The 55,541-nt window shown below is 72.7% G+C and carries 51 protein-coding genes and 1 pseudogene (1 of these 52 only partly in view); 24 read left to right on the top strand and 28 right to left on the bottom strand.

What is annotated here, in order from left to right:
- Positions 1–35: 35 nt before the first annotated feature.
- A complete protein-coding gene (locus AC07AW_RS13105; RefSeq protein WP_478815527.1) occupies positions 36–893 on the top strand; it encodes a YncE family protein in 858 nt (285 codons plus the stop codon).
- A gap of 45 nt (positions 894–938) precedes the next feature.
- Here AC07AW_RS13105 and AC07AW_RS13100 read toward each other — a convergent pair whose 3' ends face one another.
- A complete protein-coding gene (locus tag AC07AW_RS13100; protein ID WP_478815526.1) occupies positions 939–2,204 on the bottom strand; it encodes a serine hydrolase domain-containing protein in 1,266 nt (421 codons plus the stop codon).
- A gap of 222 nt (positions 2,205–2,426) precedes the next feature.
- Positions 2,427–3,863 (bottom strand): MFS transporter, encoded by a 1,437-nt coding sequence (locus AC07AW_RS13095; RefSeq protein ID WP_478815525.1) that lies wholly within the window; start codon positions 3,861–3,863, stop codon positions 2,427–2,429.
- A 92-nt stretch (positions 3,864–3,955) separates the two neighbouring features.
- Here AC07AW_RS13095 and AC07AW_RS13090 point away from each other — a divergent pair, with 92 nt between their 5' ends.
- Positions 3,956–4,882: a LysR family transcriptional regulator gene (locus tag AC07AW_RS13090; protein WP_478815524.1), complete on the top strand. Its 927-nt coding sequence runs from the start codon at positions 3,956–3,958 to the stop codon at positions 4,880–4,882.
- Positions 4,883–4,906: 24 nt separating this feature from the next.
- Here AC07AW_RS13090 and AC07AW_RS13085 read toward each other — a convergent pair whose 3' ends face one another.
- On the bottom strand, positions 4,907–5,800 hold the full coding sequence (locus AC07AW_RS13085; protein ID WP_478815523.1) for a formylglycine-generating enzyme family protein: 894 nt from the start codon (positions 5,798–5,800) through the stop codon (positions 4,907–4,909).
- Between the two features lie 83 nt (positions 5,801–5,883).
- On the bottom strand, positions 5,884–7,287 hold the full coding sequence (locus AC07AW_RS13080; protein ID WP_478815522.1) for a sulfatase family protein: 1,404 nt from the start codon (positions 7,285–7,287) through the stop codon (positions 5,884–5,886).
- Between the two features lie 371 nt (positions 7,288–7,658).
- Here AC07AW_RS13080 and AC07AW_RS13075 point away from each other — a divergent pair, with 371 nt between their 5' ends.
- Both AC07AW_RS13075 and AC07AW_RS13070 read left to right on the top strand, forming a co-directional pair.
- On the top strand, positions 7,659–8,456 hold the full coding sequence (locus AC07AW_RS13075) for a VOC family protein (RefSeq protein ID WP_478815521.1): 798 nt from the start codon (positions 7,659–7,661) through the stop codon (positions 8,454–8,456).
- 111 nt (positions 8,457–8,567) lie between these two features.
- On the top strand, positions 8,568–9,368 hold the full coding sequence (locus AC07AW_RS13070) for a crotonase/enoyl-CoA hydratase family protein (protein ID WP_478815520.1): 801 nt from the start codon (positions 8,568–8,570) through the stop codon (positions 9,366–9,368).
- An 18-nt stretch (positions 9,369–9,386) separates the two neighbouring features.
- Here the strand turns inward: AC07AW_RS13070 and AC07AW_RS13065 are convergent, their stop codons facing one another.
- On the bottom strand, positions 9,387–9,611 hold the full coding sequence (locus AC07AW_RS13065; RefSeq protein ID WP_478815519.1) for a hypothetical protein: 225 nt from the start codon (positions 9,609–9,611) through the stop codon (positions 9,387–9,389).
- A 327-nt stretch (positions 9,612–9,938) separates the two neighbouring features.
- On the opposite strand from AC07AW_RS13065, the gene AC07AW_RS13060 reads away from it, so the two are divergent.
- Both AC07AW_RS13060 and AC07AW_RS13055 read left to right on the top strand, forming a co-directional pair.
- Positions 9,939–11,000 (top strand): PucR family transcriptional regulator, encoded by a 1,062-nt coding sequence (locus AC07AW_RS13060; RefSeq protein ID WP_478815518.1) that lies wholly within the window; start codon positions 9,939–9,941, stop codon positions 10,998–11,000.
- Positions 11,001–11,196: 196 nt separating this feature from the next.
- Entirely contained in the window at positions 11,197–12,228 is a 1,032-nt protein-coding gene (locus tag AC07AW_RS13055; RefSeq protein ID WP_478815517.1) for a terpene synthase family protein, read from the top strand.
- A 37-nt stretch (positions 12,229–12,265) separates the two neighbouring features.
- Here AC07AW_RS13055 and AC07AW_RS13050 read toward each other — a convergent pair whose 3' ends face one another.
- From AC07AW_RS13050 to AC07AW_RS13025, 6 genes are all read right to left on the bottom strand, one after another.
- Positions 12,266–13,711, bottom strand: coding sequence for a cytochrome P450 (locus tag AC07AW_RS13050; protein WP_478815516.1), 1,446 nt, complete (start codon positions 13,709–13,711; stop codon positions 12,266–12,268).
- Positions 13,708–14,331, bottom strand: coding sequence for a GTP-binding protein (locus tag AC07AW_RS13045; RefSeq protein WP_478815515.1), 624 nt, complete (start codon positions 14,329–14,331; stop codon positions 13,708–13,710). Before AC07AW_RS13045 ends, AC07AW_RS13050 begins: the two co-directional genes overlap by 4 nt.
- On the bottom strand, positions 14,312–14,668 hold the full coding sequence (locus tag AC07AW_RS13040) for a DUF742 domain-containing protein (RefSeq protein WP_392152135.1): 357 nt from the start codon (positions 14,666–14,668) through the stop codon (positions 14,312–14,314). Before AC07AW_RS13040 ends, AC07AW_RS13045 begins: the two co-directional genes overlap by 20 nt.
- On the bottom strand, positions 14,665–15,072 hold the full coding sequence (locus AC07AW_RS13035; RefSeq protein ID WP_392152137.1) for a roadblock/LC7 domain-containing protein: 408 nt from the start codon (positions 15,070–15,072) through the stop codon (positions 14,665–14,667). The genes AC07AW_RS13040 and AC07AW_RS13035 overlap by 4 nt, the downstream gene beginning before the upstream one ends.
- A gap of 1 nt (position 15,073) precedes the next feature.
- Entirely contained in the window at positions 15,074–16,510 is a 1,437-nt protein-coding gene (locus tag AC07AW_RS13030; RefSeq protein WP_478815514.1) for an ATP-binding protein, read from the bottom strand.
- Positions 16,511–16,907: 397 nt separating this feature from the next.
- The gene (locus AC07AW_RS13025) at positions 16,908–17,483 is read right to left on the bottom strand and encodes a sortase (protein ID WP_478815513.1); all 576 of its coding nucleotides are present in this window, start codon (positions 17,481–17,483) and stop codon (positions 16,908–16,910) included.
- 322 nt (positions 17,484–17,805) lie between these two features.
- On the opposite strand from AC07AW_RS13025, the gene AC07AW_RS13020 reads away from it, so the two are divergent.
- Complete coding sequence (locus tag AC07AW_RS13020) at positions 17,806–18,870, top strand: right-handed parallel beta-helix repeat-containing protein (protein WP_478815512.1); 1,065 nt, start codon at positions 17,806–17,808, stop codon at positions 18,868–18,870.
- A 57-nt stretch (positions 18,871–18,927) separates the two neighbouring features.
- Positions 18,928–19,956, top strand: coding sequence for a methyltransferase (locus AC07AW_RS13015; RefSeq protein ID WP_478815511.1), 1,029 nt, complete (start codon positions 18,928–18,930; stop codon positions 19,954–19,956).
- 83 nt (positions 19,957–20,039) lie between these two features.
- Here the strand turns inward: AC07AW_RS13015 and AC07AW_RS13010 are convergent, their stop codons facing one another.
- The 7 genes from AC07AW_RS13010 to AC07AW_RS12980 form a co-directional block, all read right to left on the bottom strand.
- The gene (locus tag AC07AW_RS13010) at positions 20,040–20,372 is read right to left on the bottom strand and encodes a TcmI family type II polyketide cyclase (RefSeq protein WP_369148263.1); all 333 of its coding nucleotides are present in this window, start codon (positions 20,370–20,372) and stop codon (positions 20,040–20,042) included.
- A 24-nt stretch (positions 20,373–20,396) separates the two neighbouring features.
- Complete coding sequence (locus tag AC07AW_RS13005) at positions 20,397–20,876, bottom strand: SRPBCC family protein (protein WP_478815510.1); 480 nt, start codon at positions 20,874–20,876, stop codon at positions 20,397–20,399.
- Position 20,877: 1 nt separating this feature from the next.
- Complete coding sequence (locus AC07AW_RS13000) at positions 20,878–21,135, bottom strand: acyl carrier protein (protein WP_478815509.1); 258 nt, start codon at positions 21,133–21,135, stop codon at positions 20,878–20,880.
- Positions 21,136–21,161: 26 nt separating this feature from the next.
- Entirely contained in the window at positions 21,162–22,412 is a 1,251-nt protein-coding gene (locus AC07AW_RS12995; protein WP_478815508.1) for a ketosynthase chain-length factor, read from the bottom strand.
- Complete coding sequence (locus AC07AW_RS12990) at positions 22,409–23,677, bottom strand: beta-ketoacyl-[acyl-carrier-protein] synthase family protein (protein WP_478815507.1); 1,269 nt, start codon at positions 23,675–23,677, stop codon at positions 22,409–22,411. Before AC07AW_RS12990 ends, AC07AW_RS12995 begins: the two co-directional genes overlap by 4 nt.
- Positions 23,674–24,078 (bottom strand): cupin domain-containing protein, encoded by a 405-nt coding sequence (locus AC07AW_RS12985; RefSeq protein WP_478815506.1) that lies wholly within the window; start codon positions 24,076–24,078, stop codon positions 23,674–23,676. The genes AC07AW_RS12990 and AC07AW_RS12985 overlap by 4 nt, the downstream gene beginning before the upstream one ends.
- A 111-nt stretch (positions 24,079–24,189) precedes the next feature.
- Positions 24,190–25,308, bottom strand: coding sequence for a SchA/CurD-like domain-containing protein (locus AC07AW_RS12980; protein WP_478815505.1), 1,119 nt, complete (start codon positions 25,306–25,308; stop codon positions 24,190–24,192).
- Between the two features lie 232 nt (positions 25,309–25,540).
- Here AC07AW_RS12980 and AC07AW_RS12975 point away from each other — a divergent pair, with 232 nt between their 5' ends.
- The gene (locus AC07AW_RS12975) at positions 25,541–27,208 is read left to right on the top strand and encodes an FAD-dependent oxidoreductase (RefSeq protein WP_478815504.1); all 1,668 of its coding nucleotides are present in this window, start codon (positions 25,541–25,543) and stop codon (positions 27,206–27,208) included.
- Positions 27,209–27,300: 92 nt separating this feature from the next.
- On the top strand, positions 27,301–27,999 hold the full coding sequence (locus AC07AW_RS12970; protein ID WP_478815503.1) for an adenosylcobinamide amidohydrolase: 699 nt from the start codon (positions 27,301–27,303) through the stop codon (positions 27,997–27,999).
- A gap of 12 nt (positions 28,000–28,011) precedes the next feature.
- Here AC07AW_RS12970 and AC07AW_RS12965 read toward each other — a convergent pair whose 3' ends face one another.
- Entirely contained in the window at positions 28,012–28,659 is a 648-nt protein-coding gene (locus tag AC07AW_RS12965) for a dienelactone hydrolase family protein (RefSeq protein ID WP_478815502.1), read from the bottom strand.
- Between the two features lie 366 nt (positions 28,660–29,025).
- Here AC07AW_RS12965 and AC07AW_RS12960 point away from each other — a divergent pair, with 366 nt between their 5' ends.
- The gene (locus AC07AW_RS12960; RefSeq protein WP_478815501.1) at positions 29,026–31,263 is read left to right on the top strand and encodes an alpha-N-acetylglucosaminidase; all 2,238 of its coding nucleotides are present in this window, start codon (positions 29,026–29,028) and stop codon (positions 31,261–31,263) included.
- A 13-nt stretch (positions 31,264–31,276) separates the two neighbouring features.
- Here AC07AW_RS12960 and AC07AW_RS12955 read toward each other — a convergent pair whose 3' ends face one another.
- The gene (locus AC07AW_RS12955) at positions 31,277–32,656 is read right to left on the bottom strand and encodes a TerD family protein (protein WP_478816225.1); all 1,380 of its coding nucleotides are present in this window, start codon (positions 32,654–32,656) and stop codon (positions 31,277–31,279) included.
- A gap of 186 nt (positions 32,657–32,842) precedes the next feature.
- Here AC07AW_RS12955 and AC07AW_RS12950 point away from each other — a divergent pair, with 186 nt between their 5' ends.
- The 4 genes from AC07AW_RS12950 (at position 32,843) to AC07AW_RS12935 (ending at position 38,478) form a co-directional block, all read left to right on the top strand.
- Entirely contained in the window at positions 32,843–34,924 is a 2,082-nt protein-coding gene (locus tag AC07AW_RS12950; protein WP_478815500.1) for a DUF4139 domain-containing protein, read from the top strand.
- Between the two features lie 8 nt (positions 34,925–34,932).
- Entirely contained in the window at positions 34,933–36,495 is a 1,563-nt protein-coding gene (locus AC07AW_RS12945) for a mucoidy inhibitor MuiA family protein (protein WP_478815499.1), read from the top strand.
- A gap of 4 nt (positions 36,496–36,499) precedes the next feature.
- On the top strand, positions 36,500–37,159 hold the full coding sequence (locus AC07AW_RS12940; protein WP_478815498.1) for a hypothetical protein: 660 nt from the start codon (positions 36,500–36,502) through the stop codon (positions 37,157–37,159).
- A gap of 308 nt (positions 37,160–37,467) precedes the next feature.
- The gene (locus AC07AW_RS12935; protein WP_478815497.1) at positions 37,468–38,478 is read left to right on the top strand and encodes a nitric oxide synthase oxygenase; all 1,011 of its coding nucleotides are present in this window, start codon (positions 37,468–37,470) and stop codon (positions 38,476–38,478) included.
- 13 nt (positions 38,479–38,491) lie between these two features.
- Here AC07AW_RS12935 and AC07AW_RS12930 read toward each other — a convergent pair whose 3' ends face one another.
- Positions 38,492–39,070 (bottom strand): helix-turn-helix domain-containing protein, encoded by a 579-nt coding sequence (locus AC07AW_RS12930; RefSeq protein WP_478815496.1) that lies wholly within the window; start codon positions 39,068–39,070, stop codon positions 38,492–38,494.
- A 109-nt stretch (positions 39,071–39,179) separates the two neighbouring features.
- Between AC07AW_RS12930 and AC07AW_RS12925 the strand changes: the two are divergent.
- A pseudogene (locus AC07AW_RS12925) lies at positions 39,180–39,607 on the top strand (EamA family transporter); the annotation flags it as partial.
- Positions 39,608–39,831: 224 nt separating this feature from the next.
- Here the strand turns inward: AC07AW_RS12925 and AC07AW_RS12920 are convergent.
- From AC07AW_RS12920 to AC07AW_RS12905, 4 genes are all read right to left on the bottom strand, one after another.
- On the bottom strand, positions 39,832–40,179 hold the full coding sequence (locus AC07AW_RS12920; RefSeq protein WP_478815495.1) for a DUF190 domain-containing protein: 348 nt from the start codon (positions 40,177–40,179) through the stop codon (positions 39,832–39,834).
- Positions 40,180–40,323: 144 nt separating this feature from the next.
- Entirely contained in the window at positions 40,324–40,449 is a 126-nt protein-coding gene (locus tag AC07AW_RS12915; protein WP_255325155.1) for a hypothetical protein, read from the bottom strand.
- A 67-nt stretch (positions 40,450–40,516) separates the two neighbouring features.
- Entirely contained in the window at positions 40,517–43,330 is a 2,814-nt protein-coding gene (gene lanL / locus AC07AW_RS12910; RefSeq protein ID WP_478815494.1) for a class IV lanthionine synthetase LanL, read from the bottom strand.
- 2 nt (positions 43,331–43,332) lie between these two features.
- Entirely contained in the window at positions 43,333–43,491 is a 159-nt protein-coding gene (locus AC07AW_RS12905; protein WP_478815493.1) for a hypothetical protein, read from the bottom strand.
- A gap of 228 nt (positions 43,492–43,719) precedes the next feature.
- Between AC07AW_RS12905 and AC07AW_RS12900 the strand changes: the two genes are divergently transcribed.
- A complete protein-coding gene (locus tag AC07AW_RS12900) occupies positions 43,720–44,754 on the top strand; it encodes a hypothetical protein (RefSeq protein WP_478815492.1) in 1,035 nt (344 codons plus the stop codon).
- Between the two features lie 45 nt (positions 44,755–44,799).
- A complete protein-coding gene (locus AC07AW_RS12895; RefSeq protein ID WP_478815491.1) occupies positions 44,800–46,695 on the top strand; it encodes a serine/threonine-protein kinase in 1,896 nt (631 codons plus the stop codon).
- A gap of 80 nt (positions 46,696–46,775) precedes the next feature.
- On the opposite strand, the gene AC07AW_RS12890 is transcribed toward AC07AW_RS12895, so the two are convergent.
- A complete protein-coding gene (locus AC07AW_RS12890; RefSeq protein ID WP_478815490.1) occupies positions 46,776–47,513 on the bottom strand; it encodes a dienelactone hydrolase family protein in 738 nt (245 codons plus the stop codon).
- Between the two features lie 372 nt (positions 47,514–47,885).
- Here AC07AW_RS12890 and trpS point away from each other — a divergent pair, with 372 nt between their 5' ends.
- Positions 47,886–48,974, top strand: a complete 1,089-nt coding sequence (gene trpS / locus AC07AW_RS12885) for a tryptophan--tRNA ligase (RefSeq protein WP_478815489.1) — start codon at positions 47,886–47,888, stop codon at positions 48,972–48,974.
- Between the two features lie 35 nt (positions 48,975–49,009).
- Positions 49,010–49,447 carry an Lrp/AsnC family transcriptional regulator gene (locus tag AC07AW_RS12880; RefSeq protein ID WP_478816224.1) on the top strand — a complete coding sequence of 146 codons (438 nt, stop codon included), beginning with the start codon at positions 49,010–49,012 and terminating at the stop codon, positions 49,445–49,447.
- Between the two features lie 17 nt (positions 49,448–49,464).
- Here the strand turns inward: AC07AW_RS12880 and AC07AW_RS12875 are convergent, their stop codons facing one another.
- Positions 49,465–49,917, bottom strand: coding sequence for an SRPBCC family protein (locus tag AC07AW_RS12875; protein ID WP_478815488.1), 453 nt, complete (start codon positions 49,915–49,917; stop codon positions 49,465–49,467).
- A 246-nt stretch (positions 49,918–50,163) separates the two neighbouring features.
- On the opposite strand from AC07AW_RS12875, the gene AC07AW_RS12870 reads away from it, so the two are divergent.
- The 4 genes from AC07AW_RS12870 (at position 50,164) to AC07AW_RS12855 (ending at position 53,948) form a co-directional block, all read left to right on the top strand.
- Complete coding sequence (locus AC07AW_RS12870; protein WP_478815487.1) at positions 50,164–51,252, top strand: substrate-binding domain-containing protein; 1,089 nt, start codon at positions 50,164–50,166, stop codon at positions 51,250–51,252.
- 108 nt (positions 51,253–51,360) lie between these two features.
- On the top strand, positions 51,361–52,140 hold the full coding sequence (locus AC07AW_RS12865; RefSeq protein WP_478815486.1) for an ATP-binding cassette domain-containing protein: 780 nt from the start codon (positions 51,361–51,363) through the stop codon (positions 52,138–52,140).
- The gene (locus AC07AW_RS12860; protein WP_478815485.1) at positions 52,137–53,414 is read left to right on the top strand and encodes a sugar ABC transporter permease; all 1,278 of its coding nucleotides are present in this window, start codon (positions 52,137–52,139) and stop codon (positions 53,412–53,414) included. Before AC07AW_RS12865 ends, AC07AW_RS12860 begins: the two co-directional genes overlap by 4 nt.
- A 27-nt stretch (positions 53,415–53,441) precedes the next feature.
- On the top strand, positions 53,442–53,948 hold the full coding sequence (locus tag AC07AW_RS12855) for a DUF6328 family protein (RefSeq protein ID WP_478815484.1): 507 nt from the start codon (positions 53,442–53,444) through the stop codon (positions 53,946–53,948).
- A 5-nt stretch (positions 53,949–53,953) separates the two neighbouring features.
- Here AC07AW_RS12855 and AC07AW_RS12850 read toward each other — a convergent pair whose 3' ends face one another.
- On the bottom strand, positions 53,954–55,541 hold the 3' portion of the coding sequence (locus AC07AW_RS12850) for a BCCT family transporter (RefSeq protein WP_478815483.1). 11 nt of this gene lie beyond the right edge of the window; only the last 1,588 of its 1,599 coding nucleotides appear in the window; the start codon falls outside the window, past its right edge; its stop codon occupies positions 53,954–53,956.

Genomic DNA, 55,541 nt, shown 5'->3' with positions numbered 1-55,541 from the left:
CCATCACCCCCGTCACCACGCACAGGGAGGCCCCTATGGCTACCTCAAGCTACGTTGACGCGCCACTGGAAGAGCTGTTCGCGCGGGCGCGCGAACAAGGGCTGAAGGTCGACTGGGAGCCCACGGCGATGCCAGACACGCCCGCTTCCGACGCCCAACGGATTCCGACCGGCAAGCGCCCTCACAGCGTGGCGGTGAGCCCCGACGGCACACGCCTGTACACGACCAGCTTCGAGTCCGGCACCGTCTCGGTGATCGACGTGGAAAGCACGGCCATCGTGGACACGATCGACGCGATCGACGCGCCCTACGGGGTGGCGGCCAATCCCGACGGGCACACGCTGCACGTGGCCAGCCCCGGTTTCCAGACGCTCGTGCACATCGATCTCGACACCGGCTTCCCCACCCAGAGCGGCTTCGGCCGCGCCCCCTACGGTGTGGCGGTGAGTCCCGATGGAGTCCGCGTCTACCTGACGCTGGCGAAGGAGAACTCCGTGCTGGTCACGGACCACTTCGCCATGCAGAAGTTCACCGAGATCCACGACATCGGCTTCCCCACCGGCGTGGCGGTGACTCCGGACGAGAGCCTCCTCTACGCGACCAACTACTTCGGGGCCAAGGTGTCCGTGGTCGACATCGCCCAGAAGACGGTGACCGCCACGATCCCGGTCGGCTCCCGCCCGTACGGAGCCGCGCTGAGCCCCTCCGGGGACTACCTCTACCTGGCGCACTTCGGAACCAAGTCGGTCTCGGTGATTGACACCGGCAACCACACGGTGACCGATACGTTCCCGGTCACCTACGACCCGCGCGGGATAGCGGTGAACCACGACGGCACGCGCCTCTACGTGACCGACTTCTTCGCGGACTCCTTGACAGTGATCGAGCTGTAGGACCCAGGTTGCTCCCGATGTCGGCCTGACAGGTGACGACAGATCCTAGGGGTGGGACGCCCAGGCTCCCGGGCCCCGGTCGTGCAGCAGGGCGCAGACGAACTGTTCCTCGGTCGCGCGCAGTCGGGTCAGCAGAGCCGGGTCGGACGTGACCTGGCTGGTGACGGAGACCGTCACCGTGCGTCGGCCGTCTCGCGTCGCCGCGGCGAACTGTGTGTAGCCGGGGGTGTTGCCGGTGTGGCCGAGGACCGTGCCGCAGCGCGTCGTGTAGCGGAAGAGTCCCAGGCCGGCCGCGTTGGTGCCGGGGCCGGCCGGTTCGGAGGAGCCGCCGGGGAGGAAGTCCTGCTGGGCTCGGCGGGTGGTGGGGGTGAGCAGCTCCGGTCCGGCGTAGCCGCCGATGAACCCGCTGAGGTCGGCGGGCGTGGAGACGATGCCGCCGGACGCCCAGGCGCCGGAGGCGCTGAGCGCCTCGCTCACGTCCTCGGGCGGCTCGCCGGGGGCGGTGAAGTAGCCGTGCAGGAAGGGGCGGGGAAGCCGGTAGTCCTGGGGGAGGCTGGTCGCCGTCAGGTCGAGCGGGCGGTACACCAGGTGCTTCAGGAGCGACTCGTACGGGCGGCCGGTGGCCTGTTCGGCCATCAGGGCGACGGCGATGTTGTCCGAGTTGGAGTAGGCGTAGCGGCTGCCGGGCGGGAAGAGGAGCCGCTGGTCGGCCACGAAGTCGAGGAGGCGGCGGGAGTCGAAGTGGTGGCGGGGGTCGGCGCGGACGATGTCCTGGAAGGCCCGGCTCCTGCTGAAGTCCGGCAGTCCGCTGGTGTGCTGGAGCAGCTGGCGCAGGGTCACCGCGTGCCAGTCGGCGGGCAGGTGGGGCAGGCGGCGGCCGATGGTGTCGTCCAGGTCCAGGGCGCGCCGGTCCACGAGGCTCAGCGCGACGGCGCCGCTGAAGGCCTTGGCCACGCTGGCGATGCGCATGTGGTCGTCGGGCCGGGGCGGGCGCCCCGTGCCCACCTCGGCCGTGCCGGCCCGGTAGACCTGCCGTACGCCGTCCCGGGTCAGGACCGCGATCGCGCCGGGCGGGCCGCCCGGCGCCGCCACCAGGTCGGCGAGGGCCTTGTGCAGTGCCGGGTCTCCGTGACCGGCGTCGTGCGGGGCGGCCCTGACCGGCGCCGTCGTGGCGCCGCTCAGGACGGCGGCGGCCACGACCGCCCCGGCGGCCGCGGTACGGAATCGGCGCCTCGGGCGGGGTCGGGTGCGGCCACGGGCGGAGCTCGTGGAGTTCCGCCCGGCGTACGCGGCGGGGACACGTCGGGGCATGCGCTACCTCCTCGGTTGCGGGACCGGGAGCGGCGCACGGTGCTCGCGGGCGCGGATCCGGCCGGACGACCGGCGCTGCGGGCCCTCGCCGGTCGGCCACCGGGCCGTCCTGTCCCAGGATCCGGCCACCCTCTCGCGGTACGGGCTCCGCCGCGCGCCGTCTGCGCCATCCGGCCCACCCACGCGCGCGCGTGGGGGCGGGGAGTTCCCGGGCGGCCTCCCTCAGCGGGTGGAAGCCGTCTCCCCGGACCCGGTCCGGTAGCCGAGGGTCACCAGGACCGTGGCCACCAGGACGACCGCGCCCACCGTGCGCAGCGCCGGGCTCATCGCGTCGGCGAAGGACCCCGCACGGGCGTCGGCCTCGTGGACGGCGAGTACCGTGCCGGTGACGGCCACGCCGAGGGCGGCGCCCATCTCCCGGGCCGAGGTGCCGAGGCCGGAACCGAGACCCGCCTGGTGCGCGGGGAGGGCGGAGACGACGCCGACGGTCAGGGCGGGCATGCACAGGCCGGTTCCCGCCGAGATGACGAGGAGCCAGCAGGCGTACAGCGCGTACGGCGTGGCCGCGCCGGCGGTGGAGGCCCCCAGGAGTCCGGCGCCGATCAGGGACAGCCCGGTGGCGATGGCGGGGCGCGGTCCCGAGGCGGCCTGCCAGCGGGTCGCGACCTTGGGGAAGAGGGCCATGCCGATCGTCAGCGGGACGATGGCGAGCCCGGTGACGGCGGGGCCGTACCCCTTGACGTACTGGAGGTACTGCGAGTTGGCGTAGAAGAGCGAGAAGAGGCCGAAGAAGCCGGTGGCCGTGCCCAGGACGGCGGCGCGCAGGTGCCGGGAGCGGAAGACACGCGGGTCGAACAGGGCCGCCTGCGAGCGGAGCGCGTACCGGGTGAACAGGCCGGCCAGTGCCGCGCCCACGGCGAAGAAGGCGAGGATGCGGGGTGAGGTCCAGCCGTACGTCGGGCCTTCGATGATGCCCGCGAGGAGGGCGACCAGGGCGGCGACGAGCAGCAGGGTGCCGCGGGGGTCGGGACGCCCGTGCGGGGAGCGCTCGGTGCGCGGCACGGCGAACGCGACGGTCAGGGCGAGCAGCGCGGCCAGCGGGACCATCACCCAGAACAGGGCGCGCCAGGTGAGGAACTGGCCGGCCGCTCCCCCGCCGACGTTGCCCGCGAGGCCGCCCAGGCCGACAGCGAGGGTCCAGGAGGCGAGGGCCCGCGCCCGGTGTTCCGGTCCGGCGAGCTGTACGAGGATCGACATGGTCGCGGGCATGATGCAGGCGGCCCCGGCGCCGGACACCCCGCGTCCGGCGATCAGGAGCGCGGGCGACGCGGCCAGGGCGCTGAGCGTGGCGCCTGCGGCGAACAGCGCGAGACCGGAGAGCAGCACGCCCTTGCGGCCGCGGCGGTCGCCGAGTGCTCCGGCGGGGATGAGCAGTCCGGCGAAGACGATGACGTACGCGTCCACCGTCCACAGCAGTTCCGTGGAGGACGGATGCAGGGAGGAGGCGGCGAGTTGGGGGATGAGGAGGTTGATGGCCGCGACCATGCTCTGGGCGACGAGGACGCAGGCGCACAGTGCGAGCACGGTCGAGCGCTTGAGCGGGCCCGGCACGGTGTCGGCCGGTGTGGCGGGAGGCGGCGAGAGGGCAGGCGAGGACATGGCTCCTCCGGGGAGCGTCGTGGTGAGGGGGTGTGCGCCCACCGTAGGCTCGGCCCGTGGATTACTTCCAGTGCATCTTTCGCAAGGGATGAGTGCGCATGACGCAATCGGCCGACCCGACCGGTCTCGACCTCAATCTTCTCGTCGCCCTCGACGTCCTTCTCGAGGAACAGAGCGTGCGGGGAGCGGCCCGGCGGCTGCATCTCTCCGAGCCCGCCACCAGCCGCACCCTGGGCCGGATCCGCAAGGCGCTCGGCGATCCGATCCTGGTGCGCGCCGGGCGCGCCATGGTGCCGACGCCGTACGCCCTGTCCGTGCGGGCGGAGGTCGGCGCGGTCGTGGAGCGGGCCCGGGCGCTGTTCGCGGCCTCGGGCCCCACCGATCTCCGTACCGTGGCACGCACGTTCACGGTGCTCGGCCAGGACTCCCATCCCGCGCTGCTCGGCCCCGCCCTGCTCGCGCGCGCCGGGCGTGAGGCCCCGCAGGTGCGGCTGCGGTTCCTGAACGAGAGCCACATCGACGCGCCGATGCTGCGGGAGGGCGTCGCCGACCTGGAGATCGGTGTCATCGACACCGTGCATCCCGAGGTGCACACCGAGCACGTCCTGGACGACCGCATGCTCGCGGTGGTCCGGGCGGGGCATCCACTCCTCCAAGGGCGCCTGACACGGCGGAGGTTCGCGGCGGACGCGGACCATCTGGTCGTCTCGCGCCGGGGACGGCTGCACGGTCCGATCGACACGGCCCTGGCCGAGCACGGGCTGCGGCGGCGGGTGGTCGCGAGCGTCGGCACGTACCCGGCGTCGCTGTTCGTCCTCCGCGACACCGACCTCGTCGGCCTGATCAGCGCCCGGAGCCGCTCCTTGGCCGAGCCCCTGGGGCTGGTCACCTTCGAGATCCCCCTCGACCTGCCGCCCCTGCCGGTCGGTCTCGCCTGGCATCCGCGCCACGACGCCGACCCGGCGCACGCCTGGCTGCGCGGATGTGTGCGGGACCTGCTGCTCGGCTGTTCCGGCTGAGCGGGGCGCCTGTCCGCGGGGGCGCTAGTCGGGATCGGCGGCCACCCGGAAGCCGATGTTGCCGGTCGAGCTGTCGGGGGTGTTGGAGCTGCGGGCCGCCACCCGGTACCGGTTGCAGTAGGAGTCGTGGCACAGGTAGGAGCCGCCGCGCATCGCCCGCGCCTCCTCGCCGGGGGCGAACCCGTCCGCGCACCACTCCCAGACGTTGCCGACCGTGTTGTAGAGGCCGAAGCCGTTGGGGCGGAAGGACTTCACGGGGACCGTGCCCGCGTGCCCGCCGGCCGCGGGAAGGTTCGGGAAGTCGCCCTGCCAGATGTTGCACAGGGGCCGGCCGTCGGACGTGAGCTCGTCGCCCCACGGGTAGCGGCGCTGCTCCAGGCCGCCGCGTGCCGCGTACTCCCACTCGGCCTCAGTGGGCAGCCGGGTGCCCGACCAGGCGCAGTAGGCCTGGGCATCGTGCCAGGAGACGTGCACGACGGGGTGGTTCTGCCGGTCGGTGACGTGGGAGCCGGGGCCCTCGGGGTGGCGCCACGAGGCGCCTTCCACCGTTCGCCACCACGGGACGCCCGGCACGGGCGGGGACACGGCTGCCACCCCCTCCCCCAGGAAGGCCCCGAAGGTGAAGGAGAAGCCGAAGCGCTCGGCTTCGGTGAGGTGTCCCGTGGCTTTGACGAAGGTGGCGAACTGGGCGTTCGTCACCGTCGTGGCCGCGATACGGAAGGGCTCCACGGCCGCCTCGCGGACCGGGCCCTCGGCGTCGGCGGGGAAGCCCTCCGGATCGTCGGTGCCCATGAGGAAGCGCCCTCCGGGCAGGCTGAGCAGCTGCCGGGCCGCCCGGGAGGAGCGGACCGGAGGCCGGGGCGGGGCCAGGGTCATGACGGAGGGATGGGCGTGACCTGGGGTGCAGCATTCGGGCATGACGACTCCCGTGGAATCGGAAGGGGGGACGGCCGACCCCGTGCGTCGTGGCAGGGGGCCGGCCGGCGGTGCTGTGTCGCGGGTCAGGCCACGCGGTCGGCGGCGAGCTGCGACGCGAGGGCGGGAATGCCCAGAGCCTGCTCCTGGGCCGGTGTGGCCTGGTAGAGCTTGTTGGTCAGCTGGTACGGGTCGTTCACCAGGTCGTAGTACTCACGGAAGGTCACCTGGCCGGTGCCGGACACCGTGCCGTTCACGTCGGTCGTCAGGTCGTAGTACTCCGTGTACTGCTTGTCCTTGGCGACGTACGAGGACCAGGTGGGTGCGCCACCGGTACCGGTGCCCTGCTTCCACCACTCCACCAGGAGGTGGTCGCGGCTGTATCCGGTGAGCAGGGACCGGCCGTCCTGTGCGGCGCCCGGGGTGATGCCGGCCGCGTCGAGGATGGTCGGTGCGATGTCGATGTTGGCGACGATGCGGTTGTCCTGGGTTCCCGCGCCGAGCCCGCCGGCCGGCCAGGAGAGGTAGAACGGCACCTCGTGCGCGGGGCGGTAGGGCACCGACTTGGCGGTCCAGCCGTGGTCCCCCCAGCTGAAGCCGTTGTCGCCGATGTAGATGACGAGGGTGTTGTCCAGCTGCCCCAGGGCCTGGAGCTTGTCCTTGAACGCCTGTACGGCGTCGTCGACGGAGAGCAGGGTGCGCAGCTGCTCGGCACGGATGGTCTGGCCGTCGGCGAGGGTGCCGGTGGCGTTCTTGATGTACGCCGGCTTGTCGCTGCGGTCGTTCTCGGGGACCGAGGGGCGGCCGTTCCAGTCGGGCACGGGGGTGCCGGCGTACTTCGCCTCGGGGGTGCGGGGCCCGTGGGAGGCGTAAGGGGTGACGTAGGCGAACCAGGGCCGGGTGTCGGTGGCGGCCTTGTCGAGGAAGTTCAGGGTGCGGTTCTTGACGATGGTCGTGGTGTAGCCGTTGATCGTCTGGACGGTGCCGTTGACGTTCCACTGGGCGTCGACGTACCCGGGCTGCAGGAGGGCGAACTCCTCGAAGTGCGGCGGGTTGTCCGCCAGGGTCCAGGAGTTGAGGTACTTGCCGAACAGGCCGGTGCGGTAGCCCGCCTGCTTGAGGTACTTCTGCACGGTGGTGCTCTGGTCGAGCGCGTACGAGGCCTTGTTGTTGCGCACGCCGTGGTTGTGGGCGTGATTGCCGGAGAACACGCTGGAGCGGGAGGGCGCGCACAGCGGGGTGGTGACGTGGCCGTTGGTGAACTTCACGCCCTGGTCGGCGAGCCATGCGACGGTCTTGGGCAGGGCCCATTCGGTGTGCTTGGGCTGGTCGTCGGTGACGATCAGCAGGATGTTCGGCCGGCCCGCGGCAGCGGCGGGGGCTGCGCCGGCGACCTGTCCGAGTGCGGGTACGGCGGTCGCGGCCGCGACGGCGGCGGCGCCGCCGAGAAAGCCTCGTCGGCTCACCTGCGGGCGTCGGTTCTCGCTCATGATGTCCATTCCTCTGGAGTGCGGCTGCACAAGGGGACACAGCGGCCGGACGCACGGGGAGACGTGCCGTCGGGCCGCGGTGGAAAGGGGAAGAGACGGGAGTCAGGCGGGGGCGCCAGGTGGGGATCCCGTGGGGGGGAAGGGGCGCGTTCAGCGCGCCGGGCCGACGGTACACAGGGCGCTCGCCACGTGCCCCTGGTCGACGTGGCGGCGCGCAGTGAGGGTTCCTGCTGCCATGGCCACGACAATAGGCGGAGCGGATCCGCGGTTCCATGTACGGCGGATGAAATGGCGAGCGGCGGCGCCCCGAAGGGCGGGAGGCGGTGTCCGGTGCCAGGGTGGGCGTACTGGATCCGCGAAAGGGAATCACCATGCTCACCACTGCCTTCGTGCCCGGCTCCCCCTGCTGGCTCGACCTCGGGGCCCCCGACGTGCCGGCCGCGGCGGCCTTCTACCGCGCCGTGCTCGGCTGGGAGTACGAGCCCATGGGCGAGGGGCAGGACGCCGAAGGCGGGATGTTCCGGTCGGACGGCAAGGTCGTCGCCGGGCTCGGCAGGCTGACCGAGCCGGGCGCGCGCTCGGCCTGGATGATCTACTACTCCGTCGCCGACGCGGACGCGACGACCCGGGCGGTGGAGAACGCGGGCGGCACGGTCCGGGTGGCGCCGAAGAGCTTCGGCGAGCAGGGCCGGATGGCTCAGTACAGCGACCCGCTCGGGGGACAGTTCGCCGTCTGGCAGCCGGGCGACATCAAGGGCGCGGAGCTGGTGGACGAGCCGGTCTCGCTGAGCTGGACCGAGCTGTACACGAGCGACGCGGCGGCCGCGAAGGAGTTCTACGGCGCCGTGCTCGGCTGGTGGTACGACGACATGGAGCTGCCCGGCGACGCGGGGACGTACAGCCTCATCACCCCCGCCGGGCTTCCCGCGGAGCGCATGCACGGCGGACTCATGCAGGTGTCCGAGGCGGACCTCTCCCTCGCGAACGGACGGCCGTACTGGCACCCCGTCTTCGCCGTCGCCGACTGCGACGCCACGGTCGCCGAGGTCGGCGCGAACGGCGGCAGCATCCAGATGGGACCGATGGACATGGAAGGCGTCGGGCGGCTCGCCGTCTGCCTCGACCCGTCGAACGCCGACTTCGTGGTCCTCACTCCGCCCGCCGGCTGAGCCCCGCCCGTCGGCTGGTCCCCGCCCGCGGGCCGAGCTCCCGGCGGAGGGCGGCCGGTGGTGCGCCCTCCGGTCTGGTCGCCGGACCGGATGCCACGTGAGAATGCCCCCATGACCGATGCAGCAGCGACACCGGCGGAGCGGGACAGCGTCCGCGTCGAGCGCGAAGGGCCCGTGACCACGGTGATCCTGTCGCGGCCCGCCGCCCGCAACGCCGTGGACGGCCCGACGGCCGGGCAACTGGCCGACGCCTTCCGCGCGTTCGAGGCCGACGAGGAGGCCGCGGTCGCGGTGCTCTGGGGCGAGGGCGGCACGTTCTGCGCGGGCGCCGACCTCAAGGCCGTCGGCACCGAGCGCGGGAACCGGGTGGCGCCCGACGGCGACGGACCGATGGGGCCGACCCGGCTGCGCCTCACCAAGCCCGTCATCGCGGCCGTCAGCGGCCATGCCGTGGCCGGTGGCCTCGAACTGGCTCTCTGGTGCGACCTGCGCGTGGTCGAGGAGGACGCGGTCCTCGGGGTGTTCTGCCGCCGGTGGGGCGTGCCCCTGATCGACGGCGGCACGGTCCGGCTGCCGCGGCTGATCGGCGAGAGCCGTGCCATGGACCTGATCCTCACGGGCCGTCCGGTGCCCGCCGCCGAGGCGTACGAGATCGGGCTCGCCAACCGCCTCGTGCCGAAGGGCCGGGCCCGGGCCGCGGCGGAGGAACTCGCCCGGGAGATCGCCGGGTTCCCGCAGCTGTGCCTGCGCCACGACCGCTTGTCCGTCCGGGAACAGCACGGCCTTCCCGAGCCGGAGGCCCTGGCGGCCGAACTGCGGCACGGCATGGTGCCCCTGTCGGCCGGCGAGACCCTCTCGGGCGCCGCGCGCTTCGCGGCCGGGGCGGGGCGGCACGGTTCGTTCACCGCCTGAACCCGCGCGGGGGCGGACTCACTCCCGTATCCGGTAGAGCTTGATGTCCCGGTTGACGAACAGGTGGACGTAGCCGCACGCCCAGCAGATCAGGCCGGTCGCCGACTCGTTCGCCCAGGCCATGTTGAAGAACTCCATGCCCGTGCTGTTCAGCTTCACCTCCCGCTCGCGGAACGTGTCGTTGTCGCACACCTGGCAGCGGATCGGCTTCTCGCCGATCGCCGCGTGCACCGGCCTGGCCACGCTGTCGCTCGCTCTCTCCGCCAGTTCCGGCGGTGCTCGGCTACGGGCGGCGCGCTTCGGTCGCCCCGTTCTGGTCGATTCCGGCCCCCGTACCGGCCCGCTGCTTGTACCGTGGGGACCAAGGGTCCGGTGCCGCCGACTCCCCCGTTTGGCGGCGCCGGACCCCCTGTGATCCTGAGGCTTGATCACCCGCTGCGCACTGCCGTCTTCCGGCAGTGTTCGCCCCCTTCCCGATGCCGGTTCCTCCCTCTGCCCACAGGCGTGTCACTCTTGATCGCCGCGCGTCAGGAACACGTCAGGGACGCGTCGGGGAACGGGGGAGGAAACGTGTCGGAGAGAGAGCCCGTCGAGGAGTACCTGGAGGGGTACGCCGAGATCCTGGCGGGCGTGTGCGCGACCCGCCGCAGGCTCACCCGGGAGGAGCGCGACGCCCTGGGCTCGCTCGGGGAGCGGGCCGCGGAGGCAGGGATCGGACTGCGCGCCCTCGTCCGGGCCCATCTGTGCGCCGCCGAGCGGGTGCGCCCCGGCCTGGCGCAGTCCGCAGCCGACCACCTGCTGAGCGCCGTCGAACAGGCCGTGGACGCCTTCGCCGAGGGGCACGAACGGGCCCAGCACCTGGCGATACGTCAGGAGGAGGCGGCACGGCGGGAGTTCATCGACGACCTATTGAACGGCAGGAGCGATCTCGGCCGGCTGGCCGAACGGGCCGAACGCTTCGGGCTCCTCCTGTCCCCCGCCCACAGCGTCGCCGTCGCCCAGGGCCCGGAGCCGTACAGCGACGGATACGCGGTCACCCGCACCGTCGAATCCTCGCTCGTCGCCCGCTTCGGCAACCGCCGGATCCTGCTCACCACCAAGGACGGGCGGCTGATCTGCGTCGCGCCCGCCGACGAGCCCGAGGTGCTCACCCACTTCGCCAAGCAGGCGTACGCGGCGACCGGCGGCGGCCAGGTCGCCATCGGCCGCCCCCACCCGGGCGCCGGCGGTGTCGTCCACTCCTACGAGGAGGCCCTCAACGCCCTCTCCCTCGCGGCCCGCATGAACCTGAGCGACCCGGTCCTGCACGCCGCCGACCTCCTCGTCTACCCGGTCCTCACCCGCGACCGGCAGGCCATGGCCGACCTCGTCCGCACCGTGCTCGGCCCGCTCCGACAGGCCCGCGGCGGTGCGAAGCCCCTCCTGGACACGCTCACGGCGTACTTCGACAGCGGCTGCGTCACCGCCCAGGCGGCCCGCACCCTCAGCCTCAGCGTGCGGGCCATGACCTACCGCCTCGACCGCATCCACCGCCTCACCGGCGCGGACCCCGGCGATCCCGTGCAGCGCTACGCCCTCCAGACGGCCGTCATCGGCGCCCGTCTCCTGGACTGGCCCGACCAGCCGCTGTAGCGCGCCGCCCCCCGCCTCGGAAGGATCGTTTCTTTCCACGAGCTGATCCCGAGCTGATCCCGAACTGATCGCCCGCTGTGGACAGTTGTCGGTTTCCAGTCGTCCGTGGCGGGCAGGTTTGGAGAGCCGCAGGGCGGGCAGCGTCCGGCCTCGCGGCGCACCGGTGCGGGTCGAGGACAGAAGGAGGTCGGTCCCCATGACAGTGCGTGCCGTCGAAGTGCCCCTGCTGTGGATGCCCCACACGCTGCGGGTGAATCCGCATCTGCCGGCCCTGCACAAGGAGAACGAGTCCTGGGCGCGCGCCATGGGGATGCTGGACGGCTACCCGGGACCGTCGGCCCGCCCCCCGATCTGGAGCCGGGCCAAGTTCCACGCGATGACCGTCGACCAGCTGACGGCCTGGACCCTCCCCGACGCCTCGCTCTCCGACCTCCGGCTCAACCACCGCTTCAACATCTGGGCCCTGGCCTGGGACGACTACTTCGCGTCCGCCTTCAAGCAGACCGGCGACCTCGCCGGAGCCCGGGCCTTCACCACCCGGCTGCACGCCTTCCTGCGGCCCGAGCGCGGGGCCAGGCTGCCCGAGCCGACGAACGCCGTCGAGCGGGGAATAGCGGATCTGCAGCAGCACCTCTTCCCGCCGAGACTGGCGCACTGGCGCACGGAGTTCAACCGGGCTCTGGCGCGGTACATCGACGCGGGAGTCGAGGAACTGGCCAACAGCCGCAGCGGCCGCATTCCCCACCTGATCGATTACGCCCCGTTCCGGCGGGAGAGCTTCGCCGCCTATACCGCCCCCTATTCAGTGGAATTGGCCACCGGCGCGCGAATACCCGAACAGATACGGCACACGCGGACCGTCCGTGCCCTGCTCGACGCCTTCATGGATTTCATGGGGCTGGCGAACGACATCGCGTCCTACGAAAGGGAAGTGCACGAGGAGAACGATGTCAACAATCTGGTTCTGGTCGTCGGAACCTCCCTGGGCATCACCCTGCGCGCCGCCGTACCCGCCGCACTCCATCTGGTCAACGCCCGGCTGCGGGAGTTCGAGCACCTGAGACAGAGCGAACTCCCGCTGCTCGTACGCCGGTCCGGCCTCGACCGCGACGAGCGGGCCGAGCTGGAGCGCTGGCTCCGGGGAGCCTGCGGATTCCTCTCCGGCCTCCACGCCTGGTACACCGGAGCACCCCGCTACGCCTCCGGGGACGTCGCGTTCCCGGAGTGAGGGCAGCGGGGCCGCCCCGGCGCACGCCTCCTTCCCGCTACTTTCCGCGCAGGAATCGCAGGACGCGCCTCAGCCACGAGGCCCGGGGCTCGGGCCTCCCCGCCGCCCCCGGGTCGGTCACCCGCCGCGGGGGCGCCGCGGGCCTCCCGTCGCTCTGGGCCGGCGGGGCCGGGAGCGGGGCCGGGACGTCGTCGGCCTGGGGCGGGCGCGGGGCGAAGGTCACGGGCAGGGCCGTGAGGTGCCGGGCCCAGGTGGAGGAACGCCAGCTGAGGTCCTCCTCGGGGATGGCCAGGGCGATGTCGGGGAGCCGGGTGAGCAGGATGTCGATGCCCGCGTCGGCGATGATGCGGCCGATGTCCTGGCCGGGGCATTCGTGCGTACCGGCGCTGAAGGACAGGTGCGCGCGGTTGTGGTGCACGGGGGTGTCGGCGTCCGGCCGGATCGCCTGGTCGACATTGCCCGCGGCCAGACCGAGCAGGAGCATGTCCCCCGCCTTGATCTGCTGCCCCCCGAGGGTGGTGTCCCCGTTGGCCCAGCGGCCGGGGCACACCATGAGCGGCGGCTCGTCCCAGAGGACCTGCTCCACCGCCTCCGGCAGGGTCATCTGACCGCCCGCGAGCGAGCCGCGGAACCGGGGGTCGGTGACGACCATGCGCATGACGTTGGACATGAGGTTGGCGGTCGTCTCGTAGCCGGCGAGCAGGATCAGCCGCAGGTGGTGCTGGACCTCCTCGTCGCTCAGCCCCGCCGGGTGGGCCATCAGCGCGGAGGCGATGTCGTGGCCCGGGTGGGCGCGCTTCTCGACGACGAGCCGTTCGAGGCACTCGAGCACGTAGGCGTTGCTGGCGAGCGAGGTCTCGGTCGCCTTGAAGAGGTCACGGGCCGCGCGCACGAGCTCGGGGGCCGACTCGTCCGACATCCCGAGGAGATGGCTGAGGGTGAGCATGGGCAGGTGCTCGGTGAACCGCTCCACCAGTTCCGCTTCGCCGCTCTCGCAGAACGTGTCGATGAGCTGGTGGGCGAAGCGGGTGATGAGGCGGCGGACGCCCCGGTGGTCGAACTGGCTGAGGCCGGCCGTGACCGCGCCGCGCAGCCGCTGGTGCTCCTCGCCGTCCGCGCAGACGCAGTCGGGGCGCCAGCCGATCATCGGGACGAGCGGGGAGGTCTCGGGGTCGATCTCCCCGCTCCGCCAGCCGTGCCAGACGCGGGGGTCGCGGGAGAACTGGGTCGGGCGGCTGGCCACGTCCCGGTTCTCCAGGTACCCGAGGACGAGCCAGGCGCGGACGTCGCCGTCGAGCAGGACGGGCGCCACCGGGCCGTGGGCGGCGCGCAGCGCCTCGTACAGACCCATCGGGTCCGTCGCGGCGGCGGGGCCGTAGAGCCGGGTGGCCCCGCCGGGGCCGTCGCCGATGTGGGCCGGGCAGCCCGGGGGCGGGACGGCGCCGGGCTGGGCGGTGGCGTGTTCGGTGGGTGGGACGGTCATGCGGTCTCCTGGGCGGCGGCAAGGGTGCGCAGGTAGCCCATCAGTGCGAGCAGGGTGTCGCGGCAGGACGCCCGGTCCCGTGCGTCACAGGTGACGATGGGCACGGATTCGCTGAGGGCCAGAGCGGTGCGCAGATCTGTCAGGGGGTACTGCGGGGCCTCCGGGAAGGCGTTGACGGCCACGACGAACGGGACGCGGCGGTCTTCGAGCCGGGTGATGACCTCGAAGGAGACCTCGATCCTGCGGGTGTCGACGAGGACGACGGCGCCGAGCGCGCCTTCGAAGATGCCGTTCCAGAGGAACCAGAAGCGCTCCTGTCCGGGCGTGCCGAACAGATAGAGGATCAGCTCCTGATTGATGCTGATCCGGCCGAAGTCCAGCGCGACGGTGGTGGTCTTCTTGCCTTTGGCGCCGGGGTTGTCGTCGATGCCGACGCCCGCCTGCGTCATGGTCTCCTCGGTGGTCAGGGGTGGGATCTCGCTCACCGACCCGACCATGGTCGTCTTGCCGACGCCGAAGCCGCCGACGACCACGACCTTGACTCCTCTGGCACCGTGCGGCAGCGGCAGGGCGGTGTCGCGCCGGCCGGCCTCGAGTACGTCAGAGTTTGCGTAGTCCATGGATCACCGCCTCCAGTAGGCCGCGTTCGGGATAGGCCGCCACGGGTACGGGCGCGATGGCCTCGACCCGCTCCTCCTCGACGAGTTGGGCGAGCAGCACGGTGACGACGCTGAAGGGAAGGCTGAGGTACGCGGAGACCTCGGCCACCGAGAGCGGGTACGTGCACAGGGTGAGGATGGCCGATTGCTCGGGCTGCATGGCGGGGTCGGGCTCGGACCTCGTCGCGATGAGGGTGACCAGGTTGAAGTTCCCGGCCGCGAGGTCCGAGCCTCCGGTAACGACATAGAGCGGAACGGGTGTGCCTTCACGCCAGGGGCCCTGGTTCTCCGATGTCACATCGCCTGCCCGACGTCCTCACGGGGCGGGCTGGTCATGTGCTGGCCGATGCGGATCACCAGCGTGCGCATGCGGTTGCCCAGGAGTCCGGCGTCCACCTCGGGGTCGGCGAGGACCGCGAGGTAGGCCCCGGGGCCGGCCGCCATCAGGGAGAAGTAGCCGCCGTCGGCCTCGATCCCGACCATGTGCGTCGATCCGTCCCCCTGCGGGAACATCTGCGCGATGGCCCGCGCCAGGCTCTGGATGCCGGAGCAGGCGGCGGCGATCGCGTCGGCGGTGTCGGGGGCCGTGTTCGCCTGCCCGATGCACAGGCCGTCCGACGACAGGACGACCACGTGTCGCACATACGGGACGCTGCTCACCAGGTCCGTGAGCATCCAGTCCATGTTCGGCAGTGGCTGCATGTTACTCGTCCTCATCTGACGGCTCGCTGGGGGAAGGGGAAGGGTCGGCGACCGCTCTGTCGTCGTCGCTCTTGGTGCCGTTGAACGCCTCCCACATCAGTCCCGGCTGGCGGGAGGTGGCCGGGGAGGCCGCCGGATCGGCGGGCGCGGGCCCCGTCTGGAGGATCGGCGTCGGCACCGGCGACTCGCGTCGTCGCTGCGGGAGCACGGGCGAGGGGGACTCCCGTCGTCGTTGCGGAAGTCCGTTGGCGGTCTTCCTGACCTCGACGGAGTCCGTGCCGGCGTCGGGCGCCGGGGTGGGCCGGGGCAGGAGGGGGCCGCCCGCACGGCGCTTCCGGAGGATCTCCGGGGTCAGCAGGGAGCCCTGGGGCACGGTGGTGATCAGACGGCCGGGGACGAGCACCACGGCCCGTACGCCTCCGTAGGCGGAGGTGCGCAGGTCGACCTGGCAGCCGTGCTCGCGGGCCAGCCGGCTGACGACCGGGAGGCCGATCTGCGTGAGCTCGCCCAGGCCCGACAGGTTGATGCCGGTCTGCGACTGGGCCATGACGCGTTCGACGCGCTGCCTGACCTCTTCGGTGAGGCCGACCCCGCGGTCCTCGATCTCGATCGCGATGCCGGAGGGGACCTCGCTCGCGGTCACCTCGACCGGGGTGTGCGGCGGCGAGAACGTCGTGGCGTTGTCGAGGAGTTCGGCGAGGAGGTGCATCAGCGGCTCGGCGCCGGGGCCGGTCACCGCGACCTCGGCCACCGACTGCAGCTTCACCCGGGGGTAGTCCACGATGCGGGACATGGCCCCGCGCAGGATGTCGTAGAGGGGGATCGCCTTGGACCACTGGCGCCCGGGCCGGGCGTCGCCGAGGACCGCGATGCTGGCCGCGAGGCGGCCGATCAGGGCGTTGCGGTGGTCGACGTTCTGCAGCCCGCGGGAGACCACGAGGTCGTTGCCGTGCAGGATCTGCATGGCGTGGAGGTCCTTGGTGAGCTGGTGCACGATCGCCTGGACCCGGCGCGCGACCGCCACGAGGGCACGCTGGGAGGCGTCGCGGGTGTGCTCCTCGGCCTCCACGGCCTCCAGGGAGGTCCGCAGGGCCGCCCTGAGCGCCTCGGTGTAGTCCGGGTCGAGGTGCTTCCCGAAGGCGACGGCGTTGATGACCTCCGAGGAGGGGGTGCCCTTCTGGAGCCGGGCGACGGCTGCGGGGAGGAGTTCCTCGGCGAGCCAGAGGACGGTGGCGCGCTGGTCTTTCAGGCGTCCGAGGAGCGCGGCCTCGCGCTGGGCGTGCTGCTCCGCCGCCTCGACCCTCGCCCGGGTGTGCCGGTCGGCTTCCGCCGCGCGTGTTCGGCGCGCGGCGATGGCCGAGGTGGCGACCGTCAGGAGGACCGCGGCAAGTCCGCACCAGGCGACCGGTGTCCGTATCTGCGCGGGAGTGACGAGCAACGCTATGACGGAGGCTACGGCCAGAACTCCGGGCGGGAGGAGCCATACCCGGGCGACCGAGGCCGGCCGGGATCTGGGAATTGAACCTGCACGAACCATCAGGGGGTCCCTAAACCGTCTGAAATGAACGGACTGAGGTGATGCATTGCGCGGCGGTGACTCGCTGTGAGCACGGCGCAACACATCGGGGAGCATAGTCAGTTCGGGTTCGCCATGTGACCTTGCTGGAAGGACAGCCTCCAGCGGTCAATCCCCGTCTATAAAACGACCATTCGCCGAACGAAAATGCGCGGGACCGATCACGTTCTGGCGTCTGTACCTATGAATCCGCCCTCGATCCCCGTCACAGGCGAGCGACGAGGATCGAGGGCGGAAACGACTCCGGGCCGGGCGGCCGTCAGGCCGCGGCGCGGGCGCGCCGCGCACGGCGGCGGAGGTGGACCGCGCCGCCCGCGAGGGCGCCGGCGAGCAGCAGGCCGCCCGCCGTGAGCGGGGTGCTCGTCGAGTCGGCCGCCGGCTCCGCGGCCGTCGCGACGGACCCGGCGGCACCGGCCGCCGCGACGGTCCCGGCCCGGCCCGCGGCACCCGCGGCCCAGCCGAAGCCGGCCTCGACGCCGCCGTGGGGCCGGCCGGAGATGCGGTACGTGACGGTCTGCTTGATCCTCGGCGGGCACTTCAGGGTGACCGTGTCCGTGCCGGACCTGGCGCCGTCGGGCACCACGAACTCGCCCACCAGGACCCCCTGCCGGTTGCCCGGCAGCAGATGGAACTTGCCGCCCGCCTCCGACTCGCCCTTGCCGTAGGTCTCCTTGCCGCAGGCGGTGGTGGTGACCGTGACGGTGGTTCCGGGAGCCGCGTTCAGCGGAGTGATCCGGACATCCTGGTCCCCGGGGGCTGCGAGTGCCGTGGGGGCGGACAGGACGACGGCGCCGACGATCAGACTGACCTGTAGACCGGTGCGTACGCGACGCATGCTTCTCTCCTTCGGTGGAGCTTTCCGGCCGGCTCCGTAGCGCGGCACCTGTGCTGTGCTCCGTGCACGAGGCAAAGGCCGCTGCGCGCGCCCCGCAACACGGGGAGCGCGTTCGGCCGTCCTCCGGTCGGCCGCACGGCCGGGCCCGCCCGGAGCCGTCACAGCAGGTCACCGCCGTGGACGTACCGCCCCCCGGGTGATCCTGCCCCGCACGCGAACGGACCAGCGCCCGTACGGCCGCCGACCGGGGCGCCCGCCCGGCCCCGGCCCACCCGGGGGATCAGCGGTGGCGAGCCGGAACGGGCGCTCATAACTTCGCGATATGACGAAACGACAGATCGCCCTCCTCGCGTGCACCGCGACCCTCACGGCCTCGGGGCTCGGCGCCGCCGCGCCCTCGGTCGGCCACGGGTCGGTGCACCGGGTGAAGCCGGGCGAATCGATCCAGAAGGCCGTGGACTCCGCGCGCCCCGGCGACACGATCAGCCTCGCCCCCGGCACGTACCACGAGAGCGTCCGCATCACCACGTCGCACCTCACACTCCGGGGTTCGACCGTCTTCCCCACCGTCATCGTGCCCGCCGCCACCCCAGGCGCCGACACGTGCGCGCAGGCCGGCAACGGCATCTGTGTGACCGGCACCGAGGCCCGTCCCGTCGAGGGCGTGACCGTGCGCTCGCTGACCCTCCGCGGCTTCGCCAAGAACGGTCTGTGGGCCAAGTGGACCGACCGCCTGGAGGTCCGGCGGGTCACCGCCGAGTCCAACGGCACCTGGGGCATCGCCCAGGAGCGCTCCGTACGCGCCGTGCTGCGCCACAACACCGCCCGGGGCAACGGGGACGCGGGCCTGTTCCTCGCCAACACCGTCACCGAGGAAGGAGGAGCCACCGACACCCACGGCACGGTCGTCAGCGGCAACCGCGTCTCCGGCAACCGGATCGGCATCACGGTCCGGCGCCTGCGGAACCTGACCGTCGACCACAACGAGGCGACCGGCAACTGCGCCGCCGTGTTCGTCGTGGGCGACGAGTCCACGCCGCGCGCCGGGGCGATGACCGTTCGCCAGAACGACATCCACGAGAACAACAAGTCGTGCCCGAAGACCCCGCGCCTGCCCGCCCTCCAGGGCTCGGGCATCGTGGTCACCGGCGCCGAGGACACGGTCGTCGCGCACAACCGGGTCGAGGACAACGTGGGCAACTCGCCGCTGTCCGGCGGCATCGTGCTCTTCAAGAGCTTCGTCGGCGTCCCCAACGAACGGATCGAGATCCACGACAACGTGGTGCTGCGCAACGGCACCGCCGACCTGGCGAACCGGGACATCGGCACGACCAACACCTTCCGCCACAACACCTGCGGCGTCTCCGAGCCCGCGGGCATGTGCTGACCTCCCGCTCCGACTCCCCCACTCGTACGGAATGACAGCAAAGGCAAGGCGAAACAGATGACGACCGTCGATTCCGCTCCCCCACCGCCGATGCGGCTGAGAGAACTCGTCTTCGGCGCGGCGTGCGCCGCCGCCGTGCGTGCGGCCGCCCGCCTCGGCGTGGCCGACGCGCTGGGAGACACGTCCATGACCGCGGAGGACCTCGCGGCCGCGGTGAAGACCGAACCGCGCACCCTGCGGCGGCTGTTGCGCGCCCTGGCCTGCCAGGGCGTCTTCGCCGAGCAGCCCGACGGCACCTTCGCCCACACGGAGATGTCCCGGCTGCTGCGCGAGGACGACCCACACAGCCTGCGCTACATCGCGCTGTGGTGCACCGAGCCCTGGACGTGGGACGTGTGGCCCAAGCTCGACGAGGCCGTCCGCTCCGGCCGCAACGTCTTCGAGGACGTGTACGAGCGGGAGTTCTTCTCATACCTCAACGAGGAGGCGCCCGAGTCCGCGTACGTCTTCAACCGGGCGATGACCACGTCGAGCAGGCAGTCCGCCGAGGACGTCGCCGAACTCCTCGATCTGCGCGGCGCGTCCTCGGTCGCGGACATCGGCGGCGGACAGGGCCACGTCCTGGCGAGCCTCCTGGAGAAGCACCCCACGCTGCACGGCACACTGCTCGACCTGCCGGCGGTGGTCGGCAACGCCGATCCGCGGCTGCGGGAGGGCGGTTCGCTGGCCTCCCGGGTCCGGATCGAGCCCGGCGACTGCCGCGAGTCCATCCCGGTCCGGGCCGACGTGTACGTCATCAAGAACATCCTGGAGTGGGACGACGACAGCACCCGCAGGTGCCTGGCGAACGTCCGGAAGTCCGCGAATCCCGGCGCCCGCGTCGTCGTCATCGAGAACCTCGTGGACGACACCCCCTCGATGAGGTTCACGACGGCCATGGACCTCCTGCTGCTGCTCAACGTCGGCGGCGCGAAGCACACCCGCCAGAGCATGGTGGAGCGGCTCACGGACGCCGGGCTCGTCATCGGCGAGATCCGCCCGGTCAACGCGTACCTCCACGCCTTCGAGTGCACCGTGCCCGGCTGATCCGGACCCCGGAGGAAAACTCAGGCCGCCCGCTCCGCGACTTTCGCGGGGCGGGCGGCCTCGGGTTTCACCGGGTTCCCGGCTCAGGAGCCGGCGTCACGCTCCCAGCGGTAGAAGCAGTGCGCCATGGCGTCCTTGGGGCTGCGCCAGGTCGTCGGGTCGTACGCGCTGACGTACGCCGAGAGACGCTCGCTGACGCCGCGGAACTCGGGGTGTCCGGCCAGCCTGGCGACGTGCGGCGCCGGGTCCTGCTCGGACTCGATCAGGTGCAGGTAGACGTCGCCGAACTGGAACAGGCTGCGCCGGGCGACCCCGACCAGGTGCGGCAGTTCGCCGCGGTCGGAGTCGGCGAACACGTCCGCGATCGCGGGCGCCGAACCGGGCGCCATACGGGCGACGATCAGTGCGTGGTGCATCGATTTCCTTTCTGGGAGTGCCCGTCAGGCCCGCGTGACCGGAGCGCTCCGGCCCTCGCGCGCGGCCAGGACGAGACGGTCCCGGATGAGGGCCATCTGGGTGCGGGAGTTGCGGTTGATGTTGTCCGTCATCCACGCGTCGTCGACGGGGGCGTCGGGCTTCATGGCGAAGTCCTGGATCCACCGCATCTGGACGCCGCCGGGCATCTCCGTGTACTCCCAGGCGATGTTCATGTGCGCGAACGGGCCGGTCTCGACGCGGCGGGCGCGCACCTTCCGGTTCACCCGGTCCATGGTGCGCTCCGACACCCAGCTCCAGACCTTCCCGTTCTCGTCCGGGTGCATGGTCAGGCGGAACCTGGTGGTGTCGCCCTTCCGTTCGAGGACCTCGACGGAGGCGTACTCGCTGAAGAGCTGCGGCCAGTTCTCGATGTCGTTGGTCATGTCCCAGACCAGATCGAGGGGGGCGTGGATGGTGATGCTGTTGTCGGTGTGTCCGGACACGTCAGACTCCTGTGAGGACGTTGTTGACGAGGGTGATGAACTCGGCCGGTGTCTTGCAGCGTTCGGCGTCGGTGGGCAGCGCCACGCCGTGCTGGTTCTCCAGCTCGCCGACGATGCCGAGCAGGCCGAGCGAGTCGACGCCGAGGCCGCTGAAGGGGGTCTCGGGGGCCTCTTCGAGCTGGGTGGGGTCGACGGTCACGCCGGCCGACTGCTTGATCAGCGTGGCCAGTTCGCCGAAGGTGAGTTCGGTGGTGATCATCTTCGTTTCTCCTTCCTCGCCCGGAGCTACCGGGCGAGTTCGCCACCGCGGCGCACGACGAGCGCCGCGTTGGATCCCATGAGTCCCCTGCTGAGGACGAGAGCCGTGCGCAGCTCGGCGGGCCGGGCTGCGGACATGACCACGTCGAGGTCGCAGTCGATGTCGAACACGTTGGGTGTGGGGGGCACCAGGCCGTGTTCCATGGCGAACACGGCGGCCGCGGTGTCCAGGACGGGTGCCCCGCAGTAGGCCCGGCCGTAGCCGGTCTTGGGCGCCGTCACGGGGACGCGCGTGGCGTGCGCGCCCAGGGCGTCCGCGATCGCCAGGGCCTCGGCGCGGTCCGCCTCCGGTACGCCGAGGGCGTCGGGGAAGACGACGTCGATCTCCTCCGGGGCGCAGCCGGCCTCGTCGAGGGCGACCCGGATGGCGCGGGCGAGCCCCTCCCGGGACTCCGCCCAGCGGGACGCACCGGTGAAGGTGGCACCGTGGCCGGCGATCGTGGCCCTCACGGTCGCGCCCCGGTCGAGGGCGTGGGTCTCGTCCTCGACGACGAGCATGGCGCCGCCCTCGGCGGGGACGAAGCCGCAGGCCTTCGCCGTGAAGGGACGGTAGGCCCGGTCCGGGTCGTCGACGGTGCTGAGCTCGGGGTAGCCGAGCTGGCACACCATCGAGTACGGGGCGAGGGGCGCCTCCGCGGCTCCGACGACGACCGCGCCGGTCCCCCGCCGGACGGCGCGGGCGGCGTGGGCGAGGGAGTCGAGGCCGCCGGCCTCGTCGCTCGCGACCACCCCGCACGGGCCCTTGAAGCCGTGCCGGATGGAGATCTGGCCGGTGCTCGCGGCGTAGAACCAGGCGATGGACTGGTACGGGCCGACGAACTTGGAGCCCTGTCCCCAGAGCTTCTGCAGCTCGCGCTGGCCGAACTCGCCGCCGCCCGAGCCGGCGGCGGTGACGACGCCGATGGAGAAGGGCTCCTCGGGTCCTTCGTCGTGGCCGAGGCCGGCCTCGTCGAGGGCGAGCGAGGCCGCCGCCATGGCGTAGTGGGTGAACCGGTCGGTCTGGACGAGGAAGCGCTCGTCGATCAGGGCGGAGGCGTCGAAGCCCTCGACCTGGCCGGCGACCTTGAGGGGCAGGTGTTCACAGCCCTCGCGGGTGATCCGGTCGAGAACGCCGAGGCCTTCCCGGACGGACTTCCAGTACGCGTCGGAACGCAGTCCGTTGGGGGCGATCACACCGATGCCGGTGACGACCGCCCGCGGTGGCCGCTGTGTGCTCATCGTGTCCTCCCGCCCGGCCCGGTCAGGAGCACGGCGGACTGGAAGCCTCCGAAGCCGCTGCCGACGGAGAGCACGTTCCTCAGCTTCCGGGGGCGGGCGGTGCGCGGCACGTAGTCCAGGTCGCACTCGGGGTCGGGGATCTCGTAGTTGGCCGTCGGGGGCACCACCTGGTGCTGCAGGGCGAGCACGCAGGCGGCGACCTCTATCGCGCCGATCGCGCCGAGCGAGTGGCCCACCATGGATTTGATGGAGCTCATGGGCGTGTCGTACGCGTGGGAGCCCAGGGACCGCTTGACGGCGGCGGTCTCGTGCCGGTCGTTCTGGCGGGTGCCCGAGCCGTGCGCGTTGACGTAGTCGATCGACGTGGGGTCGAGTCTGGCCTGGTCGAGCGCGGTGTCGATCGCCCGGGCCATTTCGAGGCCTTCGCCGGTCAGACCGGTCATGTGGTACGCGTTCCCGTAGGTGGCGTAGCCGCTGATCTCGCAGTAGATGTGTGCGCCCCGGGCCCTGGCGTGCTCGTACTCCTCCAGGACGAGCACGGCCGCGCCCTCTCCCATGACGAAGCCGTTGCGGCGGTTGTCGAAGGGTTTGGAGGCGTGCTCGGGGTCGTCGTTGTCGGGGGACGTGGCCTTGATGGCGTCGAAGCAGGCCATGGTGATCGGGGAGATCGGCGAGTCCGACGCCCCCGCTATGACGACGTCCGCCCGGCCCTCCTCGATGGTGTGGAAGGCATAGCCGACGGCGTCGAGGCCGGAGGTGCAGCCGGTGGAGACCGTCTGCACCGGGCCGTGCGCCCCGAACTGCTCGGCGACCACCGCGGCGAGCGTGCTCGGCGAGAACGCGAGGTGCAGCTTGGGGTCGGCCGCGCGGTGGTCCACGTCCCACCGCTGTCCGCGCCCGCTGACCAGGACGTAGTCGTGCTCCAGACGGGTGGTGCCGCCGACGGCGCTGCCGAGGCTGACGCCGATGCGCCAGGGGTCCTCGTTGGCGGTGTCGAGTCCGGAGTCGCGTACGGCTTCTCCTGCGGCGACGGCGGCGAACTGGACGTACCTGTCCGCGTGTTGGATCAGGTCGGGCGGCAGACCGTGGGCGTACGGGTCGAAGTCGCACTCGGCGGCTATGCGGGAGCGCAGGCCGGCGGGGTCGAACAGGGTGATGCCGCGGGTCGCCGTACGCCCCTGGGTGAGGAGGTCCCAGAACGCCGCCGTTCCGGCGCCGCCCGGGGCGACCACGCCGATGCCGGTGACGGCCACGCGCCGGGTCACTCGAGCGCCCCCTCGACGGCCTCCTCGGTGTCGACGTGGCCGAGGCTCGGGTGCGGGGCGAGCGGCCCCAGATGGAAGACCATGCGGGCCTCCACGTCGCCGACGTTGCGGAAGCGGTGCCGGACGCCGATGGGGATCAGGAGGCCCTGGTCGGGCGCGAGCGGGTGGGTCTCGCCGTCCAGGTCCACTTCGAAGCGGCCCGAGACGACGTACACGAACTCCTCGGAGTACGGGTGGTAGTGCTCGGCGATGCGCTCGCCCGGCTGGGCGATGGCCATCCCCATGAAGCCGCTGGTCGATTTCACCGTGGCGGGCGTGAGCATGGCCCGCACGTCACCCCCGCGTCTGCGGTTGGGCTCCGTGTCGCTCAGGTTCACGATGAGCCGAGTCTGCTCGAGCATGGTTGATACCTCCGAGTGTTGCGATGAGATGTGACGGACGGTCGGTGCCGGTGGCCCGGTGTGCACCGGGCTCTCGCGAGCGGTCGGGCCGGTGGCCCCGGAGCCGTCCTCTCAGGAGTCGGCCGCGCGGCGATCGGTGACGGGCAGCATGTCGGCGTGCGACAGGAGCCGGTTGAGGTTGCGCCCGGTCTCCAGCGACCCCTCCACGCCGATCGCGGCCCCGTCGAGGAGACGCTCCAGCGCCCGCGCCTTCCCGGCGCCCTTGACGCCGAGGGCGGCGACGGGGTCGAGATCGAGGTCGCCCTCGACGTCGACCAGGCGCACCACGACGTCGTCGCGCTGGAAGACGGTGCTGCCGTACACGGGGCTGTCGGGGTCGACCGCGGCCTCCGCGTCCTGCTCGGCGAGGAGCCGGGCCAGGTCCGAACCGCGTCCTTCCACGGCCGGGTAGTACAGGGCGTGGCGCCGCAGGTCGGCCGGCTCGGGGCGGGCGGAGACCACGTGGTGCACGGCCGGCAGGGCCGCCCGGGTGAAGAAGACGCGGGCCGACTCGGGGTCGGTGAGGTCCCGGTCCTGCTCCAGGTAGGGGTTGATGGCCTCCTCGACGGCCCGCACCCCGGGCTGCCGGGCGACGTGCCGCAGCGCGGACAGGAGGTCGCCCTCCACCTCGACGGCCCGCACGACCCGGTTGCCGTGCATGAACAGGGAGGTGCGGCGCAGCCGGGTGTTCTCGTCGACCTGGGCCGCGGGCGACTCGTAGCCGGCCAGCAGCTCCGCGACCTTGGACTCCGAGCCGGGCTTGACGGTGAAGGTGAGCGCGTGGCGGGTCACTCCGTCGCCCACGCGGGCCGCCACTTCCTCGCCCGCGGCCGTCTCCGGCGTGAGGGGCCGCTGTGCGCCGGTCTCCCGGAGGATGCTGTAGCGCATGGACCGGGTGTCCCGGACGCAGCTGTGCATGGGCTTGACCATCTCGACGTGTTCCTCGCTGTTCACCCAGGCGAGGAAGGGCGGGGCGCTCTCCCATTCGCTGGTGATGAGCCACTGCGAGGGGTTCTCGATGGACTGGCAGAGCTGGTCGCTGATGTGGCCGGGGACGCCGGCCACCTGCTTGCGCATGACTTCGTACGCTTCGAGGAACTGCTGCTGGGCTCCGTCGTACAGGTCGAGCAGCAGGATCACCCGCAGCCTGGACCCGTCGAACACCGACTGCGATATGCGTGCCGTGGTCATACGGCGCACCTCTTCTCGTTCTGCGAGTACGGGGAGGGACCGCCTGGCTCCGATGGCCGGGGTCGTCATGTACCGAACGTTGGCTCGGGCGCACGTTCTACGCGAGCCCCACGGAGCGGATGAGTGAACCGTGCGTCATTCGGGTGCCCTCCGCGCAGGGTCCGGGGCTCGGGAGGGCAGGCATGTGCATCCCATCCCCGACCCGCGTCACCGGTGACGCTGGAGGCCATCGATGAACCGAAGCGAAGCGGACGGTGAGATCGGACACCGCACGCCCGTCCTCATCGTGGGCGGCTCCCTCGTGGGCCTGTCCACCTCGCTCTTCCTGGGCCGTCTCGGCGTGCCGTACACGCTCGTCGAGCGCCATGCAGGCACCTCGATCCACCCGCGCGGCCGCGGGAACAACGTCCGGACCATGGAGGTGTTCCGCGGGGCCGGACTCCGGCAGCGGATCCACGAGGCCGCGAAGGTCCTGTCGGCGAACAACGGGATCTTCCAGGCGCCGAGCCTGGCGGGTGACGCCGGCGAGTGGCTGTTCCGGGAGATCGACCCCGGCGGTGGCCTCGCGCGGTTCAGCCCCGCCGAATGGTGCCTGTGCAGCCAGAACGACCTGGAACCGGTGCTGCTGGAGCGCGCCCGCGAGCTGGGCGGGGATCTGCGGTACTCGACCGAGCTGATGTCGTTCGAGCAGGACGCCGAGGGGGTGACCGCGCGGGTCAAGAGCCGGGAGACCGGTGAGCACACCACCATCCGGGCGGACTACCTCGTCGCGGCGGACGGCCCCCGCAGCCCCGTCCGTGAGGAGCTCGGGATCGGGCAGACCGGCCCGGGCGACCTGTTCCACAACGTGAGCATCACGTTCGAGTCGCGTGATCTGGCGGCGGTCGTCGGCGACCGGCGCTTCATCGTCTGCTACCTCACGACCCCGGAGGGGGACGGGGCCCTCCTGCCGGTGGACAACGCCGAGCGGTGGGTGTTCCACGCCCCCTGGCACCCCGAACAGGGCGAGACGCTGGAGGAGTTCACCGACGAGCGGTGCAGGGAGCACATCCGGCGCGCCGTGGGCGTGCCGGATCTGCACGTGGAGGTCACGGGCCGGGCCCCGTGGCACGCGGCCGAGCGGATCGCCGAACGGTACGCGGCCGGGCGGGTGTTCCTCGCGGGCGACTCGGCCCACGAGATGCCGCCCACGGGTGCCTTCGGCTCCAACACCGGCATCCAGGACGCGCACAACCTCGCCTGGAAGCTCGCGGCGGTGCTGGGCGGCTGGGCCGGGCCCGATCTGCTCGCGTCCTACGACGCGGAGCGCCGGCCGGTCGCGGAGGCGACGAGCGCCCGTGCCTCCTCGCGTTCGGTCGAGCACAGCCACCCGGGGTACGCCCCCGGGCCGGGAGCGGGCGGGAAGCGGGGCGGGATCCTCAACGTCGCGCTGGGTTACCGCTATCCGCGCGGCGCGGTCCTGGGCGCGGACCCGGCGGTGCCGGTGGTGCCGGACGGGCTCCGTCTGACGGGTGAGCCCGGCAGCCGCGCGCCGCACCTGTGGCTGGACCGGGCGGGTGAGCGGATCTCCACCCTGGACCTGTACGAGGCGTCTCCGGTGCTGCTGACCTCGGCCGGGGCCGTCGGCGGCTGGCACACGGCGGCGGCGCGCGTCGCCGAGCGCCTCGCGGTGCCCCTCGTGTCGTACCGGATCGGCGACGGGCCGGACGCGGACCTCTCCCCCGCGGGCGGCGAGGACTGGGCGGAGGCCCATGGCGTCACGGCGAACGGTGCGGTGCTCGTCCGCCCGGACGGTTTCGTCGCCTGGCGGTCCGAGGGGACGTCGGAGGATCCGGAATCGGAGCTGAGGGCCGCCCTGACGGCCGTACTCGGCCTGGAGTCCCGGCCCGACGCCCGCTGAGACGGGCGGCGGGGCGGTCCGCCGGCCCCGGCGCGCGGACCGCCCGCCGGGGTCGGCCGGGGGCGCCCCCAGGCCCCGCGTTAGGGTGCGGGGTGCTTCCGCGAACCCTCCTCACCGGCCCCTCGCTCGCCGACGCCGCCCTCCTCGGCCATGCGGAACAGGGCCGGGAGTGGCCGCTCCTCGTGTGGGCCCCGGGCCCGGGCGTCCGCATGGTGTCGAGCGCCGTCCTCGGCGGAGGCATCGGGGAACGGCACTGGGTCGTCAACGCACAGGTCCCGCCGGGCTACGCCCGCCTCGACCCGGTCGCCCACCTCCGTGAGCTGGCCTCCGGAGCGGGGCTGGCAGGCCCGGGCGTGGGGCTCATGACGGCCGCGTCGGTCGCGGACCGGCGTCACGCGGAGGACGGCGGCGCGCAGGCCGTCGTCACCGCCGGGATCGGTGTACGGGGCTGGGCCGCCGCTCCGGGAGCCGGCGGCGTCGCGGCCCCTCGGCCCGGAACGATCAACATCATCGTGTCGCTGCCGGTCCCGCTGACGGACGCGGCGCTCGTGAACGCGGTCGCCACGGCCACCGAGGCCAAGGTGCAGGCCCTGGTCGAACTGGGCGCCGACGCCTCCGGCACACCGACGGACGCGGTCTGCGTGGCCGCGCCCGTGCCGGGCGCGGGCACTCCCGGCGAGTCGTTCGCCGGGCCGCGCTCCCTGTGGGGCGCGCGGCTCGCCCGCGCCGTGCACGCGGCCACCCGTGCCGCCTGTACGCCGCTGCTCGCACCTCCGGACGCCCGCGGCTGATCCCGGCCGGTCTCAGCCGTGCGACAGCAGCGCCGCGGTGAGTTCGGCCGCGCGCCGGTGCCAGAGGTCCGCGCCCCGGAGCATGGCGTGGCCGCCCGTCGGCATCGGGATGCCCGCCGCGTCGGCGCCCGCCTCCCTGGCCCGGCGGACGAACTCCCAGGACTGGCGGGCCGAGGTGACCCGGTCCGTCTCGTCGTGGAGGAGGTAGAGGCGCCGGCCGCCGAGGTGGTCCACGGGCTCGTCGGCGGGACACCACGGCGCGAGCGCGACCACCCCGCGCACGGCGGGGTCGCCCGCCACGCGGAGGGCGGCCCGGCCGCCCATGGAGTGGCCGAGGAGCACGACGGGCACGGCCCCGACCCGCTCCCGGAGCCGCGCGAGGGCGGTCGAGGCGTCCCGGGCGGCGTCCGCGCGCTCGCCGTTCCAGCCGCGGTGGCGGTAGCGCACCTCGGCCACCAGGACCCCCCGGCCCCGGACGGCCCGCGTCACCGCGCCGACGAAGGGGCGCATCCGGAGCGCCGGCAGGTTGAGGGCGGGCGGCGGCTCGGGCCCCTCGGCGCGGCCGCCGTGGAGCAGCAGCACGGCGGCGGTGGGCGCGGCGGGCGCGCTGCGGACGAGGAGCCCGGTCGGATCGGCACGGCGGGTGGGGCACAGGGTCATCGCGCGGCCCTTCCGGTCGCGCGCCAGCCCTTCGGCCGGGGGACGTACCCGCGCGTGCGGGACGGATGACCGGGCCGTTGCGCCATGGGGCCTCCAGGAGTCGTGAGGACGGGACACCGTGAGGGGCGAAGTCTGCCAGGCCGAGGTGTCCGTCAGGTACACCGCGCTCCCCTCGGGACCTACCGGCCGCGGGCCTGCCGGGGGGAGGCCGCCCCACGGGACCCGGCGTCGCTCGCGCCCCGACGCGAACGCGCGCACCCGCACGGATGAGCGCCGCGGGTTCCCCGGCTCCGCTTGCGCGGCCGCGGGTGCGGGGCGGCGGAGAGTGGAGCCCTACGCCGTCGTCCTGTTCGAGCAGGGAGCCTGATGGGCAGCCGCCTGATCCGTCGTTGCCGCGACACCTTCCTCGTCGTGGTGCTCGCCGCCGTGACCGCCGCCGCGCCCGGGGTGCCGGCCCGGCCGGGGAGCGCCTCCGCCGCCGTGCCCGCCTTCGACCCGGGGCCCGCCCGGGCGGCCCTGGAGCGGCTGCTGCCGGACCGGGCCGCGCAGTTCACCCTGGTCCCCGTCGGGGAGCCCGGCTCCGGGGACTCCTTCGCGCTCTCCGGCGGAGCGGGCGCGATCCAGGTGCGGGGCACCTCGCCGGCGACGCTGCTCACCGGAGTGGGCTGGTATCTGGAGCGGGTCGCCGGGGTCGACATCGGCTGGCCGGGCGACAGCGTCGGCCGGCTGCCGGCCACGCTCCCCGCGGTCCCGGGCACGATCACCCGTTCGGCGACCGTGCCCCACCGCTACGCCCTGAACGACACGGACGAGGGGTACTCCGGCGCGTACCGTGACTTCGCCTCGTACCAGCGCGACATCGATCTGATGGCGCTGCACGGCGTGAACGAGGTCTTCGTGCCGACCGGGGCCGAATACCCCTACTACCGGGCGCTCCAGGGGTTCGGCTATGCCACGGAGGAGCTCCGGGCGTGGATCCCCGGCCCCGCGCATCAGGCCTGGTGGCTGCTGCAGAACATGTCGGGCTTCGGGGGTCCGGTGTCCGAGCGGCTGATCGAGGCGCGCGCGGCACTGGGCAGCCGGATCACGGAACACCTGCGCTCCCTGGGGATGACCCCGGTGCTCCCGGGCTTCTTCGGCACGGTGCCGCCCGGGTTCGCCGAGCGGAACCCGGGGGCGGTCACCGTCCCGCAGGGCAAGTGGGTCGGGTTCGCCCGGCCCGACTGGCTGGATCCGACGGGACCCGTCTTCGGTGAACTGGCCGCCGCCTACTACCAGGTGCAGCGGCAGCGGTTCGGTGACACCGCCATGTTCAAGATGGACCTGCTGCACGAGGGCGGCACCCCCGGACCGGTCGACGTCGCGCGGGCGGCGGAGGCCGTGCAGGAGGCCCTGGACACCGCGCACCCCGGCGCCACCTGGGTCATGCTCGGCTGGCAGAACAACCCGTCCGCCGCCCTCCTGAGCGGGGTGGACCGGAGCCGTGTGCTGATCGTCGACGGCCTCTCCGACCGGTACGAGGGGCTCGACCGCGAGACGCAGTGGGGTGGTACGCCCTACGCGTTCGGTTCGATCGCCAACTTCGGCGGCCACACCAGCCTGGGTGCCAACACGGGCGTGTGGGTGGACCGTTTCCGCACGTGGCTGACCAAGTCCGACAGCGCGCTCAGCGGCATCGCCTACCTCCCCGAGGGCACCGGCGGGAACCCCGCGTCCTTCGACCTGTTCACCGAACTCGCCTGGGAGCCGGACCCGGTCGACCACCGCGCCTGGTTCGCCGCGTACGCCGCCCGGCGCTACGGCGGTGCCGACCCGCACGCGGCCGCCGCCTGGGAACAGTTGCGCCTCGGCCCGTACAGCGGGACGTCCGGGACGTGGAGCGAGCCGCAGGACAGCCTCTTCACCGCCCGGCCGAGCCTGACGGCGGCCAGGGCGGCACGCTGGAGCCCGACCGCCATGCGGTACGACGCCGCCACGGTGGAGCGCGCCCTGTCGGAGCTGCTGCAGGTGGCGCCGGAGCTGCGGACCTCGGACGCGTACCGCTTCGACGTGGTGGACGTGGCACGCCAGGCGCTCACCAACCGGGGCCGAGCCCTGCTGCCGCGTATCAAGGCCGCGTACGACGCGAAGGACCTGGAGGGCTTCCGGGCGCTGGTGCGCGAGTGGAACGCCGGGGAGGAGCTCCTCGGCCGGCTCGTCGCCTCCGACCGGCGCTTCCTGCTCGGTCCGTGGCTCGCCGACGCGCGCTCCTGGGGCGCCGACGCGGACGAGAGCGACCGGCTCGAGTACGACGCCCGCTCGATCCTCACCACCTGGGCCGACCGGGGGCCGAGCGAGAGCGGCGGCCTGCACGACTACGCCAACCGCGAGTGGGCCGGTCTCGTCCAGGACGTGTACGCGCCGCGCTGGGCCGCGTACTTCGCGAGTCTCGACACCGCGCTCGTCCGGGGCACGGCGCCGGTCGCGATCGACTGGTTCGCCCGGGACGACGCCTGGGCGCACGGCCGGCGGGCCTACCCGACGACGCCGGAGGGCGACCCCGTCGCCCTGGCGGGGGAGGTGGGGGCGGCCCTGGCCCGGGCCTCCACGGCCGCGCACCCATGAGACGTCCCGACGGTCACCCCCGGCCGCGCGAGAACCAGTTCTTCCGCGGGACGGACCCGGCCTGCGTGTCCGACCAGGCCGGATCACCGGGGGCGGCGAAGGGGACGGGTGCCGCCGCGCCCGGCGGCGCCGGGGGCAGCGGCCGGGTCGGCGGCTGCAGACGCTTCAGCCGTGCCCGCCACGGGCCGTCCGCCATCTCGAACTGGACGACGAGCGGCCCCTCGGGCAGCGGTACGGTCTCGCGCCGCTTGCCGATCTCGTTGACCACGTTCTCGTACCGCGGCAGGGCCGCGTGGTCGTCGTGCCCCACGAGTTCGTAGACATGGACGATGAGGTTGTCGTCGCCGCGGTAGTGGACGGCCATGTCGGCCACGCCTCCCGTGTGCAGCAGCACTTGGGGACCGCGGTACGGCGCTTCCTCCTCCGTCAGGCGAGGGGCCGCCGCCAGCGGTGACACCTGCACCTGCCAGGGACCCTCGGCCTGCAGTTTCAGGCGCAGGGTGCCGTGGGCCGGGACGGTGGCGAGGACGCTGCCGTGGAAGTCCTCCTCGGTGCTGTTGACGAGGTTGTCCTCCTCCTTGTTGCGGCGGTTGAGCACCCAGAGTCCCGTGTACCCGTCGCCCCTGATGTCGAGCTGCACGACGACCGGCCCCGGCGGCAGCCCGCCCACGGTGATCACGTCGTTGTCCCGGCCCGTCTCCGTGTACGGCTCGAAGACGGGCCCGTAGGTCCACCAGCCGGCGGTGACGGGAGGGACCGGCGCCACGGGCGGAACCGCCGCGGCGGGGACCGCGAAGGGCGGGGCCGCCGGGACGACCGGTGAGGGCGGAGGCGCGAAAGCAGGCACGGGCGCGGGACCCGGTACGTATGCGGGCGTCTGCGGCGCGGCCGGTGCCGTTGTCTCACCGGCGTCGGCCACGTCCACCCCGTGGTCCGTGGCCAGTCCGGCGAGACCGCTCACCCATCCCTGGCCCACGGCGCGGAACTTCCATCCGCCCGCCCGCCGGTAGAGCTCGGCCAGCACCATCGCCGTCTCCCCGGCCGCGTCGGTGACGTCGTACCGCGCGACCGACGTGCCGTCGGGCGCGAAGGCCTCCACCGACAGTCCGGCGGCGTCCCTCATCGCGCCGTGCTCCGTCGAACCGACCAGGAGCACGCGGGTGATCTGCTCCTCCACTGCGGTGAGGCCGACCTCCAGCCACGCCGTGCCGGCCTCCGCCTGCGTGAGCCGGACCGCCCCGGAGGGATGCAACGGGGCGCCGTGGAAGACGACGTCCGCGTCACCCCTGACCCTTCCGGCCTCGGTGAGCAGCAGCGCCATGGCGTCCACGCCCCCGCGCACCGCGATCCTCAACGGCACCGACGGAACGAATCCGTTGTTGCCCTTGGTCATCTCCCCCACGACACACCGGCCTTTCCCTCGGAATTCCCACCCGATTCCTTCACAAAGAAGATCTTGCAGGCGTCGGCCACCCACGACAAGGTCCCGGCCCCCGCGGGGCCTCCGGCGCTCCGGGACCGCCCGGACCGGTCCGGCGTAGGCTTCCCCGCACACGGACAGGGCAGCAGAGGGGGGCGCATGACGGTCGGTGCGGAGCAGAGGTGGGGGTCGGACCTCGACTCGGTCGTGGTGTACGCGCAGGGCGCGCTCTGCCGGCGCCTGGCCCGGGGCACGGTGCCGCCGGACGGCCGGGTGCGGGTGACGGGGCTGCCCCGCTCGCTCGACCCCGGTTCGCTGCGGGCCCGGGTCCTGGGCGACTCCGGGGCGCGGGTCACCGAGGCGCGCGTGGAGGTCGAGGCGCAGCCGTACGCCGACGGTACCCCCGACGAGCTGCGGCGCGAGGTCGAGCGGCTGCGCGAGGCGTACGCGGCGGCGCGGGCGCGCCGAGAGCGGCACCAGGCCCTGATCGCGGAGGTCGGCGGCCTTCGCCCGATCCCGCCCGGCCGCAAGCGCGATGACCCGCACCGCCGTACCCCGGTCGACGCGTGGCTGGAGCTCGCCGACTTCGTCGACGAGCGGCTGGCGGGACTCCACGCCCGCCTCGTCGAGCTCGACGAGGCGGTCTCGCGCATCGAGCACGAGTTGGACGTCGCCATGGACAGGCTCGACCGCTCCTCCAGCGACGCGCCGCCGGCTCATGTGGAGACCACGGTCTGCGCCGTGCTGACCCTCGTCGGCGCCGAGGCGGAGGAGGCCGAGCTGGAGCTGGAGTACGGCGTGCCGGGTGCCGTCTGGGTGCCGACGTACCGCCTCACCCACCGTCAGGGCGACGGCAGCGGACAGCTTGTGCTGCGCGCCTCGGTGGCCCAGCGCACCGGCGAGGACTGGTCGGGGGTGCGCCTGGCCCTGGCCACCGCCGACCTGCGGCGCCGCACCGACCTGCCGGCGCTCCGCTCGATCCGGATCGGGCGCCGTCAGGCCGTGCCCGCGCCGTCCGGCTGGCGCGAGCCCCCGGCAGGGCTCACCGACCTGTTCACCGGGTACGAGGCGGCCGGCCCCGCGCCTTTCCCGGCCGGTTCCGCGGTGGGGGGCGGCGCGCCCGGCTCCGCCGCCGTTCCCGTGGCGGTGCCCGCCCCCGTACCGGCACCGGCACCGATCGCGCCTCCGGCGTTCACCGGGCCGCCTCCCCAGCCCGGTGGCGCGTACGGCGCCGCTCCGGAGGCCTTGGCCGGCGCGATGCCCACGGCCCCGCAGCCACCGGCTCGCGGCCGGCCGCGTGCCGGTGGCCGGGCCGGCTTCGCGGGCCGCGCGCCCCAGGCCCCCGCGGCCCCGGGCGCGGCGGCCCCGGGCGCGGCTCCGCAGCCTCCGACACCGCCGGCGGGTCCGCCGCAGCCGAGCGATGCCGAACTCGACTACGCCGCCCTGGTGTTGTCCGGCCCCGGGGAGCCTGGCGCTCGCCGTGGCCGGCTGTTCCCCGCATCCTCCTTCGACGCGGTGGCGGGCGAGTACCGGCGCCGCGCCGAGGCGGTGGCCGGGCTGCCGCTGCCCCGGCACGCGGTGCACCCCCGCACGTCGGCGGGTTCCTTCGACCACCGCTTCGACGCCGCGGCGCGGGTGGACGTCCCCTCGGACGGCACCTGGCACACCGTCACCGTCGGCGAGATCCCCGTCGTCGTGCACACCGAGCACATCTGTGTGCCCTCCGTCGAACAGACCGTGTACGCGACCCTCGCGGTCTCCAACACCACCCGCCAGGCACTGCTCGCCGGCCCGGTGGAGGTCACCGTCGACGACGACTACCTGCTGACCGCCGCGCTGCCCACGCTCGCGCCGGGTGGCGTCCGCCGGCTGGGACTCGGGCCCGCCGAGGGCGTCCGCGTCACGCGCCGCACCCACCTGAAGGAGTCCACGGCGGGTCTGCGCAACCACATCACCGTGCTCGACCACCGCGTCCACGTCGAGCTGGCGAACCGCCTGGCGGGGCCGGTCACCGTCGAGGTCCACGAGCGGGTGCCGGTCTCCTCCGAGCCGGACGTCCGCATCGAGGAACGCGCCGACTGGACGGCACCCGAGGACGGTGCCGCGCCGGAGCGGCACGCCCCGGGCACCCGCGTCTGGCGGGTGGAACTGCCCGCCGGCGGCACCGCCGCGCTCGACGGCGGCTTCGAGATCCGCATCCCGGCCGGCAAGGCCCTGGTCGACGGCAACCGCAGGAGCTGACACCCACCATGTTCACGGACCTACAGCCGATCGCCCTTCCCGTCACCGCCGTCACCTGCCTGGAGGACCGCGCCCACGTCGAGCGCACCGCCGTGCTCGACCTGGCGGCCGGCGTCCAGCGCCTGCGCCTCGGACCGGTCAGCGCGCTCGCCGTCGACCGCACCCTCCACGCCGAGCTGACCTCCGGCCACCCTGCCACCGTGCTCGACGTACGGATCGTCCGCGCGTGGACGCCGCGCGGACCGGTGCCGCCCGCCGATGACGACTCCGCCCTCCGTCACCGCGAGCACGCCCTCGAAGAGGAGCGGCTCGCCGTGGAGCAGCGCCGCGACCGGCTGCGGGGCCGCCTCGACCTGCTCGGCCGGCTCGCCGCCGACCTGCTGCGGGAGATCGGCGAGGGTGCCGGGTACGGGGAGTCCGAACGTCCCCGCTGGAGCAGCGAGCTGGACCGCGTGGACGCCGAACGCGAGACGTACGGCGAGGAACTCCGTACCGCGGAAGCCCGGCTGACGGCCCTCACCGCCGAACTCGCCGAGATCCGGCGGGCCGTGGAGCTCGCCGAGGAGGAGCCCCCCGAGCTCGTCGCCCATGTCGAGCTGACGGTGGAGGCGGCGGCCGCAGGTCCCGTACGGCTGCGGCTGAGCCATCTGACCCCGTGCGCGCTGTGGAGGCCCGCCTACCTGGCCGTGTTCGACGGGAAGTCCGTGAGCCTGGAGACGGACGCCATGGTCTGGCAGCGCACCGGGGAGGACTGGTCGGACGTGCGGCTGACGCTGTCGACCGCCCGGTCCGCGCTCGCCACCGAGCCGCCGCGGCTCGTCGAGGACCGGCTGACGCTCAAGGACCGCAGCGCGGCGGAGCGCCGCACGATCGACGTCGAACTGCGCGAGGAGGAGATCGCGACGCTCGGTCCGGCGCCGGTGCTCGGTCTGCCGGGCGTGGACGACGGGGGCGAGGCGAGGGTGCTGCACTCCCCCGCGCCGGTCTCCGTGCCGGGGGACGGCCGGGCCCACCGGGTGCCGGTCTCCTCGTTCACGACCGCCGCGAGCAGCGAGTACGCCTGCTCGCCCGAACTGTCCCCGCTGGTCACCCAGGTGGTGAGGTGCGACAACCTGTCCGGCCATGCCCTGCTCGCGGGGCCCGTGGACCTGGTCCGGGGCAGCGGGTTCACCGGCCGGGGCACGCTGGACTTCACGGCTCCCGGCGCCGCCGTGGAGCTCGCCTTCGGGAGCCGCGACGACCACCGGGTGGTCCGGTACACGGAGGAGTCCCGCGACACCACCGGGCTCACCCAGCGGACGGTCGTCACCCGCACGGTCCGGCTGCACCTGTCCCGGTTCTCGCCGCCCGGGGAGCAGGACGAGCGGGTGGTCGTGCTGCGGGAGCGGATCCCCGTCTCCGAGGTCTCGGCGGTGGAGGTGCGCCTGCGCGAGGAGGCCTGCTCCCCGGCGCCCGACGCCGTGGACGAGGAAGGCATCGTCCGCTGGGACGTCTCCCTGCCGCCGGGCGGCCGCCGTACGGTCACGCTGGTGTACGAGCTGTCTGCGACGGCCAAGGTTGCGGGGCTCTGAGCCGATGACCGCGACCACCGGTGCCCGCAGCACCGCGCCCATGCCGGTGCGCCCTTCGGCCCGGCCGGGCGCGGCGCTGCTCCGCACCGCCGCGCTGACGCTGTACCTCTGGGCGTCGGCCGGTGCCGTCGCCGTCGTCTCGTATCTCCTCCCGCGCGCGGACTGGGTCGCCATCGGCCTCGGCGTGGTGCTCTTCCTGCTGTTCGGGATCCTGCTGCATCTGGTGCACCGGGGTGTGTGGTTGGTGCTCCTCGCCGCCGTACCGGCGTTGTTCGTACTGGTCGGCGCCGTGCAGTACGCCCCCGAGCTGGCGCTTGAGCGGTACGGCGTGCGGGAGAGCGTCGTCGTGACGGCCGACAGTGCCGCCCCCGCCGGCGGCAAGAACCACCGGCTCACCCTGCGTCGCGCCGACGGCCACGTGCTGGCCGAGCGGCTGGTGTACCGCGGTGTCGACGCTCCGAGGGTCGGCGACCGGTTCGACGTCGTCCGCGACTCCCGGGGCGAGTTGCCGATGGAGCGGGCGGACGAGGTCGACGCGGCGGGCCGGCGGGACGGACTCGTCGGCGGTGCGGCCGTGTTGACGGTCCTGGTGTTCCTGGCCGGATGGCGCGGTCATGTCTCCCGCCGTCGTGACGGGGAGCGTTCTCCCGGCGCCCGCCCCTGAGACAACCCCCGGGGGTTCGGGCGCCGGGCACCCTAGCAGTCCGGCGCCCTCCGCATCCGGAACTCTCCCTACTCTCCACAACCGGGCGGTGGCGTACGGTAGTCATGGGGGCGGGAGGGAACACCTTGGTCTTCAGTCTGGGTCGCCGCCGCAAGGCCGCCACTGTCAGCGCTTGTCCGTTCACGTCCGCCCCCTCGTCCAGCGAGCGGCAGGACCGACCACGCAGGTCCGTCACGCGGGTGACGGACCACCGGGAGGCGGAGAGTTTCGTCCGGCAGTTCCATCACGAGCAGCCCGATACCGGGGACGTGGAGCGCAGAGTCCGCGAGGTGCTGGCCGCGATCGACCGGACCGGTACGTACGAACACACCCCGGCCGAACTCTCCTTCGGCGCCCGGGTCGCCTGGCGCAACGCGGCCCGCTGCATCGGCAGGCTCTACTGGCGCAGCCTCGTGGTGCGCGACCTGCGGCAGGTCACGTCGGCCGACGGCATCGCCGCCGCGTGCTTCGAGCACCTGCGGATCGCCGGGAACGGCGGCCGGATCCGGCCGGTGATCTCGGTGTTCGCCCCCGACCGGCCGGACCGTCCCGCGCCGCGGATCGTCAACGACCAACTGGTGCGTTACGCAGGGCACAACACCCCGGAGGGCCGCCGGCTCGGCGACCCCCGCGCCGCCGAGCCGACCGCCCGCGCCCGCGCCCTGGGCTGGAAGCGCGACGAAGAGGCCTTCCAGGTCCTTCCGTTGATGGTCGAGGAGCGTCCGGGCGCGCGGCCCGAGTGGTACGAGCTGCCGGACGACTGTGTCATGGAGGTGCCGCTCCGACACCCGGACCACGGGTGGTTCACGGAGCTCGGACTGCGCTGGTACGCGGTGCCGGCGATCAGCGACATGACGCTGGAGATCGGCGGGGTGCGCTATCCGGCGGCGCCGTTCAACGGCTGGTACATGGGGACGGAGATAGGCGCCCGCAATCTCGCCGACGTCGAGCGCTACGACCTCCTCCCGGTGGTCGCCGACCGGCTGGGCCTCGACCGCTCCTCGGAACGCACGCTGTGGCGGGACCGGGCGCTCGTCGAGCTCAACGTGGCGGTGCTGCACTCCTTCCAGCGGGCAGGGGTGACGATGGCGGACCACCACACGGAGTCCGAGCGGTTCCTGCGGCACATCGCGCAGGAGAGCCGGCACGGCAGGCCCGTGCCGGCCGACTGGAGCTGGATCGTCCCGCCCGTGTCCGGCTCCACGACTCCGGTCTTCCACCGGTACTACGACCCGGTGGACACGTCTCTGCGCCCCGCGTTCCTCGCCCGGGAGCGGTGAGAGCGGCTCCGCGTCAGGCAGCGGGGCCGGGCGGCAGGTGGACCGTCATGATCAGACGGCAGGTCGTCTCGCCCGCACCGCGGTAGGCGTGGGTGGCGTCGCCGTCGAAGGTGGCGGTCTGCCCGGCCTCGACGGAGTGCTCCGTGCCGTCGAGGACCAGGGTCATCCGGCCGGCGGTGACGCTGACGGTCTCCACGACTCCGGCCCGGTGGGGGTGGCTGGGGTACTCCTCGCCCGGTTCGAGGGTCCAGCGCCAGACCTCGACCGGGGCCGGGCCCGAGGTCGTCAGCATGAGGCGGGCCTCGCTGCCCAGACTGCCGGTCCAGAGCGGCGCGACGGCCTCGGCGGTGACGACGCGGACGCGGCCCTCGGCCGGGCCCTCCATCAGGGCGGAGACAGAGACGCCGAGGGTGTCGGCGAGGCGGACGAGGGTGGCGAAGTTCGGGTTCCCCTGGGCCTTCTCCAGGCCCACCAGGGCGCCTTTGCTGACCTGGGCGCGTCTGCCGAGTTCGTCCAGGGACAGGCCGGCCCGGTTGCGGGCCGTCCTCACGTTGCGGGCGAGGGTCCGCAGGGCTGCCTCGGTCTCGGCCATCCGATCACCGTTCGCGTAGGTGGACCAGTGGAATGCACCGTCCGGTCGTTTGATTGACACAGCGCGGTCGATCCGATGGACGGTCCGGTCGTTCCATTGAACACGCTACTCGTTCGGCGTGGACGGGCTGGTCTGGGGCGCCGCGTCCGGCGTCGCCTCGGCCGCGGCCTTCGCGCTGCTCTACCGGACCCTGGCGATCGGCCCGATGAACGTCCTCTCGCCGGTGACCGCGCTCGTGTCCGCCGTGCTCCCCGTCGGCGTGGGGCTGCTCCAGGGCGAGTGCCTGGGCGTCACCGGCCTCGTGGTGCTGCCGCTCGCCCTGGCCGCGGTGGTCCTGGTCAGCGCGGGACACGGCTCCGGCACGGCACGCCCGTCGCCCGCAGCGGGGACCTCGCCGTCGTCGCCGTCATCACCGCCCTCCACCCGGCCGGCACGGTCCTGCTCGCCCGCAGCGTCCTCGCCGAACGCATCCACCGCGGCCGGCTCGTCGGTCTGGGAACAGCGGCGGTGGCCGTCAGCCTCCAGGCCCTGACCTGACCGGGCCCGCCCTTCTCGTCCGCACGCACGCACGAACTCCCCGTGGCCACGCCGACAGAACGGGCCGTCCGGTGCCTCGGGCCGTCGGGTGGTCCCGCCTGAAGCGAAGGGGGACGCTGGAACTGAGCGCGTCCGGGGTCCCGGGCGCGCCCCGAACGGAGCGCCCGCCCAGCCCACCGGAGGACCTCCGCAAGGGTCTTGCGGCGACCACGCCCTCGTGAGCCTCACGCCGGCTTCGCGCGGCCGACGTAGCGGATGACCTCGCAGTCGTCGAGTATCACCAGGCCCTCGCCCACCAGTTCGTCCAGCTGCGGCAGGAAGGCGCGGATCTTCTCCTCGGCGTCGACGATGACCACGGCCACGGGGAGGTCCTCGCTCAGCGACAGAAGCCGCTGGGTGTGGATCAGCGACGAGGCCCCGAAGCCCTCGATGCCGCGGAACACGCTCGCCCCCGCGAGACCGGCCTCACGCGCCCGGCCGACGATCTGGGTGTACAGCGGCTTGTGGTGCCACAGATCGGTCTCCCCCACGAAGACCGTCACCCGCAGGGCCCTGCCCGTCAGCCTGGTCATCGACGCCTCCCTGCCGTACACGGCGCCCCGCGCGGCAGCGAGGCAGGCCCGCACTTCGAGTCTACGGTCGTGCCTCCACGGGGGTCGCGCCGCGCGCGAAGGGGGCCGGCCGGGACGCCGGCCCCCTTCCGTGGGCGGGGCGGGTCAGCAGCCGCTCGTGAGCCAGCGGCAGGCGGTGATCAGCGCGGCGGCGTGCTCCTCGCCGCGGGCGTCCTCAGTGCGGACCTCCTCCGGCAGGACCTGCAGGGCATCGATGTCGTACTCCGTCATGACGGTCTCCTTCTCGGATTCTTCGGATATTTCGGTGGTACGCCGGCGGCCTCGGGCCGCCGGACACTCAGGGGTGGACCGGCCCGTCCTCGGGCAGCCAGGCACGCGGGCCTCCGCACCGCAGGCGCAGCAGCAGGGAGAGGCTCCCGGCGAGGCCGGTGGCGTACTCGGCGAGGACGGTCCTGCGGTTCTCGTCGGGTACGAGGAGGCGGCCGTCGCGCAGTACCGCCTGTGCGGCCAGGTGCTCGACCAGGAGCTCGGCGGCGGCGCGGTGGCTCTCGTCACCCGTCCGCACGGCGGCGTCGAGGAGGAACTCGGCGTTCCCCGCGAGCCCGTGACAGGTGGCCGGCGAGTCGGTCACCCTGCCCACCCGTACGGCGCGGGCCGCACCCTCCACCAGGTCGCGTACGAGCGTGTCGGACGCGCCGGTCGCCGACCAGAGCCGGACCAGGAAGGTGCCGACACCGGAGGAGCCGCTGCACCAGTGGCGGGCGAGCTCCGGGGAGTCGGAGAGGTGGCGTGCCCGGTCCACGGGCCAGAGCACACCCGCCGGTCCGCTGCGGGCGGCGGCCGCGAGGGTGGCCCCCGCCTCGGTGGCCGCGTCGAGGTACCGCTTGTCGCCGGTGGCCTCCGCCGCGAGCAGCAGGAAGGTGCCGACGCCGGCCACGCCGTGCGCGAAGCCGTAGTGCCAGGCACCGGCGAGCGCCGAGCCGAAGTCCTCCGGCACGGGCCAGAAGACTCCCTCGGGGGTGCGCCGGGCCGCGTCGAGCAGTCCGTCCGCGGCCTCGGCGGCGCGGTCCAGGAACCGCGGGTCCCCGGTGGTGCGCCAGAAGTGCAGCTGTGTCAGACCGGAGCCGGCCACGCCGTGGCAGACGTCCGGGTTGGGGCCACGGACGGGCAGTCCGAGGGCGAGTGCGAGGGCCCGGTCCGCGAGGGCGGTGTCGTCCAGGGCCCGGGCGGCGTCGAGCAGGGCCCAGGCCGTGCCCGAACGGCCGAAGTGCAGCCCGGGCGGGTCGCTCGGCAGTGTCTCCTGCCGCTGCGCGGTCCAATGGGCGGCGGAGCGGAGGCCTTCGGCGAGCGCCTCGCGGGTCACGGCACCGGTCGCCGTGGAACCGAGCCCGGTGTCCCAGTGGCCGAGGGCCCGGGCGAGCAGGGCGACGCCGCCGGCCGAGCCGTGCTGGACGGCCACCGGGTCGCAGGTCTCGCCGAACGAGTCCGAGGCCCAGAGCCGTTCGGGGTCGTCGGGACGCATCGTGGCCAGGAGGTGGGCGATGCCGTCGTGCAGAAGCCGCGCGCGCGTGGCCGCCGCGTCCGGGTGCTCGTCCTCCTCCGGGGGCAGGCAGGCATCCGGAGCCCGGCCTGCGTCGAGGAACTCCCGTGCCCGGTCCAGGGTCCACCGGTCCTCGGGTGTGTCCCGCGTCAGCCCCAGGATCAGCGGCGTGAACCTCCGTACGCGGGCGTCGTCGCGGGCCAGGAGCCGCACGAGGTCCGCGAGGCGCCGTTCGTCCGGCCGGGCCGTGTCCCGCGGCAGGTCCTCCGCGAGGACAGGGTCCGCTCCGGTCAGGGCGTGCAGGACGGTGGCGCCGAGGGCGTACAGGTCGACGCCCGGCGGCAGGGCGGGGGCCACCTGGTCGACGGCGCGCAGCTCGGGGGCGGTGTAGCCGGGGGTGGCGCCGAGGACCCACCGCTCCCCTTCGCCGGCCGCCATCTCCAGGTCGATGAGGACGAGCCGCCCGTCCGGGGTGACCATGACGTTGTTGGGGTTGAAGTCGTGCAGGGTGACGCCGAGTTCATGCGCCGTGGCGACGAGGTCGACGAGCTGCCGGACCAGGGAGTCGGCCGTGCGGTCGTCGGGGCAGCCGCTGCCGTCCCGGGCGAGGCGCTCGGCGACGGTGCGCCGGAGCGTCGCCCCGGGGACCGATTCGGTGGCCAGGAACACGCTGCCCTGCTGTTCGAACACCTCGACGAGCCCCGGGACATGGTCGGGGCGCGCCCGGCCGAACCGTTCGAGCAGGGCGGCCTCGCGGCGCAACAGGTCCCGGACGTCGAGGCCTTCGAGTCCGGCGCCCACGTGGGGCCGCGCCTGCTTGACGACGACCTGCGCGCCGGTGCGGGTGTCCTCGGCCCGGAAGACCCCACCCTTGTTGGAGTGCTGGATCGCGCCCCGTACGAGGAAGCGGTCGCCCAGGAGGACGGGCTTGGCCGTGGCCGTGCTGCGGGCGGGTGCGGCGGGACGGTCGGGGAAGGGGTCACCGGCCCAGGCCGGCGGGCTGAACCAGGCGTTGCGCTCGTCGGCGACCGGCCGGCCCTCGGGGTCGGTGAGGCGGGCCGCGAAGGAGCCGTCGGCCGTCAGTTCCCGGACGCCCTTGAACACGCCGTACCGGTAGAAGACCTGGCTGCCGGGGCGGTAGCGGCGGTCGGAGAGGACGGCGGGGCCGGGGAGTCCCTCGGTCGCCCGGTGGAGTTCCTCGGCGAGCTGCCGGAACTGCGCGTCGTCCGCCGGGTAGACGGTCAGGAACTTGCCGCCCCCGCCGCGCGCGAAGCGCCCGGACACCAGCGCGGCGACCTTGGCCGGACTCCCGGCGAACTTGAAGGCCGCGCGGTGGGCCACGAGGACCTCGGCGGACCGGGCGAGGACCAGCGGCGCGGAGAGCGGGGTGGCGGGGACGTGGAGCTTCCAGCCCTGGGCCCGTCCGACGGCCCCGCCGGGCACGACGTGACACCAGAACTCGCCGGGTTCGACGCTCCACGGCTGCTGTGCGCTCCGGGCGATCGCGGCGTGCACGATGTCGGGCAACAAGGCCCGGTCGACGGCACTTTCGGCGCGCGAGAGCCGGGGGCCGGGGGCGTACGGGGAAGGGATTCCGGTGGGGGACGACATGCCTACTGCACCGGCCGCTCGTAGTCGTCGCCCCAGCTGGTGTCCAAGGGGTTCGCGGCGACCGTCCGCGTCGTCTCCGGTGCGCCGCCCTGGGTGGCGACGGTCGCTCCGCCGGCGAGGAGGACGGCGAGGAGAAGGAGGCAGCGGACGGCAACGGACATGGTGCGGCTCCTGGTTCGGGAGAGGAGAGGGCGGGCGGGAAGCTCCGTGTCTGGCGGGTTCACGCCGTATGTCGGCCTGATGGGGTTTCCCTCGGCCGGACACCACCAGTCCATCCCGGCGAGCCCGCTTGGTCCAGGGCCATGACCTGGCAATACCCTGCATGGCACGGAAGTAGCAGGGCCGCATCACGGGGGAAATGCGTGACTACTGGGGTGGATGTGGACGGAATGCCGCGGCTGGACGCCGGGGCCGTCGCCGTCTTCGCGTACGCACTGGAGCACGGTGGCGTCGCGGACGGGTCGCCGGACGGGCTTCCGGCCCTCGGGCTCGGCCGCGAGGAGGTCGAGGCGGCCTGCCGCACCCTGCGGCGGCTCCGGCTGCTCCGGCCGGCACCGGGCCGGAGCGAGGAGCTGATCCCGGTGAGCCCGGACGCCGCCGCGGCGGAGGTGGTCGGCCCGCTGGAGGCGGAGCTCGCACGGGCCGCCGCGCACGCCCAGTCCCTCCGCGACGATCTGCACTCCCTGATGCCCCGATACCGTGCCGCCCGGCGCGAGCAGGGCCGCCGGGAGGGCTTCGACGTCCTGCCCGACATGGCGTCCGCCTCCGCGATGCTCACCGAGGAGTCGGCCCGCTGCCGGGAGGAGGTGTTCAGCATCCAGCCGGGCGGCGGCCGGGCGGCGCACCGCCTCGGGGACGCCGTCGAGCGGGACGTGGCGATGCTCCGCCGGGGCGTGCGGATGCGCACGCTGTACCAGCACTCGGCGCGGACCAGCCTCTCCACCCAGGGGTACGTGGAGCGGCTCACCGAGGCCGGCGCCGAGTACCGCACCGCGGCCGAACTGCCCGACCGGGCCGTGGTCTTCGACCGTTCCGTGGCCTTCCTTCCCCGGCGCGCCGACGGTGGTACGGGCGAGGGGGCGGTCCTCGTCCGGGACCCCGACGTGGTGGCGTACCTCTGCCGGGTGTTCGAGCAGCACTGGTCCGGGGCGGTCCCCTTCCGGGGCACCAGCGAGGCCGCGTACAAGGAGGTCGGGCCCAGTCTGCGGCGGGCGCTCGTGGGGCTGCTCGCGGAGGGCGCCAAGGACGAGGTGATCGCCCGTCGGATGGGGATGTCGCTGCGCACCTGCCGCCGTCACATCGCCGATCTCCTGGAGGAGTTGGGGGCGGAGAGCCGCTTCCAGGGCGGTGCGCTCGCGGAGCGTGCCGGGCTCACGGGAGCGGAGGTCACGACGGACGGGTCCGAGGGCACCGGCCACCGGTAGGGTGCCGTCCTGCAAACAGTGTTCTGCGTGGGGAGACATGGGTTCATGGGCGGTCAGCAAGCGGACCGGGGCGGCTCCGAGGTGTTCCAGCCCCTGGCGGCGGACGACCCGACGACGGTCGCCGGATATCGGCTCGCGGCCCGGCTCGGCGCCGGCGGCATGGGCAAGGTGTACCTGTCGTACACCCCCGGCGGGCGTCCGGTGGCCATCAAGCTGATCCGTCCCGAGTTCGGCGAGGACGCGGAGTTCCGGCGCCGGTTCGCCCAGGAGGTACGCTCCGCGCAGCGCGTCCAGGGCCTGTTCACCGCCCCCGTCATCGACGCGGACCCCGACGGCGCGCAGCCGTGGCTGGCCACCGCGTACGTGCCGGGGCCCTCGCTCGCCGACGCGGTCGTGGCGCACGGCGCGCTGCCCGTGGAGACGGTGCTGCTGCTCGTCGCGGGCATGGCCGAGGCCCTGCACGTCATCCACGGCGCCGGCATCGTGCACCGGGACCTGAAGCCGTCCAATGTGCTGCTCGCCGCCGACGGGCCGCGCGTCATCGACTTCGGCATCGCGCACGCCGCCGACGCGACGTCCCTGACGGGCAGTGGAGTCACCATAGGGACACCGTCGTTCATGGCGCCCGAGCAGGCGGCGGGGCGCAAGGTCACGTCCGCCACGGACGTGTTCGCGCTCGGTCAGGTCGCGGCGTACGCGGCGACCGGTGTCCCGGCCTTCGGCGAGGGCACCGGGCACGGGGTGCTGTACCGGATCGTGCACGAGGAGCCGGACCTGAGCGCCGTTCCGGAGCGGCTCACCGAACTGGTCACGCGCTGCCTCGCGAAGGACCCCGAGGCCCGGCCGACGCTCGCCGAGATCATCCGGCTGTGCCAGGCGGCGAACGCGGCGACGGTGCTGCGGCGGCCCGAGGACTGGCTGCCGGGCGTGGTCTCCGCCGAGATCACGGCCCGGGCGGCGGCTCCCGCGCCACCGCAGACGCCCCCGCCGCCGACGACCGCCCCGGCAGGGGCACCGGCGGCACCGGCGGCGCCGGCCGGGTACTCGCCGACGGTGCCGTCCGCGCCGTCGACCCCGCCGCCCGGGTTCGGCCCGCCGCCGAACACGGTCCCCGCCGTCCCCACGGGCCCGGCCGCCGCCCCGGTCGCACCCCCGGCCGCGGCCGCTCCGGCGCCCGGCTACGCGTACGCGCCGACGCAGGGTCCCGGCAGCTCCGGGTACGCCCCGACGCAGGGCCCGGGCGGTCCCGCGTACCCGCAGCAGGCCTGGTCCGGCCCGTCGGCGCCGACCGGCTACCGGCCCCCGCACCCGCCCCAGCAGCAGCGGAAGGGCGGCGGGCGCGGTCTCGTCATCGCCGTCGCCGCCGTCCTCGCCTTCGCCGTCGCGGGCGGGGCGACCGCCTACGTCGTACTGAAGGACAAGGACGGGCAGGCGGCCTCGAACTCCGGCGGCAAGCCCAACGGGAAGGCCTCGTCGAGCACACAGGGCAGCGGGGGCACGGGGAACGGGAGCTCCACCCCCAAGCCGTCGACGGCACCGGCCCCGCAGGCCGCCACGTACAAGAACATCAACCTCACGGCCGGCTACCACCTGACGCTCGGGGACACGGACGTACGCCCCCAGGACGGGGAGGACAACGGCTACGAACTCTCCTACGACACCGGCGGCTACCTCGACGCCGAGAGCAGCGGCGGCAACCTGGTCCTGCTCGACCCCGGCCAGGCGGGTTCGCTCGAAGCGTGCCGCGCGGAGACCCGGTTCACCCAGAACATCTACGTGAACAAGCTGTCGCCGGGCCGCCAGGTCTGCGTCACCACGGGCACCGGCCATCTCGGTCTGGTCACCGTCAAGGCCTTCTCCCCGGAGGACTCGCCGAGCACCTATATGACCCTCGACCTGACGGTCTGGCGGAACGCCGCGCCGTCCACGCCGACGGGCTGAGGCGACGGCGGGCGACTGCGACGTGGATTCACCGTCATCGAGGAGGGCCGGAGCCTCTCCTCGATGACGGTGGCCCGGCTCTACTTCAGGTGCCGGGCGAAGAACCGGGCCCCGTTCTCGAACTCGAACCGCGGGACGCCGGTGTGGCCGCCCATGTTGGCGTGCAGCGTCTTCTCCCGGGAGCCGAAGGCGTCGAACAGGTCCAGAGCCGCCTGCCGGTCGTTGCCCTCGTCGTCCCACTGCAGCAGGACGTGCAGCGGAATGGTGACCCGGCGGGCCTCCTCGAACATGACGGCGGGCACGAGGCTCCCGGCGAAGAAGCCGGCGGCCGAGATGCGCGGCTCGACCGCCGCGAGGCGCACGCCGATGGAGATCACGCCCCCCTCGTATCCGACCGGGCCGCCGATCTCGGGCAGCGCCAGGAGGGCGTCCAGGGCGGACTGCCATTCCGGGACCGACCTCTCGACGAGCGGGAGGACGAGGGCGTCGATGATGTCGTCGCCGACCGGCTCGCCTGCCTCCATCGCCCGGCGCAGGTCGGCGCGGGCCTGTTCGGCGGCGTCCCATCGGGGCCGTTCACCGCTGCCGGGGAGCTCGATGGTGGCCACGGCGAAGCCGTACTCCTCCGCGTAGTACCGGGCGCGCCCCGCAAGGCGGGGGTACACCTTGCGCAGACCGAGGGGCGGGGGGCACATCAGGATCAGCGGAGCCGGCTCGGACACGGCTGCGGGCGTCCACAGGATGCCGGGGATGTCGCCGAGGGTGAATTCACGCTCGCGGACGCCGCCGTCGAGGTGCTGTTCGGAAGTGAAGTGCACGGTCGTGCCTTTCGGGAGTGCTCTGAGAACGGCGCTCCCGGACGACCTATCGCCCGACCATGACCCCGGAGGGGAGCACCCATGTCGATACTGCGTTCACGGGTACCACCTCCTTGTTGTCTCGCACGGCCTCCGGAAAGGTAGCAGGGGGCGTCCTGCTCCGCCAAAGGGTTTTATGCGGAGCTCTCCGTGCCGTACGGCGCTATGCTTGGCTCATGCATCTGTCGTCGTGCCTCAGCTGGTGGCGCTCCTCCTAGGAGCGGCCACTACTCGTGCACGACCGGGCCGTTCGGACGAACGGCCCCTTTGCGTTCCCTGGCTCATGGGTCCTGTCGTCCCGACGGCACCACCGACCCACACCAGGAGAACCCCATGACGACCCTCGCCCCCGCCGCCCCCTCCACCGACGCGCTCGGGACGACCGCCGCGCAGGCACGCAGTGCGGTCCTGGAGGAACAGATCCTCAAGGAACCGGGCCGCTTCCGCGTGCTGACCGGGGACCGCCCCACCGGCCGGCTGCACCTGGGGCACTACTTCGGCACCCTGCGCAACCGGGTGCGGCTCCAGGACCTCGGGGTGGAGCTGTTCGTGATCATCGCCGACTACCAGGTCCTGACGGACCGCGACGTGGCGGACCGTCTCACCGAGCACGTCGAGGAGCTGGTCCTCGACCACCTGGCCATCGGTGTCGACCCCGAGCGCAGCACGGTCTTCACCCACAGCGCCGTGCCCGCCCTGAACCAGCTGCTGCTGCCCTTCCTCAGCCTCGTGTCCGTGGCCGAGCTGAACCGCAATCCCACCGTCAAGGACGAGATCGCCCACTCCCGGCAGTCCGCCGTCAGCGGTCTGATGTTCACCTATCCCGTCCACCAGGCCGCCGACATCCTCTTCTGCAAGGCCAATCTCGTCCCCGTCGGCCTGGACCAGCTGCCGCACCTGGAGATCACCCGGACCGTCGCCCGCCGGTTCAACGACCGCTACGGCAACGGCGTCGCCGTCTTCCCGGAGCCCGACGCCCTGCTGTCCGAGGCACCGCTGCTGCTCGGCACGGACGGCACCAAGATGAGCAAGAGCCGGGGCAACGCCATCAGCCTGGCCGCCGACGCCGACGAGACCGCCCGGCTGATCAAGGGCGCCAAGACCGACTCCGAGCGTCACATCGCCTACGACCCGGCCGGCCGCCCCGAGGTGGCCTCGCTCCTGCTGCTCGCCGCCCTCTGCCAGGGTCGTACCCCCGAGGGGGTCGCCGCCGACATCGGCTCCGCGGGGGCCGCCGCGCTGAAGCGGACCGTGACGGAGTCGGTCAACGAGTACCTGGCGCCGATCCGGGCCCGCCGTGCGGAGTACGCACGCGACCGCGCGTACCTCCGCGGCATCCTGCGCGAGGGGAACGAGCGGGCCCGGGCGGTGGCGGAGGCGACCCTGGCGGAGGTGCGCACGGCGATGAGGAATCACTACTGACGTATGTTTCCGGCATGCGAATGACGGAGGGGACTCTGGACGCCATCGACCGGGCACTGCTCGCCGAGCTCCAGCGGGACGCCACACAGGCGTACACGGTGCTGGGCAAGGCGGTGGGCCTGTCGGCCGGTGCGGCGCACGAGCGGGTGCGGAAGCTGCGGGAGCGCGGCGTCATCCGCCGCACCACGGTGGACGTCGATCCCTCGGCGCTCGGACAGGACGTGCTCGCGTTCGTCATGGTCGACTCGTCCGCCTGGATCGGGGATTCGGCGGCGGCGTTCGCCGCGATCCCCGAGATCCAGGAGGCGCACGTCATCGCCGGCAGCGCCTCGGTCCTGGTGAAGGTGCGCACCGCGACCACGGTCCAACTCCAGGACGTGCTGCGCCGGTTGTACGCGATCGAGGGCGTGAGCGGCACGCAGGCGACGGTGTCCCTGGAGACCTTCTTCGAGCGTCCGGTCTCCACGGACTGATGTCCCGTCGTCCGGCGTCAGCCGGTCGCGCCGCTCTCCAGGATGCCCTTGAGGGTCATCTCGTCTCTGGGCATCTCCTTCCGCACGTGCGGGCGGACGACGAGCGGGACGAGGGCCTTGCCGATGCCGTGCCCCTCGAAGTCGAGGGAGAGCGTCAGGCGGGAGCGCTCGCCGTCGTCCAGCGGCTCGATGGTGCCCTGTACGTCACCGCGTACGGGGCCGTCGATGCCGTGCACGTGCCAGTGCCTCGGCGGCTCCAACTCGATGACCTGCATGGTCGCGGTGAATTCGCGCTTGCCGATCCGCCGTGTGACCGCGACCTTGGAGCCGACCGCGAAGGGCGCGTCGCCGAGCTTGCGGACCGAGACCGCGCTCTCCTGCCACTCGGGCAGATGCGTCGGGTCGGTCACGTACGAGAAGACGTCGGCGGGCTTGCGGGCGATGTCGATGGTTTCCGTGATGACAGGCATGTCGCCTTCTTCGTTCGACGGGAGTCCCCGCCGGAAGCCGCTGCGCCGGCGCAGGCTCATTGTCGCTTCATACAAATACTCCCACTCCGGGCGACGCTCCGCCAGCCTCGACCCGACAGTCCGCACGGTCACGCACCCGCTTGCCGGACCTCAGGTTGCGGCTAATGTCGATATATAGGCCATATGTACATCCTCGTTCCCGCGCTCACGAGGTGAGGGAGAGGGGGCGTACGGAAGGAGCCTCCCATGACCCGTACATTGCGGAGCGCGATAGCCCTGGCCGGGGCCGCAGCCCTCTCCCTGGGAGTGGTGGCGACGAGCGCGACGGCCCTGGGCGCGGGGAGCGAGAAGCAGGGGGACGTGAAGATCGGACTGCTGCTTCCGGAGAGCAAGACCACGCGGTACGAGAAGTTCGACCGGCCCTACATCGAGGCGAAGATCCAGGAACTGGCGCCCGGGGCCCACGTCGACTACTACAACGCGGCGGAGAGCGCCACCACCCAGCAACAGCAGGTCAACACCGCGCTCGCCAAGGGCGACCAGGTCCTCATCCTGGATGCCGTGGACGCCAAGTCCATCCAGTCCTCCGTGCAGAAGGCCCATGACGCGGGCGTCAAGGTCGTCGCGTACGACCGCCTCGCGCAGGGTCCCGTCGACGCCTACGTCTCGTACGACAACCACAAGGTGGGCGAGCTTCAGGGCAAGGCGCTCCTCGCGGCGCTCGGCGACAAGGCCAAGAGCGGCGAGATCGTGATGCACAACGGGTCTCCGACGGACCCGAACGCCGCCCAGTTCAAGGCCGGCGCCCACTCCGTCCTCGACGGCAAGGTGAAGATCGGCAAGGAGTACGACACTCCCAACTGGGACCCGAACAACGCCAACCAGCAGATGTCCGGCGCCATCAGCTCGCTGGGCAAGGACAAGATCGTCGGTGTCTACTCGGCGAACGACGGACTGGCCGCCGGAATCGCCACCGCCCTCAAGGCGGCCGGCATGAACGTGCCGCTGTCCGGTCAGGACGCCCAACTCGACGCGATCCAGCGGATCCTGATCGGCACTCAGACCTTCACCATCGAGAAGCCGTACAAGCCCGAGGCCGACATCGCCGCCACCATGGCGGTCAACCTGGCGGAGGGCAAGAAGCTCTCGTCCGACCTGGTGCCCACCACCGTCACCAGCGACGGTGACCGCAAGGTCGCGGCCCAGCTGCTCAACCCGGTCGTGGTCAACAAGGACAACATCAAGAACACCGTCGTCAAGGACGGGCTCTACACGGTCCAGGAGATCTGCACCCCGACCTATGCGGCGGCCTGCAAGGACGCCGGTCTCGAATAACCGGTCTCGAATAACCGGTCTCGAACAACCGGTCTCGAACAACCGGTCCCGAACAACCGGTCCGGGAAAGCCGCGGAGCGGTTCGCGCGAGCGGAGGAGGCGGTCTCCTTGCCGGAGCCACCCGTGCTCACCCTGCGGGGAATCTCCAAACGGTTCGGCGCGGTCCAGGCGTTGAAGGACTTCGACCTGGAGGTCCACGCCGGCGAGGTCGTCGCCCTCGTCGGTGACAACGGCGCCGGCAAGTCCACCGCCGTCAAGTCGATCGCCGGGGTGAACCCGCCCGACGAAGGCGTCATCGAGTGGCAGGGCCGGGCGGTCGCCATCAACCGGCCGCACGACGCCCAGAACCTCGGCATCGCCACCGTCTACCAGGACCTCGCCCTGTGCGACAACCTCGACGTGGTCGGCAATCTCTTCCTCGGCCGCGAACTGCGCCGCTTCGGCGTCCTGGACGAGGTCCGGATGGAGCAGCGCTCGCGCGAACTGCTCGACACCCTCTCCATCCGCATCCCCAGTGTCCGGATCCCGGTCGCCTCCCTCTCCGGCGGCCAGCGGCAGACCGTCGCCATCGCCCGCTCCCTGATCGGCGAGCCGAAGGTCGTCATCCTGGACGAGCCCACCGCCGCGCTCGGCGTGGAGCAGACCGCCGAGGTCCTGGACCTGGTCGAGCGGCTCCGCGACCACGGGCTCGGCACCATTCTGATCAGCCACAACATGGTGGACGTGATGGCGGTCGCCGACCGCATCGCCGTCATGCGCCTCGGCCGGAACAACGGCTTCTTCGACAAGCGCTCCACGACCACCGAGGAGATCATCTCCGCCATCACCGGGGCCACCGACAGCGCCGTCACCCGCCGCCAGGCCCGCAAGCGGGAGGAGGAGCCATGAGACGGGACCGATCCGCCGGCGACTCCGCCGCCCAGGAACCGGCACCCGAGGCCATGCCGGCGGTCGACACCCGGCTGCTCGTCCGCGAGGAGGGCCTGAAGGGGTATCTCGGGGAGTTCCGCCGCAAGTTGCGCAGCGGAGAGCTCGGGTCGCTGCCCGTGGTCGTCGCCGTGATCATCATCTGGACGGTCTTCGGCAGCCTGGACAGCACGTTCCTCTCGGCCCAGAACCTCTCCGACCTCAGTCAGCAGATCGTCGGCACCGGCATGATCGCCGTCGGTATCGTCTTCGTCCTGCTGCTCGGCGAGATCGACCTCTCCGTCGGCTCCGTCAGCGGCCTGTGCGCCGCCATCTTCGCCGTGCTCAACGTCTTGAACGGCATGAACGAGTGGCTGGCGCTGCTCGTCGCCCTCGCGGGCGGTGCGGCCGTCGGGCTCATCCACGGCTTCTTCTTCGCGAAGGTCGGCGTGCCGGCGTTCGTGGTCACCCTCGCGGGCAATCTGTTCTGGAACGGTCTGATGCTCCAGATCCTGGGCACCAGCGGCACGGTCAACATCCCGAGCGAGAGCATCGTCTCCGAGCTCTACTCGACGATCTTCCACAGCCCGGCCACGGCCTATGTGACCGCGGCCGTGGGGGTCGGACTCTTCCTCGCGTCCTCGCTCCTGGACGCCAGACGCCGCCAGGCGGCCCGGGTGCCGTTCCGCCCGATCGCCGAGATCGTGATCCGTACGGTCGTCATCGCCGCGATCGCGTTCGCCGCGGCGTACATCCTCAACCAGTACCAGGGGCTTCCGCTCGCGCTCCTCATCTTCCTGATCCTGCTGGTGGTCCTGGACTTCGTGCTGCGCCGTACGACGTACGGGCGGCGGATCTTCGCCGTCGGCGGCAACATCGAGGGCGCCCGCCGTGCCGGCATCAGCGTGCCGTTCGTCCGGATGACCGTCTTCTCGATCTCGGGGCTCATGGCGGCGGTCGGCGGCATCTTCCTGGCCGGGCAGATCCAGTCCGCGAGCCAGACCTCCGGCGGCGGCAATCTGCTGATGAACGTCATCGCCGCGGCCGTCATCGGCGGTACGAGCCTGTTCGGCGGACGGGGTTCGGTCTGGTCCGCCCTCCTCGGCGCGCTGGTGATCGGCTCCATCCAGTCGGGCATGAACATCATGGGCGTCAGCAACGCCGTCCAGTTCATGATCACCGGATCGGTCCTGCTGGCCGCCGTGGTCGTCGACTCGCTGTCCCGCCGGAGCCAGAAGGCCGCGGGCCGCGCCTGATCCACGGGCTCCGGAAGGGAGGCCCCCATGGAGGCGGACGCCCCGAAGCCGCCGGACGGGCGGCGTCGCGGCCGCGACGAGAGCGAGGAGGAGCGGGCCGACCGGCGCTGGACGGATCTCATGCAGGAGATCCGGGTGGCACAGACCGGTGTGCAGATCCTCCTCGGCTTCCTGCTCACCGTGGTCTTCACCCCGATCTTCCAGGGGCTGGAGCGGACCGACAAGACGATCTACGTCATCACCATCGTCCTGGCATCGCTGGCCACCAGCGCGCTCATCGGGCCCGTCGCCTTCCACCGGGTCGTGTCGGGTCGCCGGATGAAGCCGCGGGCGGTCACCTGGGCCGCACGCCTGACCTTCGCCGGTCTCGTCCTGCTCCTGGCGACCCTGACGTCGGCCCTCCTCCTCGTTCTGCGGGTGGCCACGCGGAACACGTACGTGCCCTGGCTCGTCGCCGCCGTCTTCGCGTGGTACCTGCTGTGCTGGTTCGCGCTGCCCCTGTGGGTACGTTTCCGCCACACCAGCGGCGAGTGAGACGTTCAGGAGGCGGTGTCCGACGAGCCGGGGCCGATCCTCAGCTCGAAGTCCCCGTCGTACTTCTCGTGGCCCGCGATCACAGCGAGCTCGACGGCCTCCTCCCCCTTCCGGCCCCGGACGACGAGCGGGTCCTCGCGCAGGTCCCGCATGAGCGCCACGCACATCCCGATCATGACGAGCACGAAGGGCGCCGCCACCAGGATCGTGAGGTTCTGCAGACCGGCGAGCGCGTCGCCCTGCCCGTCGCCGATGAGCAGCATGATCGCGGCGACCGCGCCGGTCACCACACCCCAGAAGATCACCACGGGACGGGTCGGTTCGAAGGCGCCGCGCTGCGAGAGCGTGCCCATGACGATGGAGGCGGCGTCCGCGCCCGAGACGAAGAAGATGCCGACCAGGATCATCACGAGCAGGCTCATGGCACCGGCGGCCGGGAACTCCTTCAGGACGCCGAAGAGTTGCCCCTCGGGCGTGGTCTCCCCGGCGAGTTCGCCCTGCTCGCGGAGCTTCATCGCCGTGCCGCCGAAGACGGCGAACCAGACGAGGCTGACGGTGCTGGGGACCAGGATGACCCCGCCGACGAACTGCCGGATGGTCCGGCCCCGGCTGATGCGGGCGATGAACATGCCGACGAAGGGCGTCCAGGAGATCCACCACGCCCAGTAGAAGACGGTCCAGCTGCCCAGCCATGCGTGGATCTCGCCGCCGCCGGTGGCCTCGGTGCGGCCGGCCAGCTGCGGCAGGTCGCCGACGTAGGCGGCGAGGGAGGTGGGCAGGAGGTCGAGGACGATGATGGTGGGGCCGGCCACGAAGACGAAGACGGCGAGCACCGCGGCAAGCACCATGTTGGTGTTGGAGAGCCACTGGATGCCCTTCTCCACCCCGGAGACGGCGGACAGCACGAAGGCCACGGTGAGGACGGCGATGACGGCGACGAGCAGGCCGGTGCCGGTCTTCTCCCTCCAGCCCAGTTCCTCGAAGCCGCTGCCGATCTGGAGCGCGCCCAGGCCGAGGGAGGCGGCGGAGCCGAAGAGGGTGGCGAAGATGGCCAGGATGTCGATGAGACGGCCGGGCCCTCCGTACGCCCGCCGCTCGCCCATCAGCGGGACGAAGACGGCGCTGATGGTCTGACGGCGCCTGCGCCGGAACGTCGAGTACGCGATGGCGAGTCCGACGACGGCGTAGATCGCCCACGGGTGGAGCGTCCAGTGGAAGAGCGTGGTCGCCATGGCGGTCTGCATCCGCTCGGCCGAGTCAACGGGGTGGGTACCGGGCGGTGGGGTGCCGTAGTGGGCGAGGGGTTCGCTGACGCCGTAGAACATCAGGCCGATGCCCATGCCGGCGCTGAACATCATGGCGATCCAGGACACGGTGCGGAACTCGGGCGCCTCGTTCTCCTGGCCGAGGGTGATCCGGCCGTAGCGGCTGACGGCGAGCCAGAGCGCGAAGACGACGAAGCCGGAGGCGGCCAGCATGAACGCCCAGCCGCCGTCGCGGATCAGCCCGTCGAGGAGGGTGGTGGAGGCGTCCTCCAGACTCTCGGTGGCCGTGGCTCCCCAGACGACGAAGGCCACGGTGAGGACGGCGGTG

It is taken from the genome of Streptomyces sp. NPDC044003, assembly GCF_056435185.1.
The sequence above is the reverse complement of the archived record's forward strand: the minus strand, read 5'-3'. Positions and strand labels throughout refer to the sequence as shown.

Excerpts from the sequence above, each read along its gene's own strand:
- AC07AW_RS13105 (WP_478815527.1), top strand. The coding sequence starts at position 36 with ATGGCTACCTCAAGCTACGTTGACGCGCCACTGGAAGAGCTGTTCGCG.
- AC07AW_RS13100 (WP_478815526.1), bottom strand. The coding sequence starts at position 2,204 with ATGCCCCGACGTGTCCCCGCCGCGTACGCCGGGCGGAACTCCACGAGC.
- AC07AW_RS13095 (WP_478815525.1), bottom strand. The coding sequence starts at position 3,863 with ATGTCCTCGCCTGCCCTCTCGCCGCCTCCCGCCACACCGGCCGACACC.
- AC07AW_RS13085 (WP_478815523.1), bottom strand. The coding sequence starts at position 5,800 with ATGCCCGAATGCTGCACCCCAGGTCACGCCCATCCCTCCGTCATGACC.
- AC07AW_RS13080 (WP_478815522.1), bottom strand. The coding sequence starts at position 7,287 with ATGAGCGAGAACCGACGCCCGCAGGTGAGCCGACGAGGCTTTCTCGGC.
- AC07AW_RS13075 (WP_478815521.1), top strand. The coding sequence starts at position 7,659 with ATGCTCACCACTGCCTTCGTGCCCGGCTCCCCCTGCTGGCTCGACCTC.
- AC07AW_RS13070 (WP_478815520.1), top strand. The coding sequence starts at position 8,568 with ATGACCGATGCAGCAGCGACACCGGCGGAGCGGGACAGCGTCCGCGTC.
- AC07AW_RS13055 (WP_478815517.1), top strand. The coding sequence starts at position 11,197 with ATGACAGTGCGTGCCGTCGAAGTGCCCCTGCTGTGGATGCCCCACACG.
- AC07AW_RS13050 (WP_478815516.1), bottom strand. The coding sequence starts at position 13,711 with ATGACCGTCCCACCCACCGAACACGCCACCGCCCAGCCCGGCGCCGTC.
- AC07AW_RS13045 (WP_478815515.1), bottom strand. The coding sequence starts at position 14,331 with ATGGACTACGCAAACTCTGACGTACTCGAGGCCGGCCGGCGCGACACC.
- AC07AW_RS13035 (WP_392152137.1), bottom strand. The coding sequence starts at position 15,072 with ATGCAGCCACTGCCGAACATGGACTGGATGCTCACGGACCTGGTGAGC.
- AC07AW_RS13025 (WP_478815513.1), bottom strand. The coding sequence starts at position 17,483 with ATGCGTCGCGTACGCACCGGTCTACAGGTCAGTCTGATCGTCGGCGCC.
- AC07AW_RS13020 (WP_478815512.1), top strand. The coding sequence starts at position 17,806 with ATGACGAAACGACAGATCGCCCTCCTCGCGTGCACCGCGACCCTCACG.
- AC07AW_RS13015 (WP_478815511.1), top strand. The coding sequence starts at position 18,928 with ATGACGACCGTCGATTCCGCTCCCCCACCGCCGATGCGGCTGAGAGAA.
- AC07AW_RS13010 (WP_369148263.1), bottom strand. The coding sequence starts at position 20,372 with ATGCACCACGCACTGATCGTCGCCCGTATGGCGCCCGGTTCGGCGCCC.
- AC07AW_RS13000 (WP_478815509.1), bottom strand. The coding sequence starts at position 21,135 with ATGATCACCACCGAACTCACCTTCGGCGAACTGGCCACGCTGATCAAG.
- AC07AW_RS12995 (WP_478815508.1), bottom strand. The coding sequence starts at position 22,412 with ATGAGCACACAGCGGCCACCGCGGGCGGTCGTCACCGGCATCGGTGTG.
- AC07AW_RS12985 (WP_478815506.1), bottom strand. The coding sequence starts at position 24,078 with ATGCTCGAGCAGACTCGGCTCATCGTGAACCTGAGCGACACGGAGCCC.
- AC07AW_RS12980 (WP_478815505.1), bottom strand. The coding sequence starts at position 25,308 with ATGACCACGGCACGCATATCGCAGTCGGTGTTCGACGGGTCCAGGCTG.
- AC07AW_RS12975 (WP_478815504.1), top strand. The coding sequence starts at position 25,541 with ATGAACCGAAGCGAAGCGGACGGTGAGATCGGACACCGCACGCCCGTC.
- AC07AW_RS12965 (WP_478815502.1), bottom strand. The coding sequence starts at position 28,659 with ATGACCCTGTGCCCCACCCGCCGTGCCGATCCGACCGGGCTCCTCGTC.
- AC07AW_RS12960 (WP_478815501.1), top strand. The coding sequence starts at position 29,026 with ATGGGCAGCCGCCTGATCCGTCGTTGCCGCGACACCTTCCTCGTCGTG.
- AC07AW_RS12955 (WP_478816225.1), bottom strand. The coding sequence starts at position 32,656 with ATGACCAAGGGCAACAACGGATTCGTTCCGTCGGTGCCGTTGAGGATC.
- AC07AW_RS12950 (WP_478815500.1), top strand. The coding sequence starts at position 32,843 with ATGACGGTCGGTGCGGAGCAGAGGTGGGGGTCGGACCTCGACTCGGTC.
- AC07AW_RS12945 (WP_478815499.1), top strand. The coding sequence starts at position 34,933 with ATGTTCACGGACCTACAGCCGATCGCCCTTCCCGTCACCGCCGTCACC.
- AC07AW_RS12940 (WP_478815498.1), top strand. The coding sequence starts at position 36,500 with ATGACCGCGACCACCGGTGCCCGCAGCACCGCGCCCATGCCGGTGCGC.
- AC07AW_RS12930 (WP_478815496.1), bottom strand. The coding sequence starts at position 39,070 with ATGGCCGAGACCGAGGCAGCCCTGCGGACCCTCGCCCGCAACGTGAGG.
- AC07AW_RS12920 (WP_478815495.1), bottom strand. The coding sequence starts at position 40,179 with ATGACCAGGCTGACGGGCAGGGCCCTGCGGGTGACGGTCTTCGTGGGG.
- AC07AW_RS12915 (WP_255325155.1), bottom strand. The coding sequence starts at position 40,449 with ATGACGGAGTACGACATCGATGCCCTGCAGGTCCTGCCGGAGGAGGTC.
- lanL (WP_478815494.1), bottom strand. The coding sequence starts at position 43,330 with ATGTCGTCCCCCACCGGAATCCCTTCCCCGTACGCCCCCGGCCCCCGG.
- AC07AW_RS12905 (WP_478815493.1), bottom strand. The coding sequence starts at position 43,491 with ATGTCCGTTGCCGTCCGCTGCCTCCTTCTCCTCGCCGTCCTCCTCGCC.
- AC07AW_RS12900 (WP_478815492.1), top strand. The coding sequence starts at position 43,720 with ATGCCGCGGCTGGACGCCGGGGCCGTCGCCGTCTTCGCGTACGCACTG.
- AC07AW_RS12895 (WP_478815491.1), top strand. The coding sequence starts at position 44,800 with ATGGGCGGTCAGCAAGCGGACCGGGGCGGCTCCGAGGTGTTCCAGCCC.
- trpS (WP_478815489.1), top strand. The coding sequence starts at position 47,886 with ATGACGACCCTCGCCCCCGCCGCCCCCTCCACCGACGCGCTCGGGACG.
- AC07AW_RS12875 (WP_478815488.1), bottom strand. The coding sequence starts at position 49,917 with ATGCCTGTCATCACGGAAACCATCGACATCGCCCGCAAGCCCGCCGAC.
- AC07AW_RS12870 (WP_478815487.1), top strand. The coding sequence starts at position 50,164 with ATGACCCGTACATTGCGGAGCGCGATAGCCCTGGCCGGGGCCGCAGCC.
- AC07AW_RS12860 (WP_478815485.1), top strand. The coding sequence starts at position 52,137 with ATGAGACGGGACCGATCCGCCGGCGACTCCGCCGCCCAGGAACCGGCA.
- AC07AW_RS12855 (WP_478815484.1), top strand. The coding sequence starts at position 53,442 with ATGGAGGCGGACGCCCCGAAGCCGCCGGACGGGCGGCGTCGCGGCCGC.